At 69.8% G+C, this 54,946-nt stretch carries 56 protein-coding genes; 23 read left to right on the top strand and 33 right to left on the bottom strand.

Features of this window, described 5'->3' with window-relative positions; translation table 11 throughout:
• Positions 1–226: 226 nt before the first annotated feature.
• The 5 genes from ACIA73_RS34295 to ACIA73_RS34275 form a co-directional block, all read right to left on the bottom strand.
• A complete protein-coding gene (locus tag ACIA73_RS34295) occupies positions 227–688 on the bottom strand; it encodes a PH domain-containing protein (RefSeq protein ID WP_399442833.1) in 462 nt (153 codons plus the stop codon).
• An 85-nt stretch (positions 689–773) separates the two neighbouring features.
• Positions 774–2,135 (bottom strand): dicarboxylate/amino acid:cation symporter, encoded by a 1,362-nt coding sequence (locus ACIA73_RS34290; RefSeq protein ID WP_399442831.1) that lies wholly within the window; start codon positions 2,133–2,135, stop codon positions 774–776.
• Between the two features lie 383 nt (positions 2,136–2,518).
• Positions 2,519–2,770 carry a DUF4229 domain-containing protein gene (locus tag ACIA73_RS34285; RefSeq protein WP_399442900.1) on the bottom strand — a complete coding sequence of 84 codons (252 nt, stop codon included), beginning with the start codon at positions 2,768–2,770 and terminating at the stop codon, positions 2,519–2,521.
• 343 nt (positions 2,771–3,113) lie between these two features.
• Positions 3,114–4,277 (bottom strand): aminofutalosine synthase MqnE, encoded by a 1,164-nt coding sequence (gene mqnE / locus ACIA73_RS34280; protein ID WP_399442899.1) that lies wholly within the window; start codon positions 4,275–4,277, stop codon positions 3,114–3,116.
• A gap of 57 nt (positions 4,278–4,334) precedes the next feature.
• Positions 4,335–4,790 (bottom strand): Lrp/AsnC family transcriptional regulator, encoded by a 456-nt coding sequence (locus tag ACIA73_RS34275; RefSeq protein WP_399442830.1) that lies wholly within the window; start codon positions 4,788–4,790, stop codon positions 4,335–4,337.
• A 154-nt stretch (positions 4,791–4,944) separates the two neighbouring features.
• Between ACIA73_RS34275 and ACIA73_RS34270 the strand changes: the two genes are divergently transcribed.
• Positions 4,945–5,091, top strand: a complete 147-nt coding sequence (locus ACIA73_RS34270; protein ID WP_399442908.1) for a hypothetical protein — start codon at positions 4,945–4,947, stop codon at positions 5,089–5,091.
• A 15-nt stretch (positions 5,092–5,106) separates the two neighbouring features.
• Here the strand turns inward: ACIA73_RS34270 and ACIA73_RS34265 are convergent, their stop codons facing one another.
• Positions 5,107–5,811, bottom strand: coding sequence for a UbiX family flavin prenyltransferase (locus ACIA73_RS34265; RefSeq protein WP_399442829.1), 705 nt, complete (start codon positions 5,809–5,811; stop codon positions 5,107–5,109).
• Between the two features lie 210 nt (positions 5,812–6,021).
• On the opposite strand from ACIA73_RS34265, the gene ACIA73_RS34260 reads away from it, so the two are divergent.
• The gene (locus ACIA73_RS34260) at positions 6,022–6,549 is read left to right on the top strand and encodes a rhomboid family intramembrane serine protease (RefSeq protein WP_399442898.1); all 528 of its coding nucleotides are present in this window, start codon (positions 6,022–6,024) and stop codon (positions 6,547–6,549) included.
• A 33-nt stretch (positions 6,550–6,582) separates the two neighbouring features.
• On the opposite strand, the gene mqnP is transcribed toward ACIA73_RS34260, so the two are convergent.
• From mqnP to ACIA73_RS34245, 3 genes are read right to left on the bottom strand one after another with little or no spacing between them, the layout of a single operon-like run.
• A complete protein-coding gene (gene mqnP, locus ACIA73_RS34255; RefSeq protein ID WP_399442828.1) occupies positions 6,583–7,485 on the bottom strand; it encodes a menaquinone biosynthesis prenyltransferase MqnP in 903 nt (300 codons plus the stop codon).
• Positions 7,482–7,976, bottom strand: a complete 495-nt coding sequence (locus ACIA73_RS34250) for a hypothetical protein (protein WP_399442827.1) — start codon at positions 7,974–7,976, stop codon at positions 7,482–7,484. The genes mqnP and ACIA73_RS34250 overlap by 4 nt, the downstream gene beginning before the upstream one ends.
• Positions 7,973–9,430, bottom strand: coding sequence for a menaquinone biosynthesis decarboxylase (locus tag ACIA73_RS34245; protein ID WP_399442826.1), 1,458 nt, complete (start codon positions 9,428–9,430; stop codon positions 7,973–7,975). The genes ACIA73_RS34250 and ACIA73_RS34245 overlap by 4 nt, the downstream gene beginning before the upstream one ends.
• Before the next feature lie 89 nt (positions 9,431–9,519).
• Between ACIA73_RS34245 and ACIA73_RS34240 the strand changes: the two genes are divergently transcribed.
• Positions 9,520–9,930 (top strand): PLD nuclease N-terminal domain-containing protein, encoded by a 411-nt coding sequence (locus tag ACIA73_RS34240; RefSeq protein ID WP_399442825.1) that lies wholly within the window; start codon positions 9,520–9,522, stop codon positions 9,928–9,930.
• Positions 9,931–9,986: 56 nt separating this feature from the next.
• Entirely contained in the window at positions 9,987–10,616 is a 630-nt protein-coding gene (locus tag ACIA73_RS34235) for a DUF4291 domain-containing protein (protein WP_399442824.1), read from the top strand.
• Between the two features lie 25 nt (positions 10,617–10,641).
• On the opposite strand, the gene ACIA73_RS34230 is transcribed toward ACIA73_RS34235, so the two are convergent.
• From ACIA73_RS34230 to hemL, 8 genes are all read right to left on the bottom strand, one after another.
• The gene (locus tag ACIA73_RS34230) at positions 10,642–11,163 is read right to left on the bottom strand and encodes an SRPBCC domain-containing protein (RefSeq protein ID WP_399442823.1); all 522 of its coding nucleotides are present in this window, start codon (positions 11,161–11,163) and stop codon (positions 10,642–10,644) included.
• A gap of 68 nt (positions 11,164–11,231) precedes the next feature.
• Positions 11,232–12,341, bottom strand: a complete 1,110-nt coding sequence (ccsB, locus tag ACIA73_RS34225) for a c-type cytochrome biogenesis protein CcsB (protein ID WP_399442897.1) — start codon at positions 12,339–12,341, stop codon at positions 11,232–11,234.
• Positions 12,342–12,430: 89 nt separating this feature from the next.
• Positions 12,431–14,218, bottom strand: coding sequence for a cytochrome c biogenesis protein ResB (locus ACIA73_RS34220; protein ID WP_399442822.1), 1,788 nt, complete (start codon positions 14,216–14,218; stop codon positions 12,431–12,433).
• Positions 14,219–14,222: 4 nt separating this feature from the next.
• Complete coding sequence (locus tag ACIA73_RS34215; RefSeq protein ID WP_399442821.1) at positions 14,223–15,002, bottom strand: cytochrome c biogenesis CcdA family protein; 780 nt, start codon at positions 15,000–15,002, stop codon at positions 14,223–14,225.
• Positions 14,999–15,622, bottom strand: a complete 624-nt coding sequence (locus tag ACIA73_RS34210; RefSeq protein ID WP_399442820.1) for a TlpA family protein disulfide reductase — start codon at positions 15,620–15,622, stop codon at positions 14,999–15,001. Before ACIA73_RS34210 ends, ACIA73_RS34215 begins: the two co-directional genes overlap by 4 nt.
• Before the next feature lie 106 nt (positions 15,623–15,728).
• The gene (locus ACIA73_RS34205) at positions 15,729–16,991 is read right to left on the bottom strand and encodes a hypothetical protein (protein ID WP_399442819.1); all 1,263 of its coding nucleotides are present in this window, start codon (positions 16,989–16,991) and stop codon (positions 15,729–15,731) included.
• Between the two features lie 198 nt (positions 16,992–17,189).
• The gene (locus tag ACIA73_RS34200) at positions 17,190–17,906 is read right to left on the bottom strand and encodes a histidine phosphatase family protein (protein WP_399442818.1); all 717 of its coding nucleotides are present in this window, start codon (positions 17,904–17,906) and stop codon (positions 17,190–17,192) included.
• Positions 17,903–19,210, bottom strand: coding sequence for a glutamate-1-semialdehyde 2,1-aminomutase (gene hemL, locus ACIA73_RS34195; RefSeq protein ID WP_399442817.1), 1,308 nt, complete (start codon positions 19,208–19,210; stop codon positions 17,903–17,905). Before hemL ends, ACIA73_RS34200 begins: the two co-directional genes overlap by 4 nt.
• A gap of 203 nt (positions 19,211–19,413) precedes the next feature.
• On the opposite strand from hemL, the gene ACIA73_RS34190 reads away from it, so the two are divergent.
• From ACIA73_RS34190 to ACIA73_RS34180, 3 genes are all read left to right on the top strand, one after another.
• Entirely contained in the window at positions 19,414–20,025 is a 612-nt protein-coding gene (locus ACIA73_RS34190) for a hypothetical protein (RefSeq protein ID WP_399442896.1), read from the top strand.
• Positions 20,026–20,171: 146 nt separating this feature from the next.
• Positions 20,172–20,360 carry a hypothetical protein gene (locus ACIA73_RS34185; RefSeq protein ID WP_399442816.1) on the top strand — a complete coding sequence of 63 codons (189 nt, stop codon included), beginning with the start codon at positions 20,172–20,174 and terminating at the stop codon, positions 20,358–20,360.
• Between the two features lie 179 nt (positions 20,361–20,539).
• Positions 20,540–21,661 (top strand): magnesium and cobalt transport protein CorA, encoded by a 1,122-nt coding sequence (locus ACIA73_RS34180; protein WP_399442895.1) that lies wholly within the window; start codon positions 20,540–20,542, stop codon positions 21,659–21,661.
• Positions 21,662–21,775: 114 nt separating this feature from the next.
• Here ACIA73_RS34180 and ACIA73_RS34175 read toward each other — a convergent pair whose 3' ends face one another.
• Positions 21,776–22,141 (bottom strand): VOC family protein, encoded by a 366-nt coding sequence (locus ACIA73_RS34175; RefSeq protein WP_399442815.1) that lies wholly within the window; start codon positions 22,139–22,141, stop codon positions 21,776–21,778.
• Between the two features lie 122 nt (positions 22,142–22,263).
• Positions 22,264–22,698 (bottom strand): GNAT family N-acetyltransferase, encoded by a 435-nt coding sequence (locus ACIA73_RS34170; protein ID WP_399442814.1) that lies wholly within the window; start codon positions 22,696–22,698, stop codon positions 22,264–22,266.
• 139 nt (positions 22,699–22,837) lie between these two features.
• On the opposite strand from ACIA73_RS34170, the gene ACIA73_RS34165 reads away from it, so the two are divergent.
• Positions 22,838–23,563 carry a Mut7-C RNAse domain-containing protein gene (locus ACIA73_RS34165; protein WP_399442813.1) on the top strand — a complete coding sequence of 242 codons (726 nt, stop codon included), beginning with the start codon at positions 22,838–22,840 and terminating at the stop codon, positions 23,561–23,563.
• Between the two features lie 283 nt (positions 23,564–23,846).
• Here the strand turns inward: ACIA73_RS34165 and ACIA73_RS34160 are convergent, their stop codons facing one another.
• Positions 23,847–25,241: an FAD-dependent oxidoreductase gene (locus ACIA73_RS34160; RefSeq protein WP_399442812.1), complete on the bottom strand. Its 1,395-nt coding sequence runs from the start codon at positions 25,239–25,241 to the stop codon at positions 23,847–23,849.
• 95 nt (positions 25,242–25,336) lie between these two features.
• Complete coding sequence (locus tag ACIA73_RS34155; protein WP_399442811.1) at positions 25,337–25,831, bottom strand: hypothetical protein; 495 nt, start codon at positions 25,829–25,831, stop codon at positions 25,337–25,339.
• A 67-nt stretch (positions 25,832–25,898) separates the two neighbouring features.
• Here ACIA73_RS34155 and ACIA73_RS34150 point away from each other — a divergent pair, with 67 nt between their 5' ends.
• Together ACIA73_RS34150 and ACIA73_RS34145 are read left to right on the top strand one after the other, a co-directional pair.
• Positions 25,899–26,234, top strand: coding sequence for a YnfA family protein (locus tag ACIA73_RS34150; RefSeq protein WP_399442810.1), 336 nt, complete (start codon positions 25,899–25,901; stop codon positions 26,232–26,234).
• A gap of 65 nt (positions 26,235–26,299) precedes the next feature.
• Positions 26,300–27,076 (top strand): SDR family NAD(P)-dependent oxidoreductase, encoded by a 777-nt coding sequence (locus ACIA73_RS34145; protein ID WP_399442808.1) that lies wholly within the window; start codon positions 26,300–26,302, stop codon positions 27,074–27,076.
• 293 nt (positions 27,077–27,369) lie between these two features.
• Here ACIA73_RS34145 and ACIA73_RS34140 read toward each other — a convergent pair whose 3' ends face one another.
• Positions 27,370–28,212 carry a pentapeptide repeat-containing protein gene (locus ACIA73_RS34140; RefSeq protein ID WP_399442807.1) on the bottom strand — a complete coding sequence of 281 codons (843 nt, stop codon included), beginning with the start codon at positions 28,210–28,212 and terminating at the stop codon, positions 27,370–27,372.
• A gap of 216 nt (positions 28,213–28,428) precedes the next feature.
• Here ACIA73_RS34140 and ACIA73_RS34135 point away from each other — a divergent pair, with 216 nt between their 5' ends.
• A complete protein-coding gene (locus ACIA73_RS34135) occupies positions 28,429–29,316 on the top strand; it encodes a hypothetical protein (RefSeq protein WP_399442806.1) in 888 nt (295 codons plus the stop codon).
• Between the two features lie 45 nt (positions 29,317–29,361).
• On the opposite strand, the gene ACIA73_RS34130 is transcribed toward ACIA73_RS34135, so the two are convergent.
• Positions 29,362–30,555 (bottom strand): RtcB family protein, encoded by a 1,194-nt coding sequence (locus ACIA73_RS34130; RefSeq protein WP_399442805.1) that lies wholly within the window; start codon positions 30,553–30,555, stop codon positions 29,362–29,364.
• 251 nt (positions 30,556–30,806) lie between these two features.
• On the opposite strand from ACIA73_RS34130, the gene ACIA73_RS34125 reads away from it, so the two are divergent.
• The 3 genes from ACIA73_RS34125 (at position 30,807) to ACIA73_RS34115 (ending at position 34,114) form a co-directional block, all read left to right on the top strand.
• Complete coding sequence (locus ACIA73_RS34125; protein ID WP_399442804.1) at positions 30,807–31,679, top strand: DUF3558 domain-containing protein; 873 nt, start codon at positions 30,807–30,809, stop codon at positions 31,677–31,679.
• Between the two features lie 83 nt (positions 31,680–31,762).
• Positions 31,763–32,503, top strand: coding sequence for a DUF3558 domain-containing protein (locus ACIA73_RS34120; RefSeq protein ID WP_399442803.1), 741 nt, complete (start codon positions 31,763–31,765; stop codon positions 32,501–32,503).
• A gap of 204 nt (positions 32,504–32,707) precedes the next feature.
• Positions 32,708–34,114 (top strand): DUF2637 domain-containing protein, encoded by a 1,407-nt coding sequence (locus tag ACIA73_RS34115; protein WP_399442802.1) that lies wholly within the window; start codon positions 32,708–32,710, stop codon positions 34,112–34,114.
• 52 nt (positions 34,115–34,166) lie between these two features.
• Here ACIA73_RS34115 and ACIA73_RS34110 read toward each other — a convergent pair whose 3' ends face one another.
• Both ACIA73_RS34110 and lysS read right to left on the bottom strand, forming a co-directional pair.
• Positions 34,167–34,379, bottom strand: coding sequence for a hypothetical protein (locus tag ACIA73_RS34110; protein ID WP_399442801.1), 213 nt, complete (start codon positions 34,377–34,379; stop codon positions 34,167–34,169).
• A gap of 160 nt (positions 34,380–34,539) precedes the next feature.
• A complete protein-coding gene (lysS, locus tag ACIA73_RS34105; RefSeq protein ID WP_399442800.1) occupies positions 34,540–36,294 on the bottom strand; it encodes a lysine--tRNA ligase in 1,755 nt (584 codons plus the stop codon).
• Positions 36,295–36,450: 156 nt separating this feature from the next.
• On the opposite strand from lysS, the gene argS reads away from it, so the two are divergent.
• Entirely contained in the window at positions 36,451–38,232 is a 1,782-nt protein-coding gene (gene argS, locus ACIA73_RS34100) for an arginine--tRNA ligase (RefSeq protein ID WP_399442799.1), read from the top strand.
• Positions 38,233–38,275: 43 nt separating this feature from the next.
• Positions 38,276–38,713, top strand: coding sequence for a PPOX class F420-dependent oxidoreductase (locus ACIA73_RS34095; RefSeq protein ID WP_399442797.1), 438 nt, complete (start codon positions 38,276–38,278; stop codon positions 38,711–38,713).
• 12 nt (positions 38,714–38,725) lie between these two features.
• Here the strand turns inward: ACIA73_RS34095 and ACIA73_RS34090 are convergent, their stop codons facing one another.
• On the bottom strand, positions 38,726–40,399 hold the full coding sequence (locus tag ACIA73_RS34090; protein ID WP_399442795.1) for a helix-turn-helix domain-containing protein: 1,674 nt from the start codon (positions 40,397–40,399) through the stop codon (positions 38,726–38,728).
• A 221-nt stretch (positions 40,400–40,620) separates the two neighbouring features.
• Between ACIA73_RS34090 and ACIA73_RS34085 the strand changes: the two genes are divergently transcribed.
• Positions 40,621–41,340, top strand: coding sequence for a DUF4232 domain-containing protein (locus ACIA73_RS34085; protein ID WP_399442794.1), 720 nt, complete (start codon positions 40,621–40,623; stop codon positions 41,338–41,340).
• Here ACIA73_RS34085 and ACIA73_RS34080 read toward each other — a convergent pair.
• Positions 41,327–41,770 carry an ATP-binding protein gene (locus ACIA73_RS34080; RefSeq protein ID WP_399442793.1) on the bottom strand — a complete coding sequence of 148 codons (444 nt, stop codon included), beginning with the start codon at positions 41,768–41,770 and terminating at the stop codon, positions 41,327–41,329. The genes ACIA73_RS34085 and ACIA73_RS34080 overlap by 14 nt on opposite strands.
• 113 nt (positions 41,771–41,883) lie before the next feature.
• On the opposite strand from ACIA73_RS34080, the gene ACIA73_RS34075 reads away from it, so the two are divergent.
• Positions 41,884–42,717, top strand: coding sequence for a Scr1 family TA system antitoxin-like transcriptional regulator (locus tag ACIA73_RS34075; protein ID WP_399442791.1), 834 nt, complete (start codon positions 41,884–41,886; stop codon positions 42,715–42,717).
• Positions 42,714–42,959 (top strand): DUF397 domain-containing protein, encoded by a 246-nt coding sequence (locus ACIA73_RS34070; RefSeq protein WP_399442790.1) that lies wholly within the window; start codon positions 42,714–42,716, stop codon positions 42,957–42,959. Before ACIA73_RS34075 ends, ACIA73_RS34070 begins: the two co-directional genes overlap by 4 nt.
• A 231-nt stretch (positions 42,960–43,190) precedes the next feature.
• On the opposite strand, the gene hemB is transcribed toward ACIA73_RS34070, so the two are convergent.
• Positions 43,191–44,183 carry a porphobilinogen synthase gene (hemB, locus tag ACIA73_RS34065; protein ID WP_399442789.1) on the bottom strand — a complete coding sequence of 331 codons (993 nt, stop codon included), beginning with the start codon at positions 44,181–44,183 and terminating at the stop codon, positions 43,191–43,193.
• A 193-nt stretch (positions 44,184–44,376) separates the two neighbouring features.
• Here hemB and ACIA73_RS34060 point away from each other — a divergent pair, with 193 nt between their 5' ends.
• A complete protein-coding gene (locus ACIA73_RS34060; protein ID WP_399442788.1) occupies positions 44,377–45,255 on the top strand; it encodes an ANTAR domain-containing protein in 879 nt (292 codons plus the stop codon).
• 104 nt (positions 45,256–45,359) lie between these two features.
• Here the strand turns inward: ACIA73_RS34060 and ACIA73_RS34055 are convergent, their stop codons facing one another.
• The 5 genes from ACIA73_RS34055 to ACIA73_RS34035 all read right to left on the bottom strand — a co-directional run bounded on the left by ACIA73_RS34055 (position 45,360) and on the right by ACIA73_RS34035 (position 51,083).
• Positions 45,360–47,048: a uroporphyrinogen-III synthase gene (locus ACIA73_RS34055; protein WP_399442787.1), complete on the bottom strand. Its 1,689-nt coding sequence runs from the start codon at positions 47,046–47,048 to the stop codon at positions 45,360–45,362.
• Complete coding sequence (gene hemC, locus ACIA73_RS34050) at positions 47,045–48,019, bottom strand: hydroxymethylbilane synthase (protein WP_399442785.1); 975 nt, start codon at positions 48,017–48,019, stop codon at positions 47,045–47,047. Before hemC ends, ACIA73_RS34055 begins: the two co-directional genes overlap by 4 nt.
• Positions 48,016–49,593: a glutamyl-tRNA reductase gene (locus ACIA73_RS34045; RefSeq protein WP_399442784.1), complete on the bottom strand. Its 1,578-nt coding sequence runs from the start codon at positions 49,591–49,593 to the stop codon at positions 48,016–48,018. The genes hemC and ACIA73_RS34045 overlap by 4 nt, the downstream gene beginning before the upstream one ends.
• Positions 49,590–50,363 (bottom strand): redox-sensing transcriptional repressor Rex, encoded by a 774-nt coding sequence (locus ACIA73_RS34040; RefSeq protein ID WP_399442783.1) that lies wholly within the window; start codon positions 50,361–50,363, stop codon positions 49,590–49,592. The genes ACIA73_RS34045 and ACIA73_RS34040 overlap by 4 nt, the downstream gene beginning before the upstream one ends.
• 441 nt (positions 50,364–50,804) lie before the next feature.
• Complete coding sequence (locus ACIA73_RS34035; protein WP_399442782.1) at positions 50,805–51,083, bottom strand: glutaredoxin family protein; 279 nt, start codon at positions 51,081–51,083, stop codon at positions 50,805–50,807.
• Between the two features lie 147 nt (positions 51,084–51,230).
• On the opposite strand from ACIA73_RS34035, the gene ACIA73_RS34030 reads away from it, so the two are divergent.
• The 3 genes from ACIA73_RS34030 to ACIA73_RS34020 all read left to right on the top strand — a co-directional run bounded on the left by ACIA73_RS34030 (position 51,231) and on the right by ACIA73_RS34020 (position 54,817).
• Positions 51,231–52,193, top strand: a complete 963-nt coding sequence (locus ACIA73_RS34030; RefSeq protein WP_399442780.1) for an HAD family hydrolase — start codon at positions 51,231–51,233, stop codon at positions 52,191–52,193.
• 377 nt (positions 52,194–52,570) lie between these two features.
• Positions 52,571–53,356, top strand: a complete 786-nt coding sequence (locus ACIA73_RS34025) for an ECF subfamily RNA polymerase sigma factor, BldN family (protein WP_399442779.1) — start codon at positions 52,571–52,573, stop codon at positions 53,354–53,356.
• 240 nt (positions 53,357–53,596) lie between these two features.
• Positions 53,597–54,817, top strand: a complete 1,221-nt coding sequence (locus ACIA73_RS34020; protein WP_399442778.1) for a DUF5667 domain-containing protein — start codon at positions 53,597–53,599, stop codon at positions 54,815–54,817.
• Positions 54,818–54,946 lie beyond the last annotated feature (129 nt).

Below are 54,946 nucleotides of genomic sequence, written 5' to 3'. Positions count from 1 at the left end.
CGGGTAACTCGGACTGTGATCCATGGGGGTATCGCCTCCTCTCGGTCGTCCAACAGTGCCGCCGGGTCGTCAGGCGTACACAGAAATGCGCCGCGCCCGGACCGCGACGATCCCGCCGGGGCTCCTTCACGCTAACAGCCCGCCCCGCACGCCCCACCGGGCCGATAGTCCCGCGCGCGAGGGACGAAAGCCCTCGGCCTCCCCCAAGAACTGACGGCCGTGGCCGTCACCTCCCGGTCTCGTTCCTCCACTGCCCCTCGATCTCCGCCAACTTCCGGTCGAAGGAAGGGTCCTGACCGGCGTCGGACGTCATAGGTGCCGGCAGGCGGAACGAACCGCCGTCCCTGCGCTTGATCCGGATCCAGTAGTCGTAGCGGTGGTTGCGACCGCCGGACCTGTCCACCGTGATCGCCGCGATGTCGTGCCAGGCGGCGGTGGAGCGCCCCCACGCCCGGTGTGCGTGAACGCCCGTCGCGTCCAGCGTCGTACGCCCGAGTGCCATGGCCGCCAGCCACGGCGCCGCCGGAAAACCCAGCAGGCCGAAGGCCGCCAGGAACGCGCCGAAATTGGTTCCCCTCGTCCACCCGGTGGTCAGCGCGACGCCGGAGTGGGCGGCCAGGACGACCGCCACCGCGCACCAGACCCACCACGTCCTCCGCTGGGCCGGACGGTATTCGACCCCCTCCACGAATCCACCGTACTGATGCGACGACGGTGCCCCCGAGCAGTCTTCGCTCGGGGGCACCGTCGGACCGTCAGGTGGATCGGGCGGGTCAGGCGGCGACCGCCACCTTCTCCTTCGGCTCCGACTCGGCGGGCTCGTACTCGTCGATCGGGGACGACGTCGCCGAGTTGTAGGCGTCGTGGTCGAGGATCTTCTCGCGGGCCGAGACGAGGACCGGAACCAGGGCCTGACCGGCGACGTTGGTGGCCGTCCGCATCATGTCCAGGATCGGGTCGATCGCCATCAGCAGGCCGACGCCCTCCAGGGGCAGACCCAGGGTGGAGAGGGTCAGGGTCAGCATGACCGTCGCGCCGGTCAGACCGGCGGTGGCCGCCGAGCCGATGACCGAGACGAAGACGATCAGCAGGTACTCCTTGATGCCCAGCTGTACGTCGAAGATCTGCGCGATGAAGATCGCGGCGAGCGCCGGGTAGATCGCGGCGCAGCCGTCCATCTTGGTCGTCGCGCCGAACGGGACGGCGAAGGAGGCGTACTCCTTCGGAACGCCGAGGCGCTCGGTGACCCGCTGGGTGACCGGCATGGTGCCGACCGAGGAGCGGGAGACGAAGGCCAGCTGGATCGCGGGCCAGGCGCCCTTGAAGAACTGGAGCGGGCTGACCTTGGCGACCGTCGCCAGGAGCAGCGGGTAGACGCCGAAGAGGACCAGGGCGCAACCGATGTAGATGTCGGCCGTGAAGGTGGCGTACGGGCCGAGCAGGTCCCAGCCGTACTGCGAGACCGCCTTGCCGATCAGGCCGATGGTGCCGATCGGGGCCAGCAGGATGACCCACCACAGGGCCTTCTGGAGGAGCTCCAGGACCGAGTTGGAGAGGGTCAGGATCGGCTTGGCCTTCTCACCCAGGGCGAGGGCCGCGATGCCCGCCACGACCGCCATGAAGACGATCTGGAGGACTTCCAGGTCCTGGAACGGCGTGATGATGTCGGTCGGGATGATCCCGGTCAGGAAGTCGATCCAGGAACCCGAGCCCTCGGGCTTCTTGCCGTCGGAGGCGGACAGACCGGTACCCGCACCGGGGTTGGTGAGCAGGCCGAGGACGATGCCGATGGCGACCGCGATCAGCGAGGTGATCATGAACCAGAGCAGGGTGCGGGTCGCGAGGCGGGCCGCGTTGTTCACCTGACGGAGGTTGGTGATCGAGACCAGGATGGCGAAGAAGACCAGGGGAGCGACGGCCAGCTTCAGCAGGCCGACGAAGGTCTTGCCGATGGTCTCCAGGGTGGTGGAGAGCCAGGCGATGTCGTACTGCCGGGCCAGCCAGCCGAAGACGACGCCGAGGACGAGACCGGCGACGATCTGCACCCAGAACGGGATCTTCGATATGGGGTTCTTCTTCTTGGGCTTCACAGGCTGATCAGCCTGGTCGGCCTGCTGCGCAGGGGACGCGGACACGGACACACTCCGGTGAAGGAAAGACTGCGAGAGGCAGAAAAGGGGGAGAAAAACGTCGCGCTGAACTTCAGACGGAGCGGCGACAGGCGGCCGAGACCCGGCGGCAGAGATCGACATGCAGGCGCGCCACGAGCGGAATGCTCATGGGGTTCTGGGGCGCGGCGGATGTCGTCATGTCGAACACGTTAACACTTGTACTTTGAGAACATCAAAGGTCTTCTTTGGGTGGAAGCTGGGTGGACACCGAGCAGGTGGGGTGAATAACCAACAGCGCCCCGGGAGTTGAGCCAGTGGCTCACTTCCGGGGCGCTGTTGTGTGTGACCGGGGTCACGAAGCGGGTGGGGTCGGGGCGGACGCGGGGCCGCGCCGGGGCCGGGGTCGCTTACGCGACGTCCTCCTGGCGGCGGTTGGCCTCCAGGCGGGACTTGGTCCGGTCGACCTTGGCCACGATGTTCTCGCTCATCGCGTCACGCTGCTTGCGCAGGAGCACGAAGCTCAACGGGGCGGAGACGATGATCGCGAGCATCAGCACCCAGAGGACGTTCGACATGCCGCCGACGCCGGAGGGCATCACACGGAAGGCGACCAGGGCCCACATGACCAGGAAGCAGGCGACGAAGACGCCGAGGCGCATCGCGGTGTAGCGAATCGTGGCGTGCTTGGTGCTCACGGCGGGACCTTCTTCTCGTACGGGGCCGACGGGACAGGGCCGGACAGACAGGGCCGGACATACAGGCACTACCAGTCAAGCACAGGGGCCCGGCGTCGTCGCCGGGCCCCTGTGCTTAAAGACTGGTGCGTGGTGACGGGCCTCTCGGACCAGCCGGCGGGTGCGCCGCACCAGGCGCTTCCACTGCCGGCCGAGGCCGAGGGTGTCACCGGCCAGGGTCCCGTCCCGGCAGGACTGGCGGCACGCAAGCGAAGGGCCCCGACCGGTGCGGTCGGGGCCCTTCGCTTCGTATCCGCTGACGGGAACGTCAGACGCGCATCGCCTGCGGCGTCTCACGCCGGGCCGCGTCCGGGCCCTCGTACTCCTTGATGATCTCGTAGCGCGTGTTGCGCTCGACGGGGCGGAAGCCCGCGTCCCGGATCAGTTCGAGGAGGTCGTTGCGGCCGAGCTTGTTCGGGGTGCCGTAGTCGTCGGCGTCGTGGGTGATCTTGTACTCGACGACCGAGCCGTCCATGTCGTCCGCGCCGTGCTGGAGGGCGAGCTGGGCGGTCTGGACGCCGTGCATCACCCAGAAGACCTTGACGTGCGGGACGTTGTCGAAGAGGAGGCGGGAGACCGCGAAGGTCTTCAGGGCCTCGGCCCCGGTGGCCATGGTGGTGCGGGCCTGGAGCTTGTTGCGGACCTTGCCGTCCTTCATGTCGACGAAGTCGTGCTGGTAGCGCAGCGGGATGAAGACCTGGAAACCGCCGGTCTCGTCCTGCATCTCACGCAGCCGCAGCACGTGGTCGACGCGGTGGCGGGGCTCCTCGATGTGGCCGTAGAGCATGGTAGCCGGGGTCTTGAGGCCCTTCTCGTGGGCGAGGCGGTGGATCCGCGACCAGTCCTCCCAGTGGGTGTTGTGGTCGACGATGTGCTGCCTCACCTCCCAGTCGAAGATCTCGGCGCCGCCGCCGGTGAGGGACTCCAGACCGGCCTCGATCAGCTCGTCGAGGATCTCGGAGGCGGAGAGGCCCGAGATGGTCTCGAAGTGGTGGATCTCGGTGGCGGTGAACGCCTTGAGGGAGACCTGCGGGAGGGCTTCCTTCAGGGCGGAGAGGGAGCGCGGGTAGTAGCGCCACGGGAGGGTCGGGTGCAGGCCGTTGACGATGTGGAGCTCGGTGAGGTTCTCGTTCTCCATCGCCTTGGCGAGGCGGACGGCCTCCTCGATGCGCATCGTGTACGCGTCCTTCTCGCCCGGCTTGCGCTGGAACGAGCAGTACGCGCAGGACGCGGTGCACACATTGGTCATGTTGAGGTGGCGGTTGACGTTGAAGTGGACGACGTCACCGTTCTTGCGCGTCCGCACCTCGTGGGCGAGGCCGCCGAGCCAGGCCAGGTCGTCCGACTCGTAGAGCGCGATGCCGTCCTCGCGGGACAACCGCTCCCCGGCCCGGACCTTCTGCTCCAGCTCGCGCTTGAGTCCCGCGTCCATACCCGGCCGCCCTTCCATGTCTGCGTATGTACCCATCAAACCTCGTCCACGGTACGCCTAGCCCTCCTCAGGCAGTTCCCCGACCCGGTTCTCCCACTTGGTGGAGAGCACGATGGTCGTACGGGTCCGTGAGACGCCCTTGGTGCCGCTCAGCCGGCGGATCGTGCGCTCCAGGCCGTCCACGTCACCCGCGCGGATCTTGAGCATGTACGAGTCGTCGCCCGCGATGAACCAGCAGTCCTCGATCTCCTCCAGGTCCTTCAGCCGGCGGGCCACGTCCTCGTGGTCGGCGGCGTCGGACAGCGAGATGCCGATGAGGGCGGTGACGCCGAGGCCGAGCGACTTGGCGTCGACGGTGGCGCGGTAGCCGGTGATCACTCCCGCCGATTCGAGGCGGTTGATGCGGTCGGTGACGCTCGGGCCGGAGAGGCCCACGAGCCGTCCGAGCTCGGCGTACGAGGCCCTGCCGTTCTCCCGAAGAGCCTGGATGAGCTGCCTGTCCACGGCGTCCATATGCCTGAAGCCTTCCATTGTTCAGCGATACCGCGAGTTTACGTATAGAATCTAAGGCACAGGGGCTGATTCCCCTGTAGATCTTTCATCAGATCCAAGAAAAACTTTCAGAACATCCGGTTCTGACCTTGTAGCTCCCAGGAGAGTGACAGTCGTGTACACGACCGAGATGGCCTACGCCCGCATGCGTGAACTGCAGGAGCTGGCCGACCGCTCGCGTGCCCACCGGCCCACCCCCTTCCGCTCCCCTTCGGTGCGCGGCATCACCGCCCGCCTGAAGCGCGCCACGAAGCAGGGCTAGGGCCTTTTCCGAGTCCTACGGGTTGCGGGAACCTCCCCCGAGTTCCCCCTCCCACCGGCGGTAGAGGCTGTGCGGCACACCTGCCGCGTCCAGCACCCGCCCGGCGACGAAGTCCACCAGATCCTGGATGTGCGTCGCCCCCGCGTAGAACGCTGGGGAGGCGGGCAGCACCACGGCGCCCGCCTCGTCCAGCGTCACCAGATGCTTCAGCGTCTGACCGTTGAGCGGTGTCTCCCTGACCGCCACCACCAGCTTCCGCCGCTCCTTGAGCGTCACGCTCGCGGCCCGTTGCAGCAGATCCTTCGAGAGCCCCAGCGCGACTCCCGCCACCCCGGCGGTCGAGGCCGGGACGATCAGCATCCCCTTCACGGCGTACGAGCCGGAGGAGGGCCCGGCCGCGAGGTCGCCCGCGCCCCAGTGCCGCACGTCGGACAGATCGAGGCCGGTGAAGGTGCCCGGCTTTCCGTCCGCTCCCCTGGCCAGCCAGGTCGCGAGGTCCTCGCGCCAGTGGCTGTCGCGGTAGGCGACGCCCGTCTCGTCGAGGAGGGTCAGGCGCGAGGCCCGGCTCACGACGAGGTCGACGGCCTCTCCCGCGTCGAGGAGACCGCGCAGAACGGCGGCGGCGTACGGGGTGCCGGAGGCGCCCGAGACTCCGACCACCCACGGGATGCGCTTGCGTACGACGCCTGCTGCGACGCCTTCAACGACGGGCTCAGTCATGGGCGGAGCCTATCGGGGGACCGGATGCGGGAACCGGGCAAGGTGCCGGGACGTTACTGGGAACAACAGGGGATGCACGGCACGCGGTGCGGGCAAGGGGTGGCGGACATGACACATCTTCCGTACGACGGTGGGGTTCCGTACGGCACGGGACGGCAGCCCGGCGCGCGGGCGCCGCGCGCGGCGCGGGCGAGGACCGCGGCCGGCGTGATGCTGGTGTGGGTGGCGCTGCTGTGGGCGCTGGAGGCGATCGACTCGGCGACCGGCGCCCTGGACACCTTCGGCCTGTCCCCGCGCTCGCTGCCCGAACTCCGGGACGTCCTCCCGATGTCCTTCCTCCACCACGGCTTCGCCCATGTCGCCTCCAACACGATTCCGCTGCTGGTGCTCGGCTTCATAGCCGCCCTGAGCGGGATCCGCCGCTTCGCCTCCGTCGTGTTGACGGTCATGCTGGTCGGCGGGCTGGGCGTCTGGCTGACCGCCCCCGCGTACTCCAACACCGCGGGCGCCTCGGGCGTCGTCTTCGGCCTCTTCGGCTATCTGGTGGTGCGGGGCTTCGTGGACCGCCGCCCGTGGGACGTGGTGATCGGGCTGGTGGTGGCGGTGGTCTACGGGTCGATCCTGTGGGGCGTTCTGCCGACCAACGAGGCGATCAGCTGGCAGGGGCACCTGTTCGGGCTCGTGGGCGGGGTGCTGGCGGCGTTCTGGTTCCGGCGGGGGCGGCCGACGGCCGTCTAGACCGTCAGCAGCCGTCCGGACAGCCGGCGCCGTCTAGACCGTCAGGCCGCGGGTCAGCAGATCCAGCAGCGCACACACGAACAGGGCGATCCCGATGAAGCCGTTGACGGTGAAGAAGGCCCTGTTCAGGCGGGACAGGTCGTGCGGGCGGACGATGGTGTGCTCGTAGCAGAAGGCCGCGGCGACGATCACCATGCCGGCCCAGAAGAAGATCCCGGCGTCGATGCGCAGGCCGTACCAGACCAGCAGGGCCGTGGTGATCACATGGCAGACGCGGGCGCCGTACAGCGCGGCCGGGATGCCGAAGCGGGCCGGCACCGACTTCACGCCGTGGGCGCGGTCCGCCTGGACGTCCTGCGAGCCGAAGATCAGGTCGAAGCCGCCGATCCAGACCCCGACCGCGAGGCCGAGGACGACCGCGTCCCACGACCACTCCCCCGTGATCGCGATCCACGCGCCGACCGGGCCCATGGCCTGGGCCAGGCCGAGGATGGCGTGCGGGAAGTTCGTGAAGCGCTTGCCGTAGGGGTAGACGACCATCGGGATGACCGCGATGGGGGCCAGGGCCAGGCAGAGCGGGTTGAGCAGGGCCGCCGCGCCGAGGAAGAAGGCCAGGGCGATGCCCGCGCCGGTCCAGGCGGACTTGACGCTGACGGCGCCGGTGACGATCTCGCGGTGTGCGGTGCGCGGGTTACGGGCGTCGATCTCGCGGTCGATGATCCGGTTCGCCGCCATGGCGAAGGTGCGCAGGCCGACCATCGCGACGGTGACCAGCAGCAGCCGTCCCCAGTGGATGTTCTTGTCCAACTGGAACATGGCCGTCAGCGCGGCGATGTACGCGAAGGGCAGCGCGAAGACCGAGTGCTCGATCAGCACCAGGTTGAGGAACGCCCTGGTCCGGCCGGGCTGGGGTACGGCTGCGGCGGCCGAGGTCATACGAGGTTCCTTAGGAAGGTGTCGATCTCGGCGAGGAGGGTCTCGGACGCGACCGGGGCGATCTCCATGTCGAGGTGGTTGGCGGTGTCCTGGCCGTGGGGGGTCAGGCGGAGGTGGAAGCCGTGGCCGCGCGACCCTGCGGGCAGGGCGTGCAGACGGAGGGGGTTGTGGCGGTCCTCCTCCGCGAGGGGGAGGGAGAAGGGGGCACCGGCCGCGATGCCCGCGCGGAGCTTCGTGGCGAAGGTGTGGATGTCGCGGCGGGCCAGCGGGCGGCTCTCGAAGGCGGCCGAGAGGTGGCCGTGCCACTCGCAGGTCAGTCGCCAGGTGTCCCTGCGGGTGCGGTCGTCGGCGCCGGCCCGCTCGACGCGCAGCCAGGCGGTGGCGTCACCGAGGTGGAGGTACGGGGGTGCCGGCGCCGGCACCCCGGGAGCGAAGTCCGAAGCGGGCTCGGCTCCCGCGGGCGCTCCGGCGTCGGCCGATGCCCCACTCACAGGCCGTACTCCTTCCAGCGGCGGTCGACCTTGGCCGCCACCGCCGGGTCGGACTCGACCATGTTGGGCCAGCCGCCGTCGCGGGTGTAGCCCTCCTCGGGAAGCTTCCTGGTGGCGTCGACGCCCGCCTTGCCGCCCCAGAACTGCTGGTAGGAGGCGTGGTCCAGGTGGTCGACCGGGCCCTCCACGACGGTCAGGTCGCGGGAGTAGTCGACGTTGCCGAAGGCCCGCCAGGCGACCTCGTGGTAGTTCCGTACGTCGCAGTCGCTGTCGACGACCACGATCAGCTTCTCCAGGGAGAGCATGTGCGCGCCCCAGATCGCCGACATCACCTTCTGGGCGTGCTTCGGGTACTTCTTGTCGATCGACACGATGATGCAGTTGTGGAAGCCACCCGCCTCGGGCAGGTGGTAGTCCACGATGTCCGGCACGATGATCTTCAGCAGCGGCAGGAAGAAGCTCTCGGTCGCCCGCCCCAGCGGCCCGTCCTCCGTCGGCGGACGCCCCACGACGATCGACTGAAGGATCGGGCGGCGCCGCATGGTGACCGTGTCGATCGTCAGCGCCGGGAAGTCCTCCTGCGGCGTGTAGAAACCGGTGTGGTCGCCGAAGGGCCCCTCAGGGAGCATCTTCCCCGGCTCCAGCCAGCCTTCCAGTACGACCTCGGCATGGGCCGGGACCTGGAGCGGAACCGTCTTGCAGTCCACCATCTCGATCCGCTTGCCCTGGAGGAACCCGGCGAAGAGGTACTCGTCGATGTCACCGGGCAGCGGGGCCGTCGAGGCGTACGTCACGGCCGGCGGCGCACCGAAGGCGATCGCGACCGGCAGCCGCTCACCCCGGCGGGCGGCCACCTGGTAGTGGTTGCGGCTGTCCTTGTGGATCTGCCAGTGCATGCCGATGGTGCGCTTGTCGTGGCGCTGGAGGCGGTAGAGACCGAGGTTGCGGATGCCGCTCTCGGGGTCCTTGGTGTGGGTGAGGCCCAGGTTGAAGAACGAGCCGCCGTCCTCGGGCCAGGTGAAGAGCGCCGGAAGCTTGTCGAGGTCCACTTCCTCGCCCCGCAGCACCACCTCCTGCACCGGTGCCGCGTCCGACTTCACCTTCTTCGGCGGTACGTGGGCCATCGAGCCCAGCTTGCCGAAGGCTTCCCGTACGCCCACGAAGCCCTGCGGCAGCTCGGGCTTGAGCAGCCCGCCGATCTGCTCGCTGATGTCGTTGTACGACTTGAGGCCGAGCGCCTTCAGCAGCCGCCGGTCCGTCCCGAAGACATTCATCGCGAGGGGCATCGAAGACCCCTTCACGTTCTCGAAGAGCAGGGCCGGGCCGCCCGCCTTGTTCACGCGGTCGACGATCTCCCCGACTTCCAGATGGGGGTCGACTTCGGCCTTGATGCGCTTGAGGTCGCCCTCACGGTCCAGAGCACGGAGGAACGAGCGAAGATCGTCGTAAGCCATGCCGTCCAGTATCGGACACCGACTACCCTTGGGCCCTCACCGGGGCCGGTTCACACGGCCACTGCGACGTTCCCAGGGGGAAGCACTCCATGCTCAGGGCACTGATGTTCATCCTGCCGCTGGCGCTGACGATCTACGCGTTCATCGACTGCCTGAACACCCCCGAGGACGAGGCCAAGCACCTGCCCAAGGTGGCGTGGGTCTTCATCATTCTGCTCTTCTGGATCGTCGGCCCCATCGTCTGGCTGGCCGCGGGCAAGGACCGCCGTCCCCCGGAGGGCGGCCGTACGCCGTCGGAGTGGCACCGCAACAAGCGCAACCAGTGGGTGGCCCCCGACGACAACCCCGACTTCCTGAAGTCCATCAAGGACGAGAACAAGAAGGACGAGTCGGTGCTGAAGGACTGGGAGGCCGACCTGCGCCGCCGCGAGGAGGAGATCAAGCGGCGCGAGGACGGCGACGAGGGTGGGACCAAGGGCCCGGAAGACTCCGCGAAGTAGCTCCCGCGCGGTAAATCCCCTGGCCTTGCGGGGTACGTACGTCCAGGCTTGCGGCCATGGAGACCGACCTACCGCAGACCGCCGTACCGCACCCCGCCGTGCCGCAGCGCCAGATCCGCGCCCTGCACACCGCCGACACCATCACCGTCTACCAGGCGTACTCGCCGGCGATCGGACTGGCCGCGGCCCGCGACGGGCGGTTTCCGTGGATGTGGAAGCGGGATCGGATGACCTGGATCAAGCCGTCGCTGTTGTGGATGTGCTACCGGTCCGGGTGGGCGACGAAGCCGGACCAGGAAGTGGTGCTGGCGGTGGAGCTGCGCCGCGAGGGCTTCGACTGGGCTCTTCGCAACGCGGTGCTCTCGCACTACGACCGGAGGATCCATCCGGACCGGGCCGCCTGGCAGCGGGAGCTGAAGAGGACGCCCGCGCGCGTCCAGTGGGATCCGGAACGGGACATGCGGCTCCAGCCGCTGCCCTACCGGTCGCTGCAACTGGGGCTGTCCGGGGAGGCGTCCCGGCGGTACGCGGACGAGTGGACGGTGCGGATCCGCGATGTGACGCCGCTGGTGCGGACCCTGGGGTCGATGGTCCGGTCGGGACGGCCCGAGGACGCGGAGCTGCTGATGCTGGTGGAGTCTGTCTACCCCGAACCGGAGGGCGGGCTCGGTCACCTGGGAGCGTAGGCGGGCCGGGGCCGACTCCGTCGGGCTACCCCTGGCCCCCGTACTCCCCCAGCAGTTCCCGGTACCGGGTCAGCGTCCACCCCGACCAGTCGTACGGCTCCCCGTCCAGCGCCGCCCCCAGAAGTTCCAGATGGTTGTGCCACCCCGCCAGCCGGGAGTTGCGCTCCTCCTCGCCGATGTCCCGGACCTCGTTGGTGAACCGCAGCACCGTTCCGCCGGGCCCGTTCGCCTCAAGGTGGAACCGGGCCCGACCGTGCAGCGCCAGTGTGTACTCCGCGACCCGCCCCGGGTCCCACGCCGTGATCCGGCCCTCGTCGACCGTCGGCGGGCCCCCCTTCTCATCACCGTTCTGCCAGGTGAAGGTCGTCGCCCCGCCCAGCTTCGGCTCCCACGGCTCGGGCACCGCCAGCCACTGGCCCAGCCCGGCGGGGGTCGCCACCGCCGCCCACACGTGGTCCAGGGGATGCGCGAGCTGAAGCTCGTAACGGAGCAACCAGTTGTCGCTGCCGGGACGGGGTTCGGCCTTGCCGTACGGGATCGCCTTCATAACAGGACAGCCTGGCCCGGCCGCCTGTGAAATGCGACCGGACCAGGCTGAACAGCGCAAAAGAGCGGTCAGACCCCGGCGTACGAGTGCTTGCCGGTGAGGAAGATGTTGACCCCGTAGTAGTTCCAGATCCACGTGGCGAAGGCGAACAGCGCCAGGTACGCGGCCTTGCGGCCCTTCCAGCCGGCCGTGGCGCGGGCGTGCAGGTAGCAGGCGTACGCGATCCAGGTGACGAAGGACCAGACCTCCTTGGGGTCCCAGCCCCAGAACCGGCCCCACGCGTCGCCCGCCCAGATGGCGCCCGCGACGATGGTGAAGGTCCACAGCGGGAAGACACCCGCGTTGATGCGGTACGAGAACTTGTCCAGGGTGGCGGCGGCGGGCAGCCGGGACATGGTGCTGTCCATGACGCGGCGCAGCGGGACGCGGGCCTTGCGGACGGCCCTCACGAAGCCGTTGGCGGGCGGGAGAGTGGCCAGGTGCGCCTTGAAGACGTCCGCCGTCTCGCCCAGCTCGGCCCGGACCTCGTAACGGTCGCGCAGCAGGTAGCCGACGGTGCCGACGGCGCCGACGTAGAAGACCGCACCGCAGAAGATCGCGGTGGAGACGTGGATCCACAGCCAGTACGAGTCGAGCGCCGGGACCAGCTGGTCGCTGTCGGTGTAGAGCCACTTGGTGGCGACGCCGAGGTCCAGGAGCACCGTGGTGACCAGCGGGAGGCCGATCCAGCGGACGTTCATCCTGGTGAACAGGAACGCCAGGTAGATGCCGACGGCCACCGTGGAGAAGGTGATCGAGAACTCGTACATGTTGCCCCAGGGGGCACGCTGCACGGACATCGCGCGGGCCGCGACACCGCCCGCGGCGATCAGGAAGCCGAGGAAGGTGAGGGAGATCGCGATACGGCCGTAGAGGTCGCCCTTGAGCGTGCCGCCGGACGCGCCCTCGCCGTCCGCCGCGTCGCGCGCACCGGCGGCGGCGCGGGTGACGACCTGCGGCTTGTCGAGCACGGCGGTGGAGCCCTTGGAGCGGACCGTCACCGCGGGGGCGGCGGGCTCGGTCAGGGCGGCGGCGGTACGGCCGACCCGGCTGCGGCTGCCGAAGGTCCACTCGGCGATGTGGGCCAGGAAGGCCAGGGTGTAGACGGCCATCGCGGAGTAGATCAGGACGTTGCTGATCTCCGCGAGGTTCTGGTTGGTCTCGCTGACTGCGCCAGCGGCTTGAGTGACTGCGTCAGCGGCTTGGCTGACTGCGGCGGCTGCGTGGATCACGCGCGCGCTCCTTCGGCAGGGGGTTCGACAGAGGAGGGCGTCGCGGTCGTCGGCGCCTGGGTGTGGAGGGCTTCGGCCAGGGCGGCCAGTTCCTCGGGGAGCCGTCCGGACTCGCTGCGGCCGAGTCCGGCCATCTCGACGACGGTGGTTCCGTCGTCCGCCCGTACGGCACGGATCCAGACGCGTCGGCGCTGGATGAACAGGGAGGCGGCCAGGCCCACGATGGCGGCGATGGCACCGGCCAGCGCCCACATGTTGCCGGGCTGCTGGGAGACCTGGAAGGTCGCCCATTCCTTGATGTCCTTCTCGAAGGTGACCGATCCGGCCCCGTTCGGCAGGTCCATCTTCTCGCCGGGCAGCAGCATCTTCGCGAAGGGGCTGCCGTCCGGCTTCTTGAACTGGGTCATCTTGCGGGTGTCGAGCTGGTACACGTTCTGCGGCAGGCCCGCGTCCACGCCCAGGCTGCCCCGGAAGGCGGTCAGCGCGAGCGCCGGGTAGTCCAGCCCCGGGTACTTGGAGAACATGCTGCCCTTGCCCGCACCGCCGAAGGTCGGCACGAAGACGGCGGTGAAGCCCAGCTGGGTCTTCTTGCCGTCCTTGTCGCGGTAGCCGTCCATCACCTTGATGGCGCCGGTGGAGGTGACGTTGGCGTCGGTGGGCAGCAGCGGGGCGGGGCCCTTGAAGACGACCTCGCCGCGCGGGTCGCGGACGGTGACGACGGGCGCGTAGCCGTGGCCGATGAGGTGGACCTTGGAGCCGCCGACCGTCAACGGGGTGTTGACCTCGATGACGCCCTTCTTCGAGGGTCCTTCGGCGCCCTCGGAGTAGGTGATGTGGGCCTCGTAGACGCGGGGGGTGCCGCGCTGCGGGCCGCTGCGCTCGTACGTCCCGACGAACTCGTCCAGCTTGAAGCTGAACGGTTCCAGGTCCTGGTCGCGGTCGAAGAGCGAGCCGGACTTGAAGTCGTCGTACTGGGTGAGGGTGTTGGAGAAGCCACCGCCCTCGGTGATCAGCTTGCCGCCCTCGGACTTGAAGAGCTGCCCGGTCGCGAAGGCGAGCAGGAGCACGATCAGAGCGATGTGGAAGATCAGGTTCCCGGCTTCGCGGAGGTAGCCCTTCTCCGCGGTGACCGCGTCGCCGGAGGCGTCCGCGCGGAAGCGGCGCTTCTTCATCAGGGCGAGGCCGAGCGCGCGCACCTCCTCGGGGGAGGTGTCGGTGCGCCAGGTCGTGTACGCCGGCATCCGGGTCAGCCGACCGGGCGCGGCCGGCGGCCTGGCGCGCAGCTGGCCGACGAACTGCCAGGTGCGGGGCACGATGCAGCCGATGAGCGAGACGAACAGCAGGATGTAGATCGCGGAGAACCACACCGAGCTGTAGACGTCGAAGAGCTGCACCTTGTCGTAGAGCGGTGCCAGCGTCTCGTGCGCCTTGAAGAAGTCGTCGACCTTGGTCTGGTCGACACTGCGCTGCGGGATCAGCGACCCGGGGATCGCTCCCAGCGACAGCATGAACAGCAGGATCAGCGCGACCCGCATCGAGGTCAGCTGCCGCCAGAACCAGCGCACCCAGCCGACGACACCGAAGGCGGCGGGAGCGGCCGTGCCCTCCGGGGGTTCGGTCTCGCGGTCGTCCTTCGGGGCGGTCGAGAGACGGTCGGCGGCAGCCTGTTCGTCGGCACGGGAGGCGGCATCCGTACGGGAGGCCCGCTCATCGGCGCCGGAAGCGGCATCCGTACGGGAGGCCTGCGCGTCCGCCTCGGCGTCCGGTCCTTCGGTCTTGCTCATGGAACTAGATCCCCACCTGGAAGCTGTTCGTCCAGCCTTGCATGTCCTGCACCACGGCATCCCACAGGCCCGTCAGAAGCAGCAGACCCGTCGCGATCATCATGATCCCGCCGATCCGCATCACCCAGACGTAGTGCTTCTTCACCCAGCCGAACGCACCGAGCGCCTTGCGGAAGGCGATGGCGGCAAGGATGAAGGGGACGCCGAGGCCGAGGCAGTAGACGGCCATCAGCAGGGTGCCGCGCATCGGGGCGGCCTCGTTCATCGACAGGCCGAGGATGACACCCAGCGTGGGCCCCAGGCACGGCGTCCAGCCGATCCCGAAGAGGACCCCGAGCACCGGCGCCCCGACCAGCCCCGCGACAGGCTTCTTGTGGAAGCGGTACTCGCGCTGGGTGAGGAAGGGGAAGGCGCCCATGAAGAAGAGGCCCATCAGCACCATCAGCGCGCCGAGCACGATGTTGGTGGTGCTCTTGTACGTCTGGAGAGTGGACCCGAAGTAGCTGAAGAGAGCGCCGCCGGAGATGAACACGGCGCTGAAACCGAGCACGAACAGCCCGGCCCCGGCCGCCATCCGCCCCTTGCGCGCCTCGGCGAGGTCGGTGCCGCTGGTGCCCGTGACGTACGACAGGTAGCCGGGGACCAGCGGCAGCACGCACGGCGAGAAGAACGACACCAGGCCCGCGAGCAGCGCGATCGGCAGCGCCAGCAGCAGCGCACCGGACTGGACGGTCTCGGTGGTGTCGGCGGCCAGCGTGAGGAGCGGAAGGGGCGGCGTACTCACTTCTCGGCCAGCACGGGGTCGATCATCTTGCGCAGCTTCGTCTCGCTGAGCGCGGCCAGCGAGCGGGCCGCGACCTTGCCGTTCTTGTCGATGACGAGGGTGGACGGAATGGCCTGCGGGTTGAGGCTGCCCTTGGGGAAGCGCAGCATCAGCTTGCCGTCCGGGTCGTACAGGCTGGGGTATTCGATGCCGGCGTCCTTCTCGAACTGCACGGCGAGTGCCTTCTGATCGTCACGGGTGTCGATCCCGACGAATTCCACGCCCTTGGCCTTGAGCTCCTTGGAGACCTTCGCGAAGGTCGGCGCCTCGGCCCGGCAGGGCGGGCACCAGGAACCCCAGATGTTCAGCACGACGACCTTTCCCTTGAGGGAGGCGACGTCGAACTTCCCGCCCTGGAGCGTCTCGCCGTCCAGCTTCGGGGCGGCGGTGCGGTCCTCCAGCGGAACGGTGTCGATACGGTCCGCACCGGCCACGAAGTTGGTGCCGCTGCCGCTGGTGGACTTGTCTCCCTCGCCGCTGCACGCCGACAGCGCGAGGCCGCCGACGAGCACTGCGGACACCGCGAGAGCGGTACGGGAAGTACGGGTCGAGCGGCGGCTGGGGGCGCGGAGACGGCTCATGTGAAAAGTTTCGCATGGCAGTTCCATTGATCTTCGACGCCCCCCTACGTGCCCGCAAAGCCCCTTGTCAAGGGCCCATAAGCGGTCGGACCGGCCATCGGGGCAGCTACTGGGCGGCGGCCTTGAGGAAAGTGTTCCACCCGTCGGCCGGCTTCTGCCCGACCTGGAGCGTGCGCAGCTTGGCGAGGACCTTCGGGTCCTGCACGTCGAGCCAGTCGCAGTACTGCCGGAAGGACACCAGCCGGACGTCCTTCTTTCCGGCCATGTGCTTGAGGGCGTCCTCCACGGCGTCCATGTAAATGCCGCCGTTCCACTGCTCGAAGTGATTGCCGATGTAGAAAGGCGCACGGTTCGAGGTGTAGGCGCGCTCAAATCCCTTGATGTAGGCGCCCGTTGCTTCCTTTTTCCAGCCGGGATAGCGCGAGGTCATTCCCTTGGTGGAATTCTTCGACTGATTGGCGAGCATGTTGTAGTCCATGGAAAGGACCTCGAAGCCGTGGCCGGGGAAGGGAATCTGCTGGAGGGGCAGATCCCAGACGCCCTTGCGCTTCCGGGGCCACATCTGGTGGCCGCCGGGCGAGCTGGCGTCGTACCGCCAGCCCAGCTTCTTGGCGATCGGCAGCAGGTTGTCCTGGCCGAGCAGGCAGGGGGTGCGGCCGCCGACCAGCTCCTTGGAGTAGTCGAAGGGCAGCGGGTCGAGGTCGGTCCACCCGGAGTTGGTCTTCCACTCGGTGACGAACTTCACCGCCTGGTCGATCTCGGACTCCCACTGCGCGGGGGTCCACTTCGCGACCGAGCCGGAGCCCTGGCAGAAGTGGCCGTTGAAGTGGGTGCCGATCTCGTGGCCCTCCAGCCAGGCCTGCCGGACGTACTTCAGCGTCATCTTGACGTGTTCGTCGGTGAGGTAGCCGATGTCGGAGGCGCCGACCCGGTTGTTCGGCGGCTTGTAGAGCTTGGCCTTCGACTCGGGCAGCAGATACAGCCCGGACAGGAAGAAGGTCATCGCCGCGTCGTGGTCCTTGGCGAGCTTCAGGAAGCGGGGGAAGAGCCCGTTGCCGACCTCGCCCGCGCCGTCCCAGGAGAAGACCACGAACTGCGGCGGGGTCTCGCCGGGCTCCAGCGGGACCGGCTTCTTCGGCTGGTTCGGCTGCTTGCCGGTGTCGGCGGTGGAACCGTCGCCGATCGGTTTGGCATTGTCGGTGGGCGAGGGGGTGCCCGGCTTGTCCGGCTGGGTGGTCCCCTGGCCCTTGCCGGGGTCGCCCGGGTTTCCGGGTCCGTTGCTCTCGCCGCCCTTGCAGGCGGCGAGGCCGACCGCCGCGGCGGCCCCTGCTCCGATACCCAGCAGTCCCCTACGGCTGATCTCGCGCATAACTCCCCATCCGCATTCGTCGCACCATCGGCCCATCAGATGGACAACGTTTTAGATGGTGCAACGAACGCGGAGGTTCCGGCAAACCGCACATAATTCACTGCGTGTTCGCCGAATTACCAAGCGAGTTAATCAGTGGGGCAGGTGTGGTTCACGCGTGGATTACATGTGAACCCACGGGCGCCGATCACCGTGTCGTCAGGCGCCGAACGCCTTGTCCTTGCCCTTCACCGGCTTCGCCCCGGCCAGCAGATGCGCCGGTACGAGATCCCGGGCCGGCTCGCTGTAGCCGACCGAGACGATTTTGTCGCCCTGGTACGTGAAGGACGTCAGCGAGGCCAGCGTGCACTGCCGCTTGCGCGGGTCGTGCCACAGCCGCCGCCGCTCGACGAAGCTCCGCACGATCCAGATCGGCAACTGGTGGCTGACGCACACCGCCTCGTGACCGCGCGCGGCGTCGCGTGCCGCGTTGAGGGCACCCATCATCCGTACGACCTGCTCGATGTACGGCTCGCCCCAGGACGGGCGGAACGGGTTGGTCAGGTGCTTCCAGTTCTCCGGGCGGCGCAAAGCACCGTCGCCGACGCCGAAGGTCTTGCCCTCGAAGACGTTGGCGGCCTCGATCAGCGCGGGGTCGGTGGCCAGGTCCAGGCCGTGCGACTTGGCGATCGGGGTGGCGGTCTCCTGGGCGCGCTCCAGCGGGGAGGCGACGACGTGGGTGATGTCACGTCCCTCCAGGTGCTCGGCGACCCGGTCGGCCATCTTCCGGCCGAGGTCGGAGAGGTGGTAGCCCTCGCGGCGGCCGTAGAGGACACCGTCCGGGTTGTGCACCTCGCCGTGCCGCATCAGATGGACGACGGTCAGGTCCTTGCTGCCCGCGCCGCTCTCGCTGCCCGTGCTGTTCCTGCTGCTCATGCGGTGGCCTCTGCTGCGGCTCGGGCGGCGGCGGGCAGCGCGGCGGCGATCCGCTCGACGGCCTGCGCGTCGTGGGTGGTGGAGACGAACCAGGACTCGAAGGCCGACGGCGGCAGATAGACGCCCTGCGACAGCATCGAGTGGAAGAACGCGGTGAAGCGGAACGACTCCTGCGTGCGCGCGTCGTCGTAGTTCCGCACCTCGTCGGGGGTGAAGAAGACGGAGAACATGTTGCTGGCGTTCTGCAGCCGGTGCGCGACACCTTCCTTGGTGAGCGCCTCGGTGACCAGCGTCCGGATCTCCAGCGAGACCGCGTCGACCTTCCGGTACGCCGCGTCGTCCAGCAGCCGCAGCTGCGCGAGTCCGGCGGCCGTCGCCACCGGGTTACCGGACAGGGTGCCCGCCTGGTAGACCGGGCCGACCGGAGCCAGGTGCTCCATGACGTCCCGGCGCCCGCCGAAGGCCGCCGCCGGGAAGCCGCCGCCCATCACCTTGCCGAAGGTCATCAGGTCCGGCTGCACCCCGTCGACGCCGTACCAACCGGCCTTGCTGGTGCGGAAACCGGTCATCACCTCGTCCGAGATGTACAGCGCGCCGTTCTGCTCGCAGGCCGCCTTCAGTCCCGCGTTGAAGCCCTCGCCCGGCGGGACCACGCCCATGTTGCCGGGCGACGCCTCGGTGATCACACAGGCGATCTCGCCGGGGTGCGCCAGGAAGGCCGCGTGCACCGCGTCCAGATCGTTGTACGGCAGCACGATGGTGTCGCCGGCCTGGGCACCGGTCACGCCCGGAGTGTCCGGCAATGCGAAGGTCGCCAGGCCCGAGCCGGCCGCCGCGAGCAGCGCGTCCACGTGCCCGTGGTAGCAGCCGGCGAACTTGATGACCTTGGCCCGGCCGGTGAATCCACGGGCGAGACGGATGGCCGACATCGTCGCTTCCGTACCGGAAGAGACCAGTCGTACCTGCTCAACGGGCTCGATCCGGGCGACGATCTCCTCGGCGAGCGCGACCTCGCCCTCACCGGGCGTACCGAAGGAGGTACCGCGGGCGACCGCCTCCTGGACGGCGCCGACGACGTCGGGGTGCGCATGGCCGAGGATCATCGGCCCCCACGAACACACGAGGTCGACATACTCACGGCCGTCCGCGTCGGTGAGGTACGGACCGGTACCGGACACCATGAACCGGGGCGTACCGCCCACGGCCTTGAAGGCCCTTACCGGGGAGTTCACGCCGCCGGGCGTCACAAGGGACGCGCGGTCGAAAAGCGTCTGCGAAACTGGGGCGTCATAGGGGAGGCTCACACAGCAATGGTGTCAGAGGCCCGCCCGTCCTCGTGGACTGGTTGTTTCACCGCGCCCTCGCTGGACCTGTGGGCTCCGCCGGTGTTTCACCGCCCGGGGGTGGGGGAGGTCACTGGGACGATGATCGGGTTGCGCGTCGGGGATCGCGCCATTTGGAATGGCATGGCAAAGGCGCTGACACACAGCACAGTCGGGTGAGAGATATGCATCGCGGTGGCGGACTGGGCGAGCCGGCCGACGATCTGGGTCCCGAGCGGGCCCGTCGCGGACGGCACCGACGGCGGGAGCGTGCGGTGCACGCGGACGCCGCTGACTCCGAGCTGTCCGCCGACGCACTGTCGAGTTCGGTTTCGGGTACGGGAAGCAGGGTTGGCCGGGTGGGGGTGACCTACAAGTACTTCGGTGCCCCGAACGGCGCGACGGCCGCCCGTGTGCCCATTTCGATGCGCCCCGAGGAACTGGGCGGCGACGAACTGGGCATGGGCGGCATGTTCACCAAGATCAAGCCGGAGACGATGGCCGCGATGGTCCTCACCGGCATCCAGGGCATACCCCTGCACAAGGTCCCCCCACTCGAACTGGTCGTCCTGCACCCCGACTACGCCGTGGTGAAGCTCCCCATGACGGTCGTCGACCCGCTGCGCGACGTCGGCGAGGAATCGGTCGGCGCGGCCGCCTTCATCTGGTCCACGGTCCCCGACCGCGGCGGCCCGAGCGACGCGTTCAACGTCTATCAACTCCTGCACGAATGGCAAGACTTCAGCCACCGGCTCCACGAAGCGGGACATCAGGCGTACTGCCTGGTCTGGCCCTGACCGGCCCCGCTCGCGCCGCTGACCCCGGTATCTCTGATTCCGGTACGCCGCCGAAGGTGGCCAGGGCCCAGCCGCCCCATGGTTTTCACGCCATTCTCAGCTGCCCGGAACGCCGATTGTCAGTGGGTTCACCTAGGGTTGTGTACATGGCCTCCACAACTCCTACGTCTCGCACGCCTGGTCCCGTTCGGTCCCCCGCCCTCGTCAACGCCGACATCCGCGCGCTCTGGTCGCGTACGGACGGCGCCCTGTCGGCGGCGGACGAGGCGCGGTACCAGGAGCTGCTGGTGGAGTGGGCGGAGTCGGTCAGGGCAGCACTGGTGAAAGCCGCCTAGCGGAGCCCCACAGGGGTGAACCCGGCGCCCACGGCGACCATTTGCCCTCCCCTGGTGGAGTGGAAGGCGGCTGTACGGGCAGGGTGGGGGACGGCCGCTCAGGCCCCGGGCAGGCCACCACGAAGGTGCGGTCCGGTCGTGACGCCCTGCCAGGAGCCCCCGACGTGACCCTCCCCCGTATGACCCTGTCCGTGTCCCTCCCCCGCCCACGGCTCCGTCATCTGCGCCGCGCGGTCCGCCGGGTGACCGGCCGCGGCGTCGACCTCAGCCACCCCTCCCGCTCCCCGCTGGGCAGCGCGGTGGAGAACTGTGTGGTCTTCGAGGAGGGCGTACGCCGGGCCAGGGACTGCTCGGCGGCCGAGGCGCTGGAACGGGTCCGCAAGGGCGAGGACCGGTCCTTCGTGTGGCTCGGACTGCACGAGCCCGACCAGGAGGAACTCGACTCGCTGGCGGACCTGTTCGGACTGCACCCGCTGGCGGTCGCGAACGCGGCGGGCCCGCACCGCAGGCCCCGGCTGATGCGGTACGACGACACCCTCTTCGCGGTCTTCAAGACCGTGCGCTACGTCGAGCACGAGGAACTCACCGCGAGCAGCGAGATCGTGGACACCGGCGAGCTGGTGGTCTTCACCGGCCGGGACTTCGTGATCACGGTACGCAACGGGCCCAGCGGATCGCTCGGCCCGATCCGGGAGGCCCTGGAGGACAACCCGGATCAGCTCGCGCTGGGCCCGGCCGCCGTGCTGCACGCCCTCGCGGACCATGTGGTCGACGAGTACGAGGCGGTGGCGGACGCGTTGCAGGACGACCTGGACGCCGTGGAGAGCGAGGTGTTCAGCGCGGCGGCGGGCAGGGTCGACCCGGGCCGGATCTACCAGCTCAAGCGCGAACTCCTCGAACTGCGGCGGGCGGTGGCCCCGCTGGACCGCCCGCTGCTCGCGCTGACCGACCCGTTGAAGCCGATGCCGCCGGTGCCGCCGGAGCTCCAGCCGTACTTCAGGGACGTCGCCGACCATCTCGCCCGGACCGTCGAGCAGATCACCGCGTACGACGGGCTCCTCGACTCGATACTCCAGGCGCACCTGGCCCAGGTGACCGTCGCGCAGAACGAGGACATGCGGAAGATCACCGCCTGGGCGGCCATCATCGCGGTGCCCACGATGGGCTGCGGGGTCTGGGGCATGAACTTCGACTTCATGCCGGAGACAAAGTGGGTCTGGGGTTATCCACTGGCTCTGGGGTTGATGGTGACAGCCTGCTTTGTGGTGCACAGAAGTTTCCGGCGCAACGGCTGGCTCTGAGGGGGCTCCGCGGAAGGGGGCTCTGAGGGGGCCCCGCGGAAGGGGGCGGCCCGATCCTCCGGGCTGCCCCCTTCACCGCCGATACCTTGCTTCACCGCCGGTACCGTGCCCGGCTCACTCCTGGCAGAGGCAGAACGGGTGGCCGGCCGGGTCGGCGTACACCCGGAAGCTGCGCTGCCGGTCCTCCGTGTCCAGGGGCCTGGCGCCCAGGGCGAGAATCTGCCGTTCGCCCTCGTCCAGGTCGGGGACGTCGAGGTCCAGGTGCAGCTGCTGGGAGTTGCGTTCCGCGTTCGGCCACTCCGGCGGGTGCAGGTCGGGCACGCGCTGGAAGGAGATGCGGTGGCCGCCGGGGACGTGCAGGTCGTACCAGTCGGCGTCGTACTGCTTGATCTCACCGCCGAGGATGCTCGCGTAGAACTCGGCGAGCGCGGGCGGGTCGGGGCAGTCCAGGGCGACTGTGCTGTAGGTGGCGATGGGCATGAGGCGTCCTTCCCGGGGGGGTACGGCCGGTACACCGGGACGGGTTCCCGCCCTGGAGCGGGGTAACGCCGCAAGGAGGGGAGGGCACCCCGACCGGGGGAGGACCGCGCGGCACGCCCCGGCTACGACAGCACGTCCTTCTGGAAGTGGAAGGCCGCGATCTCCATCTTCTCGCGCAGGTAGAACTGGTGCGCCCGGGTGCGCTGGGTCCCCGAGTCGAGCACGAACCTCTTGCAGCCGGACTCCTTGGCCCGGTCCTGGAGATGGCCGAGGAGATGCGAGCCGACGCCCGTGGAGCGGGCCGCCGCCGCGGTCACCAGGTCGTCGACGAACAGCATGCGCAGGGTGCTGGTGTTGACCTGCACCCGCCAGCCGGCCGCCCCGACACAGGTGCCGTTGTCGTCGTACGTCGCGGAGAAGCGGAGCCCGACCGGGTGGCCCTCCTCGTACACCTCGGTGAAGGTCTGCTCGGTGAGGTGGGGGCGGAGTTCGAGGAGCACGGGAAGCAGGTCGGAGAGGAGGCGGGGGTCGCCGGGGCCAAGATCGATGGTCTTCATGGCGGCAGGTTAGAGCAGCGGGGAGAGGCACCCGGAGGGTGGTGTCGGAGGCAGCCACTCAGGGAGCTGCGGGCCGTCGGGCGCACGGTGTTCGGAAACTGCCGTGCCGCAGGTGTTGCCCCGGTGGCATCCTGACCGCGTGAACGGACCCGAGATCCAGATAAGTTTCGCGCCGGAGCTGCACCTCTTCGTCGCACCCGACCGACGTGCGGGCCGCACCGACGCCGTCACCGACGGGGCGTCCACGCTGGGCCATGTCGTGGAGTCGCTCGGGGTCCCGCTCACCGAGGCGGGCGAGTTGTACGTCGACGGAAGGGCGGTCGGGGTCGGTCATGTCCCCGCGGCCGGAGAACGCATCGAGGTACGGGCGGTGGCCCGCCCGCAGTCGGTGCCGGGGGCACCCCTGCGCTTCCTCCTCGACGTCCACCTGGGCACCCTCGCCCGGCGCCTTCGCCTGCTCGGGGTGGACGCCGCGTACTTCAGCGAGGACATCGGCGACCCCGCCCTCGCCACGCACTCGGCCCGCGAGCAGCGTGTTCTGCTGTCCAGGGACCGGGGACTGCTGCGGCGCCGTGAACTCTTCGCCGGGGCGTACGTCTACAGCGACCGGCCCGAGGAACAACTCAGGGACGTGCTGGGGCGGTTCGCTCCGGTGCTGACGCCGTGGAGTCGCTGCACGGCGTGCAACGGGCCGCTCGCGGCCGCGACCAAGGAGTCCGTCGCCGATCGGCTGGCTCCTGGGACCGAGCGCACCCAGGACGTCTTCGCCCAGTGCACTCTCTGCGGACGCCCGTACTGGCGAGGCGCCCACCACACCCACCTCGCGGCCCTGGTCGACGCCGCAGTCACCGAATTCGGCCGGTAGCCCCCTCCTCCGGCCTGCGGCACAGATCCCCTCCCCGCCCCTTCGCATGCCTCGCCCGCCTGGGCGCCGGGGCCGCCCCCCTCGTCGCGTTACCCCAGCCCGCTTGGGCGGCGGGGCCGCCCGCCTCTCCGCGTTACCCCCGCCCGCTTGGGCGGCGGGGCCGCCCCCCGGGGGCGGAACGGGCGGGCAAGGGGGCGGCCCCCGACGGAGTCGCACCCCACCCACCCCGGCCCACCCCGACGTCGGCTCGCCCCGGTTCCGGCCCGCCCCGACCTCGTACCCCCTACACCTCCCCCGCCCAGGCCACATACCCGTCAGGCCGCACCAGCAGCGACGACCTCCGTGCCCAGTGCCCCCGCACCGTATGCGGAGGGATCTCCGACGGCACCGGGCCGTCCACCCCCGCCACCAGCACGTACTCCCCCTTGCGGAGCAGTTCGTAGAGACGGCCCTCCGCCAGGGCCAGGTCCGGGACGCGACGGCCCACCAGCAAGTGCTCCCCCCGCCCCCGCCCGTACGAGATTCCGATCCCCGACACCATCCCCATCGCCCGCGAGGTAACCGGCCTCAGCGAGTTGAAGACCCGCGTCACCACCGCCCGCCCCGCCCGCTGCACCGGCGAATGCGCCATCGCCACCCTGATCAGCGCCCCGCTGGTCCGCAGCACCAACGCCCCCACCGGGTGCCGCTCCGCGTGATACGTGTCGAGCAGCTCGTCCTCCGCCCGTCCCCGCAGCACCGCCGCCAGCTTCCACGACAGGTTCGCCGCGTCCTGGAGCCCGGTGTTCATCCCCTGCCCGCCGGCCGGCGAGTGCACATGCGCGGCGTCCCCCGCCAGGAACACCCGCCCCGTCCGGTACGCCGGAACCTGCCGCTCATCACTGTGGAAGCGCGACAGGAACCGCGGCTCGTGCATCCCAAAGTCATTGCCCAGCGCGGTCCGCGCGATGTCCCGCACCTCGTCGAGCTCGATCGGATCCGACTCCGGCACCTCGTGATGACGGTCCCAGCCCATCACCCTGTAGTACCCGTCCCCGAACGGCACCATGAAGGTGAACGCGTCCCCCTGTCCGCCCACGGTGATGACGGACTCCGGCTCCTCCTCCAGCCGTACGTCCGCCAGGACTATCGACTTGATGACCGACTCCCCCGGGAACGGCAGCCCCAGCGCCTCGCGGACAGTGCTGTGCACCCCGTCCGCGCCGACCAGATAGGGCGCTTCGATGTCGGTCAACTCACCGTCCGCAGACTTGAGCTGGGCGGTCACCGAGGTCGTCCGGGCCTGGAGGCCGACCAGTTCCGTGTCGTAACGGAAGTCGACCCCCGCGGCCAGCGCCCTGCGCTCCAGCAGCTGTTCCACCTCGTACTGCGGAGTGATCAGCACCAGCGGAAAGCGCGAGCGCAGCTTGCTGAGGTCCAGGCTGAGGCTGCCGAAGAAGGCGAGCCGGGTGAGCGTGCGCCCCGTCTTCAGCAGTTCGTCGGCGAGACCGCGCGCGTCCAGCACTTCGAGGGTGCGGGCGTGCACGGCGAAGGCGCGAGTGAGATTGCCCGCGGTGTGGGAGCGGCGTTCGACAAGGGTCACGCGCAGTCCCGCGGTGGCGAGGTCCCCGGCGAGCAGCAGCCCGGTGGGGCCCGCGCCCACAACGATCACGTCGGAGCTTTCCTTGGAAGTCGGCATGCACGCCACCCTCCCAGTCCGCCGGGCGCCGCACACGGGGAATGACGCGGGCGTGGCCGTTCCGCAACCCGGTGGGCGGGCCGGCAGCAGGCGGGCTAGAAGTAGTACGTGTCACCGGTGGCCGGCGCCAGCACCCGCTGCCGGTCGTTGTCCGGGTTCAGGTCCCGCGTCACCGGCCGTACCTCGCCCGCCCCGAGACGTACCGTCCGCACCTCCACCACGGTCTCCGCCGGGGTCCCCGCCACCCTGAGGTCGAAGCTGAGTGGCCGTGGGCTCACCGCCCCGGCCCGCAGCGCCCCCGTCTCGCACACCAGCACCGCCGCCCCCGCCCGCCTGCACGCCGCCGGGAAGCTGCCCTCCACCGGTGCCGAGAAGGAGACTCGTACCGCCGCCGAGTCCAGACTCACCGGACCGTGGTTCCAGGTGCGCATCCGCAGCGCGAGGCGCCCGCCCTTCTCGTACACGACCTCCCCGTGATGCCCGAGATCCGTCTCCGGTTCCTCGGCGGCAGCCGCCCCCGGCACGGCCACCCCCACGACCAGCAGCACCAGCAACCCCACGCGCAACAACCGCTCTGACATCGATGACATGCAGCGTGATCTACCCGCTCCGCCCGCCGCCTCCTCCCCACCACCCCCACATGCCACCCTTATGCCCATGCTCATCGCCCGCTCAGCAGCCCTTTTCGTCCTCGCCGCGCTCTTCGAGATCGGCGGCGCCTGGCTCGTCTGGCAGGGTGTGCGCGAACACAAGGGGTGGATCTGGATCGGCGCGGGCGTCATCGCCCTCGGCCTGTACGGCTTCGTCGCCACCCTCCAGCCGGACGGCGACTTCGGCCGCATCCTGGCCGCCTACGGCGGGGTCTTCGTCGCCGGCTCGATCGTCTGGGGCATGGTCGCCGACGGATACCGTCCCGACCGCTGGGACATCACCGGAGCGCTGGTCTGCCTGCTCGGTATGGCCCTGATCATGTACGCCCCAAGAGGCCGCTGACCCGACTTATCCTCGTACGCACGCACCCCTTTTCCCTTTCCACGTACGTCCGAGGAGCAGCCCGCATGCCCAGCGCCACCGCCTCCGCCTCCGCCCCCATCGCCGTCATCACTGGAGCGAGCAGCGGCATCGGCGCTGCCACCGCCCGGCAACTCGCCGCCGCCGGCTACCGCGTCGTCCTCACCGCCCGCCGCAAGGACCGCATCGAGGCACTCGCCGAGGAACTCGTCGCCGCCGGTCACCAGGCCATGCCGTACGCGCTGGACGTCACCGACCGCGCCGCCGTCGACGAGTTCGCCACCGCCTTCCGCACCATCGCCCTCCTGGTCAACAACGCGGGCGGCGCACTCGGCGCGGACCCGATCGCCACCGCCGACCCCGCCGACTGGCGTCAGATGTACGAGACCAACGTGCTGGGCACCCTCAACCTCACCCAGGCCCTGCTCCCGGCCCTGACCGCCTCCGGTGACGGCACGGTCGTCATCCTGTCTTCCACGGCCGGTCACGCCACCTACGAGAACGGCGGCGGCTACGTGGCCGCCAAGCACGGTGCGCACGTCCTCGCGGAGACCCTTCGCCTGGAGATCGTCGGCACCCCGGTCCGGGTCATCGAGATCGCCCCGGGCATGGTCAAGACCGACGAGTTCGCCCTGACCCGCTTCGACGGCGACACGGAGAAGGCCGCCAAGGTCTACGCCGGCGTGGCCAACCCCCTCACGGCCGACGACGTCGCCGAAACCATCACCTGGGCCGTCACCCGCCCCAGCCACGTCAACATCGACCTCCTGGTCGTCCGCCCCCGCGCCCAGGCCTCCAACACCAAGGTCCACCGCGAGCTGTAGCCCCACCCCGCACTACCACCGCCCGCCCGGGCGGCGGACCCGCCCCTCCACCCCCGTCAGCCCCCTTGGGCGGCGAGCCCGCCCCTCCCACCACCGTCAGCCCGCTCGGGCGGCGGGCCCGCCCCTCCCCCACCACCGTCAGCCCGCTCGGGCGGCGGGCCCGCCCCTCCCACCACCGTCAGCCCGCTTGGGCGGCGGGGCCGCCCCCCGGGGGCGGAACGGGCGGGCAAGGGGGCGGCCCCCGACGGAGTCGCACCCCACCCACCCCGGCCCATCTACGCCCCCGCACCCCCCTACCGACCCCACCGCTCTGGCCTCTCCACCGCCCCCGGAATCCTCGTCCCCCCATCCCCCAACGCCGCATTCACCTGCGTCTGCGTCAAGAACAACGCCTCGCTCAAATCCGCCCCCCGCACATCCGCATCGCGAAAGTCCGCCCCGATCACATCCGCCCCCCGAAGATCCGCCCCGCTCACATCCGCCGCGATGAGATACGCCCCCCGGAGGTTCACCCCCCTCAGATCGGCCCCCGCCCGCCGCGCCCCCATCAGATCCGCCCCCCGCAGATCCGTCCGCCGCTTCTTCCCACCCTTCTTCCGCGGCACTGCGGCCGCCCACTCCCCCCGCACCAGCTCGCTCACCTTCACCAGCGATCCGTTGACCCTCTGCCGCAGCCCCTCCGCATCGAGCGCGATCAACTCCTCCGCGCTCCCCCGCGTGATCGCCTCGATCTCCTCCCGCACCCCCCGCAACTCCCCGTGCACCGGCCGCGCGACCTCCCGCGCCAGCCCGTCCCCGACGTACCAGAGCAGCTCGTGCAACTGCTTCATCACCGGCAGCAGAGCGAACATCAGCTCCGAACTTCCCGGCTCCTCACGCCAGTTGACCCCCGCAAAGGTCACCTGCGACACCTTCTGCCCCGCCCCGAAACAGTCGTACACGGTGCACCCGGCAAACCCCTCCCCCCGCAACTTCGAGTGAATCCCACACCCGAAGTCCTCCCCCAGATTCGGGCACGGCTTCCCCGCAGCCTTGTCGATCGCGAAGTCCGACGACTTCGTCAACGTCAAAGCCACACAGCACAACCCGAAACAACTCCCGCAGTCGGAGCGCAGGTCGGACGTCATCTCGGGCATGTGCAGGACTCCACTAGCGCAGGTACGGCGATACGGACGAACCCCGGCACCTTAGCCAAGACCCCCACCCAGCACTCGTACGGGTGAACGCCCCCGATCCCCCACTCCACCCCCGAAACCCCGCCCTACGCTCGCCCCACGACCAAACAAAACGGCCCCCGGCCAGGAGTGCAATCCCGACCGAGAGCCTCACCACAAGGAAGGCAAAACTTCCCCATGGCTGAACACGACCCTAACCCTCCCGCGCTCTTCGACCTCAGCGCCTTGACCCCCGAAGCACCGGTGTCCTTCATGGACCTGGAGGACCCCAACTACGCCTACATGTTCGGCTTCCTCCAGGCGGACGGGCACCTCCAGGCAGGCACCGGACGCAAGGGCAAGCTGTCCGTGGAAATCAACATCCGCGACATCGCCATCCTGCAGGAGTTCCAACGGCTAACGCCGTACAACAGCAGCATCACCGAACGCACCCGTGCCACGAACTTCTCCGCGTCGCACCACTCCGCGACCTGGACCCTGTGCGCCCTCGAAGCCCGCACCCGACTCAACGAGCTCGGCATCCCGTACGGCAAGAAGTCCAGGAAGATCACCCCGCCCAAGGTCGAGTTCTCGCGCCGTGACTACCTGCGCGGTGTAGTCGACGCCGACGGTTCCGTGGGTTACACGTCCCAGGGCCTGCCTTTCATCTCGCTGACCACCGCCAGCACCGCAGTCGGCGCCTATTTCTGTGTCTACGGCAGGAAGGTCACGGGCGCACAGCGCTACATCGGACGCAACAAGCGCGATGACATCTACAACGTGATGTTCCAGAAGGAACCAGCCAGGGAGTTGGCAGCTGACCTGTACTACCCCGGCTGCCTCTCGCTGGAGCGTAAGCAGCTGGCCGCAACCTCACTGGCGGCCTGGGAGAGTCCGGCAGGCACGAAGCGGGTCGTCGGCCGACGCATCTGGAAACCCTGGGAGGACACAGCACTGCTGAAGATCGGGAACGCCGGGACAGCCGCCACCGAGCTGAACCGCACCGAAAGCAGCTGCGCTCTTCGCCTGTGGCGCTTGCGCACCGGCCGGGTGGCAGCCCCCAGCGAAACCCCTACCGGCTACTGAGCATCCAGGGGCCTCGGTGCTCATTCGCCGAGGCCCCCAACGCTTTCACCCCTTCACACAGATGACCTGCTTCAGCTTCGCGACGACCTCCACCAGATCCCGCTGCTGCTCCATGACCTGTTCGATCGGCTTGTACGCGGCCGGGATCTCGTCCAGCACTCCAGTGTCCTTTCGGCACTCGACGCCACGCGTCTGCTCCTCCAGGTCCCGAGTCGTGAAACGCCGCTTCGCCGCGCTGCGGCTCATCCTCCGTCCGGCACCGTGCGAAGCCGAGTTGAAGGCCTTCTCGTTCCCAAGCCCCTTCACGATGTACGAGCTGGTCCCCATGGATCCCGGGATAATCCCGTACTCACCCGAACCGGCACGGATCGCCCCCTTGCGGGTCACCAACAGGTCCATCCCCTCGTAACGCTCTTCGGCGACGTAATTGTGATGACACGAGGTTTCCTGCTCGAAGGCCGGATTGGCCTTCTTGAACTCCCTGCGGATCACGCCCTTGAGAAGTCCCATCATGATGGCGCGGTTGTACTTCGCGTACTCCTGCGCCCAGTAGAGGTCGTTCCGATAGGACGCCATCTGGGGGGTGTCCGAGACGAAGACCGCAAGGTCCCGGTCGACAAGTCCCTGATTGTGCGGCAGCCTCTGCGCAACGCCGATGTGATGCTCAGCCAGCTCCTTACCGATGTTCCGGGAGCCGGAGTGCAGCATCAGCCAGACCGAACCCACCTCATCAGTACAAACTTCAACCATATGATTTCCGCTGCCAAGCGTCCCCATCTGCTTCGCAGCCCGCCCCTCCCGGAACTTCACCGCGTCGGCGACCCCCTCGAACCTCCCCCAGAAGTCCTCCCACCCCGCCGTCGGGAACCCGTGCAGCCGCCCCGGATCCACCGGATCGTCGTGCATTCCGCGCCCCACCGGAATCGCCTGCTCGATCTTCGAGCGGAGGCGGGACAGGTCGCCGGGGAGGTCGTTCGCGGTCAGTGAGGTCTTCACGGCGGACATTCCGCAGCCGATGTCCACGCCGACCGCCGCCGGGCAGACCGCGCCCTTCATGGCGATGACGGAGCCGACCGTGGCGCCCTTGCCGTAATGGACGTCCGGCATGACGGCCAGGCCCTTGATCCAGGGGAGGGTGGCGACGTTGTGGAGCTGCCGCATCGCGCCGTCATCGATGGAGGCCGGATCGGTCCAGATGCGGATCGGGACCTTGGCGCCCGGTACCTCGACGTATGACATGACTTCCCCGATTCCCCCGAAGATCAGTTTCACCTCAGGTCAATTGGACCTGAGCTGCATGAAGCGCACATAGTGCAAAAAGGGTGGGGAATGGTCGCGAAAGGGACAGCGGACCGGCATCCACACCAGCTCGTGCGATACACATTGTGGGCATTGGCCGCCTGCGGGCGGCAAACGCTTTTACGCAGTGCCACCGAGCGAGACAGCAACCGAGTCAGCAACAGACACACCACCGAAGGGGGCCCCGGACCGTGCCACGACAGGCGGGCGTCAAGGCTTACGCAAGGGCCTCCGTGCCCGGCATCGCGCTGCTCGCGGCCCTCGCCGTGGGCAGCGCGGGGTGTTCCGGCGGGACCACCGGCGAGGAAGGCACCCCCGACTCCAAGCCGGGCGAGGCCAGCGCCGCGCCCGCCGCGCCCGGCAAGTACCGGACGCTGCCCGAGCCCTGCCGGAACGTCGACCGCGGCCAGCTGAAGGCGATGCTGCCGGGGGCCGCCGCGCTGCCGGAGGACCAGCAGCGGAAGCTGCTCGCGGGGGAGCCGGCGGTGACATTCGACACGGACCGCCGGGTCGGCTGCCGCTGGAAGGCGGAGTCCCCGGACGGCGCGCACCAGCTGGTCGTCGACTTCGAGCGGGTCGTGTCGTACGACGGCGCGGTGAGTGACGACGACCGGGCGCAGCGCGTGTACGCGGACCTGTTGACCGAGGCCAACCTGCCCGCGCCGCGTGAGAGTGCGCCGGTGACCTCGCCGACGCCCGGGGCCACCGCGCCCTCGGACGGAGCCACCACGCCCCCCGGCGGGCCGTCCGCGCCGCCGACCGGTTCCGCTTCCGCTTCCCCCTCCGGTACGCCCGGCGCCCCCGACCCCGCGGAGCTTCAGCCGCGTACCCTCGGCGGTCTCGGCGACGTCGCGTTCCTGAACGACGTACTGGCGAAGGTGGGGTCGTCGTCGGCGCAGGACCGGACGGTGACGGTCGTTTTCCGTACGTCCAACGTGATTGTGACCATCAAGTACGGCGAGCAGCCGGGCCGCACCGATCAGGTTCCCGACAGCAGAACGCTTCAGGACCGGGCACAGGGGCTGGCCCGTAAACTCGCCGAGCAGTTCTCCGGCAGTGAGTGACCGACAGCCGTAATGAGTGACCGACGGTGAGCAACGCCTCTCGACTCGACAGTGACAGCAACAGCGAAGGAACCACAGGAACCATGTACCGAAAAGCCCCCCGTCTCGCCCGCATACTGACCTGCGCGGCCGCCGTTCCGGCGCTGCTCGTGGTGGCCGGCTGCTCGTCGGACTCCGGTTCCGGTTCAGGTTCCGGTTCCGGCTCGGACAGCGGCAAGAAGGACCAGGGCGCGACGGCCAAGCAGTCTCCGTCGGCGGCGCCGACCGTGGAGCCGGCGAAGTTCGCGGCGCTGCCGGACGCGTGCAAGGCGCTCGGCAAGGCGACGATCGGCGAGCTGGTGCCCAAGGCCGAGAAGGCCGAGGGTGCGGCGGACACCTCGTCGGACCCGCAGGCGCGTCGTGGGTGCTCGTGGAAGGGCCTGGACGACAAGGGCCTGAAGGGTTCGCAGTACCACTACCTGACGTACGGGGTGCAGCGGTTCGAGTCGAACCAGACGCTGGGCAGCGGTGACGAGCGCGCCAAGAAGCAGCTCGACAAGCAGGTCGGCAAGGTACAGAGCAAGGACGGCGTGAAGGATGCCCGGTCGAACCCGGTGAGCGGCATCGGCGACCAGGCGACGACCGTGTCGTACGGGGCGAAGGAGGCCGGCACCGAGTTCCAGCACGCGGTCGTGGTGACCCGTACCGGCAATGTCGTGGTGACCCTGGACTACAACGGTTCGGGTTACGCGGGCACGAAGGCTCCGGCGCAGGCGGACCTGATGAAGGGCGCGCAGAAGGCGGCCAAGGAGATCGTGGCGGCGATCGCCAAGGCGAACCAGTAGGTGCGGTTCCTGTCGTAGGTCCCTTTGTAGTCAACGACTTGACTACAACTGGGCCCGGTTTGAGTACTTTTGCGGGGGTTCGGTCTCTTTCCCGGGGGCCGGACCCCCGTCGGCGTGTGCCAGGCTGTGGGCCGCCGGGTCCGGGTTGAACGCCGGGTGTGGACACCGGAATGGGACGTACGGGAGGGGTCGCGGGTGGCCGCGATGCAGTTGACACGGACGCACCGAATACTGATCGGTGTGGTGGTCACCGGTGCGGTGATCATCGCGGGCATCGGTTTCGCGGGTTCGTACGCGGCGGTGCGCGAACTGGCGCTGGCCAAGGGCTTCGGCAACTTCAGTTACGTCTTCCCGGTCGGCATCGACGCGGGAATCTGCGTATTGCTCGCCCTGGACCTGCTGCTGACCTGGATGCGGATCCCCTTCCCGCTGCTGCGTCAGACGGCGTGGCTGCTCACCGCGGCCACCATCGCGTTCAACGGCGCCGCGTCCTGGCCCGACCCGCTGGGCGTCGGCATGCACGCCGTCATCCCGATCCTCTTCGTCGTCTCCGTCGAGGCCGCCCGGCACGCGATCGGCCGGATCGCGGACATCACCGCCGACAAGCACATGGAGGGCGTCCGCCTCACCCGCTGGCTGCTCTCCCCGCTGCCCACCTTCAAGCTGTGGCGCCGGATGAAGCTGTGGGAGCTGCGCTCCTACGAAGAGGTCATCAAACTGGAGCAGGACCGGCTGATCTACCAGGCCCGCCTCCAGGCCCGTTACGGCCGCTCCTGGCGCCGCAAGGCCCCCGTCGAGGCCCTGATGCCCCTGCGCCTCGCCAAGATCGGCGTCCCGCTGGCCGACACGGCCGCGGTCGGCCTCGCCGCGGCGGGCATCGAACCGGCACTGCTGCCCCCGGCCCCGGCCCCGGCCACCGACTCCGCCCCCTCGAACACCCCGGCCCTCGCGGCCGCGCCGCAGCAGCAGCGGGAGCAGGAGTACGAGCAGGGGCAGGAGTACGAGCAGGGGTACGCGGCCCAAGAGGCAGGCGAGGCGCACGAGGCGTACGAGACCTCCCCCGGGCAGGTCCCCGGCCCCCGCGCGAACCTGGTGAAGCACCCCCAGGAGCCCGCCCCCGACCTCGGCCCCGACCCGCTCGCGGAGCAGCAGCCCCCGCAGCACCCCAGCCCGTGGTTCGCGGCCCCCGCCCCGGTCCCGGCCGGGCAGTACCCGAGCGACGAGAGGGAGTACGCGGAGCAGGCCCAGTACCTCGCGTACCAGGAACAGGCCCAGGCGCAGGCGCAGGCCCAGGCGCAGGCCCAGGCGCAGGGCCCCGCTCAGGACTACTCGCCCCAGGTGATGGTCCCCGCCGGCCCCAACCGCAGCCGCCCGCTCGGTGGTTACGACGCGGACGAGGACGCCGACTTCGTACTGGACGACGACGTGTACTACGACGCGTTCCGCAGGTGCACGGGGGCGAACGCCGGGATACCGACTCCGACGCAGTTCGGCGAGTACCTGGAAGCCCTGCACGGCAAGCAACTCCCGCCGGACGAGCTGGAGTTGTACCACAAGCGCTTCGTGGAGCAGTTCCAGCTCGAACTGGACGACAACGAGAACAGCGCCTGACCGCCTGAGCGCACGAGCCTGAACCGCGTTCGGGCCCCCCCGGGCCCGCGCCCTAGCCGCGCACCCGCCCGCGCTTCCTCGCCGCCTCGTGCCCGACGGCAACGCCGACGCCGATCACCACCAGGACGACGTAGACCCAGGTGTCCGGCGTGAAGAGCAGGTGGATCAGGCCCAGGTCCCCGTCGAGCCACTTGATCCCGATGAGCCCGAGCGCGCCCTCGATCCCCAGGATCCAGCCGACGACCGCCACGCATTCGTTCTTCATACGTCCACGGTGCCGGACCCCGCCCCCGCCCCGCGTCCAGCGAAAGACGGACACCGCCGACCACGGAAACGTGCGGTCCCCCTGCACGAGGGGGGCGGGGCTTGAGGCGGACGCGACCTCACGTCCCCCTCAAGCCCCGCCCCCCAGGCCTCCGTACCCCCTACGCCCCCAGCAGCTTCCGCACCCGCTCCGCCCCCACTGCCAGCAGCAGCGTGGGCAGTCGCGGACCGGTGTCCCGGCCCACCAGCAGCTGGTACAGCAGCGCGAAGAACGTCCGCTGCGCCACCTTCAGCTCCGGGGTCGGCTTCGCGTCCGCCGCGAACCCGGCCTGGATCTTCGGCACGCCGTAGACCAGCGTCGTCAGCCCGTCCAGCGACCAGTGCGAATCCAGCCCCTCGGCCAGCAGCCGCAGCGACTCCCGGCCGTCCTCGTCCAGCGCACCGAGCGTCTCGGCGTCCGGCTCCTCGCGCACGATGGTGCGCTGATCGGCCGGCACATACGTCGAGATCCACGCCTCGGCACGGTCCAGCCGCGGCCGGACCGAGTCCAGGTCCGTGACCGGGTTCTCCGGGTCCAGCTCGGTCAGGATCCGCAGCGTCTGCTCCTCGTCCCCGGCGGTGACATCCGCCACCGACGCCAGCGTCCGGTACGGCAACGCCCGCTCCGTACGCGGCAGTTCACCCCCGGCCGTCCGCACCGCACGCGAGTGCGCAGCCGCGTCGGCAGGCAGTGCGGACCCGTCCGCGACCTTCGACTCCAGCTTGTCCCACTCGTCGTACAGCCGCTGGATCTCCTGGTCGAAGGCGATCTTGAAGGACTGGTTCGGCCGACGGCGCGCGTACAGCCACCGCAGCAGCGGCGCCTCCATGATCCGCAGCGCGTCGCCCGGGGTCGGAACACCGCCCTTCGACGACGACATCTTCGCCATCCCGCTGATCCCGACGAAGGCGTACATCGGCCCGATCGGCTGCACCCCGTCGAAGATGTCGCGCACGATCTGCCCGCCGACCACGAACGACGACCCCGGCGACGAGTGGTCCACACCCGACGGCTCGAAGACCACGCCCTCGTACGCCCAGCGCATCGGCCAGTCGACCTTCCAGACCAGCTTGCCGCGGTTGAACTCGTTCAGGAAGACGGTCTCGGAGAACCCGCAGACGCACACGTACGACAGCTCGGTCGAGTCGTCGTCGTAGGCGGTCACGGTCGTGAGGTCGCGCTCGCACTGCGCGCAGTAGGGCTTGTACGGGTAGTACGCGCCGCCGCTCGTGCCGTCGTCCTCGCCGGCCGCACCGGAGCCCTCGGCGGCCTCCAGCTCGGCCTCGTCCACCGGCTTCTGCGACTTCTTCGCGGGGGCCTTCTTGGTCCGGTACTGGTCCAGAATCGCGTCGATGTCGCCCCGGCGCCGCATCGCGTGCAGGATCTGCTCGCGGTACGTCCCGGCCAGGTACTGCTCGGTCTGGCTGATGCCGTCGAACTCGACGCCCAGCTCGCCCAGCGCCTCGACCATGGCGGACTTGAAGTGCTCCGACCAGTTCGGGTGCGCGGAGCCGGCGGGGGCCGGGACCGAGGTCAGCGGCTTGCCGATGTGCTCGGCCCAGGACTCGTCGATGCCCGGGACACCATTGGGGACCTTGCGGTACCGGTCGTAGTCGTCCCAGGAGATCAGGTGCCGGACCTCGTACCCGCGACGGCGCACCTCGTCGGCGACCAGGTGCGGGGTCATGACCTCGCGGAGGTTGCCCAGGTGGATCGGGCCGGAGGGGGAGAGGCCGGACGCGACGACGACCACCGGCGCGGCAGCGCCAGAGTGTTTCGCGCCAGGCGCACGTCGCTCCGCCTCGGCGATGACATCGTCCGCGAAACGGGAGACCCAGTCGGTCTCGGTGGCGCTGCTCTGGGGCACGGTCGGCACGTCCTTGATTCTCCGGATTCGTTTGAAGCTGGCAGGGCCATTCTCCCAGACAGGCAGACGGTGGCCTCACGAATTAGGTTGCGCGGGGCTCCGTGGGCCTGCGTGAAATACTCGGTGTCACAACTCCACGTAACCCCTCTATAGGAACGGCACCCCATGGCCTCGGTCCCTTCGCTCGCCTCGACCGTCAATCAGCGCCTCGCGGACGCGCTCTCGGCTGCCCTGCCGGACGCCGCCCCCGCGGACCCGCTGCTGCGCCGAAGCGACCGGGCCGACTTCCAGGCCAACGGGATCCTGGCCCTCGCCAAGAAGGCGAAGGCGAACCCGCGCGAGCTGGCGACCGAGGTGCTCGGCAAGCTCCCGGCGGACGACGCCACCATCAAGGAGATCGAGGTCTCGGGCCCCGGCTTCCTGAACATCTCGGTCAGTGACCGGGCGATCGTCGAGACCCTGGCCGCGCGCGCCGCGGACGACCGGCTGGGCGTCGCGTACAACGACGACGCCGGTACGACGGTCATCGACTACGCGCAGCCGAACGTGGCCAAGGAGATGCACGTCGGCCACCTGCGGTCCGCCGTGATCGGCGCCGCCATGGCCGAGGTGCTCGAATTCACCGGTGAGAAGGTCGTCCGGCGCCACCACATCGGCGACTGGGGCACCCAGTTCGGCATGCTGATCCAGTACCTGCTGGAGCACCCGTCCGAGCTGGACCACGGCGACGCCGCCGACGGCGAGGTGGACGGCGAGCAGGCCATGTCCTCCCTGAACCGGATCTACAAGGCGTCCCGCGTGCTCTTCGACTCCGACGAGGAGTTCAAGGCCCGCGCCCGGGACCGGGTCGTCGCCCTCCAGGCCGGTGAGCCGCAGACCCTCGCCCTGTGGCAGCGGTTCGTCGACGAGTCGAAGATCTACTTCTACTCCGTCTTCAACAAGCTGGACATGGAGATCGCCGACGCCGACATCGTCGGCGAGTCCGGCTACAACGCCATGCTCGAAGAGACCTGCCGGATCCTGGAGGACTCCGGCGTCGCGGTCCGCTCCGAGGGCGCCCTCTGCGTCTTCTTCGACGACGTCAAGGGCCCGGACGGCAACCCGACCCCGCTCATCGTGAAGAAGTCCAACGGTGGTTACGGATACGCCGCCACCGACCTCTCCGCGATCCGCAACCGGGTCGGCGACCTCAAGGCCAGCACCCTCCTCTACGTCGTCGACGTCCGCCAGTCGCTGCACTTCAAGATGGTCTTCGAGACCGCCCGCCGGGCGGGCTGGCTGACCGACGACGTCTTGGCCCACCAGCTGGGCTTCGGCACGGTCCTGGGCAAGGACGGCAAGCCGTTCAAGACCCGTGAGGGCGAGACGGTCCGGCTGATCGACCTCCTCGACGAGGCCGTCGAGCGGGCCACCACCGTCGTCCGCGAGAAGAACAACGAGAAGATCAACCTCTCCGAGTCCGAGATCGTCACCAACGGTGCGGACATCGGCATCGGCGCGGTGAAGTACGCCGACCTGTCGACGTCCGCCGCCCGCGACTACAAGTTCGACCTCGACCAGATGGTCTCGCTGAACGGCGACACCAGCGTCTACAGCCAGTACGCGTACGCCCGTGGCCGCTCCATCCTGCGGGATGCGGGCGACCGCAAGCCGGTGGCGCACCCGGAGCTCGAACTCGCCCCGGCGGAGCGGGCGCTGGGCCTGCACCTGGACCAGTTCGGCGAGGTCGTGGCGGAGGCGGGCGCCTCCTACGAGCCGCACAAGCTGGCCGCGTACGTCTACCAGCTCTCCTCCCTCTTCACCACGTTCTACTCCGAGTGCCCGGTCATCAAGCCGGCCCCGCCCCTCGAAGTCGCCGAGAACCGCCTCTTCCTCTGCGACCTCACCACCCGCACCATCCACCGGGCCATGGCCCTCCTGGGCATCCGCACGCCCGAGCGGCTCTGACCCCCTGGGCCGTGGTGCGGAACACGAGGAAAGGACGCGTCCCATGACCTTCAGCGCCCACGAACTCGCCTACCTCCGCTCCCAGCCCCTGGCCCGCCTGTCGACCGTGGCCCCCGACGGCCAGCCGGACGTGGTGCCGGTGGCGTTCGAGTTCGACGGGACGTACTTCTGGGTGGGCGGGGGCGGCGACTCCGTCCTCGCCACCCGCAAGTTCCGCAACGTCCCCGAGGACGGGGAGGCGCAGGTGGCGCTCGTCGTCGACGACCTGCCGTCGTTCGAACCGTTCACGGCCAGGGGCCTGCGGGTGTACGGGATCGCGCACGGCCCGTTCGCCCGGACCGGCGCGATGGGTCCGGGCCACTTCCTGCGGATCACGCCCACCCGTTCGTGGGCCTGGAACCTGGAGGGCGACGAGCCGGCCCCGGTCGGCGAGAGCTGGTACGAGTCCCGGTACGCGGAGCACTCGCGCCCGGCCGCCTGACCGGCCCCGCCCTCACCCCGTCTCGTCGAGCGGCTTCTCCCAGGCCGAGCTGCCGAGCGGATAGTTGAAGAGGGGCCGCCCCGCCGACCCGCTCGTACGGAACGGCTTCCCCCGGTTGTCGACCCGCTGCACGCCGTGCCGGTCGCCGCTGGACCACTCCAGCTCCAGGTACCAGCTGACGTCGTGCGCGCCGGCCTTCGCCTTCACGTAGAAGACCTCGGGGTCCGTCTCACTGATCTTGTACGGGAAGTCCCGCTGGCCCGCGTGCGGAACGGCGACGGGCCGCCCCGCGTCGAGATCCACCGCGAACGACTTGGTGTCGACGTTCCCGCCGCAGCCGACCCCGGCCGCGTACCGGTTCCAGGGCAGCGGCGCACCACTGCGCGCGACCCGCACGTGCAGCGCCTCCAGAACGACGGTCTCCTCGGACCGCCCCTGGAGGGTCAGCGCGACGAGCTGTTCGTCGGCCGAGACGGCCTTGAACGAGGCGGCCCAGCCCGGTGCGTCCTGCTCGCTCGGCGGCGGGGAGACCCGCTCCGGCGGGCTGTCCACGAGGAAGTACTGGCTGCACGGGCTCTCGTACACGAAGGGCCGTACGGCGGCGGAGAAGGGCACGGCGCTGCGGTCGGAGGCGCCGCTCGTGCCGCCGCCGCTCGTACCGTCGACACCCTTCCCGCGCGCCTCGCCCTTGCCGGGTTCTTCGACGGGCGGGGCCGAGGGCGTCCGGGGGCCGGATGGGGAGGCGGGCGGCGAGGTCGCCGGGGCGTCGTCGCCACCGCCGGGGCCGCCGGCGCGCTCGCCCGCCTGCGCACCGGGGTCCACGTCCGGCCCTGTCGCGGACACCGCACCTGTCCGGCCGCTGCCCGAACCCCCCTCTGCCGCCCCGCCGTTCAGCAGCGGTGTCACGAACACGACGGCGGCGACGGCAAGTACGGCCCCCGCCCCGATGAACACGTTCCGCCGCCGCTTGTGGCCGGCAGCGGTGATGCCGCCACCCGCGCCGGCCCCTCCGCGCGACGAGACCAACGGATCCCGCACGGAAGAGGCCTGCACGTCGGAGGCACCCTGCGCGTCGGGAGCGGCCTGCGCGTCGGGAGCGGCTCGCGCGTCGAAGGCGCCCTGCGCACCGGGCGCACCCTGCACACCGGCCCCCGCACCCGAGGCGGATCCCACACCTGGAGCGGCCCCACCGCCCGATGCGGACCCGGCGCCCGGTGCAGACTCGCCGCCCGGCCCGGACCCGCCGCCCGATGCGGACCCGCCGTCCGGCCCGGACCGCGTCAAAGGCACGGATGATCCGGTGTCCGGCACCGACCGGGAAGCCTCGGCGGCGAATCCGGTCTCCGGCACCTCCCCCGGCTCCTCGGCCGCAGCCTCACCGGCCCCCGGCCCGCCCGCCGCAGCCCCCTTCTTCCCTCGCCCCGCGTCCGCCTTGCCCCGCCCCGCGTCCGCCAGAATCCACAGCCTGTGTACGCGCACCATCTCGTCCGGCGTGGCCCTGCACAGCCTCGCCAGCCGCTCCACCGGGGCGAATTCCGTCGGTACGGCGTCCCCGTTGCAGTACCGGTGCAGTGTCGACGTACTCATGTGCAGCCGCTTGGCCAGCACCCCGTAGCTGAGGCCCGAACGGCCCTTCAGCTCGCGCAGAACCTCCGCGAGTTCGGCCGTTCCCTCGGTCTCGGACACCGCTCCCCATCCCATCCCGGCGTTCCAGGCACACCGCATCACCGCAGCTCAAAGCCGGTACGAACGTTCCAGCGTCCCGAACTCCCCGTCAGCTCTGGCCGCTGGGACGCCCTCTCGTACAAGCTCTGGGCATCAAAGCACGCCGCTCCCGGCACCCGGTCGAGCGGCCCGCTTCCCTTACCTGACGACCACGTCACGACCCACGGAAATGAGGACCTCCCATGTCCCTGCGCACCGCTCGCCCCGCCGCCCGCCTCTTCGTCGCCTCCGCCGCCGCGCTCGCCGCCCTCTCGCTCACCGCGTGCCAGAACGGGGACGGTTCGAAGGACGCGGGCCCCGCCGGCACCTCCTCCCCCGTCGCCGACGACAAGCCCGCCGCGTCCGGCACGCCCGGCACGCCCGGAGGCGAACCGCAGCAGGACACCCAGACGGGTACGCCCGGCAAGAGCACGGGCAAGGCCACCACCGGCACCACCACCGGTGCCGGCGGCAAGAGCGACAACAACGCCCCCGCGAACCGCGTCCGCTGCGACGCCTCGAACATCAAGGTCACCGCCCAGGTCGTGGCCCGCCCCCTCAACACCATGATCCTCACGGCCACCAACAACGGCACGAAGCTCTGCGACCTCTACTACGCCCCCGCCGTCCGCTTCGAGGGCGCCCAGTCCGTACCCCCGTCGATGAAGGACACCCAGCCGCAGGCCGTCGTCAGCCTGAGGCCGGGCCAGAGCGGTTACGCCGCCGTCAAGCTCTCCTCCCCCACGGGCACCCCGGACCCCGGCTACACCGCCAAATCCCTCTCCATCGGCTTCTACGACGCAGAACAGCGCAGCCTTGTCGCCTTCGCCCCGGCCCGCCTCCCCGCCAAGGGCGTCTACATCGACGGCAGCATCCGAGTCTCCTTCTGGCAGTCCGACCTGGACGCCGTCAACAGCCTCTGATCCTGTCGGCCCCTTCCCGCCCCCGCAGCCCGAACTCGCACCACACCACCTTCCCGGGCTCCCGCTCCCCGACCCCCCACTCATCGGCCACCAGCCCGACCAGCAGCAACCCCCGCCCGGACTCACACCCCAACTCGGGGCGGCCGACCACCACCCGGCCGCCCCCGCTGTCGTGCACCTCGACCCGCAACAGATCCCGCTCGGCCAGCACCCGCACCTGGAAACGCCGCCCCGGCGGCACCCCGTGCTCCACCGCGTTCGTGGCCAGCTCACTGACGCACAGCTGTACGTCGTCCACGAGGGCCCGCATCCCCCAGTCCTCCAGCACCCCACGCACGAATCCCCGCGCGGCGGCGACGGACCGGCGATCCCGGCGGAACAACTTCTCGCGCAGCAGCGGCAATTGAGCCGTCTTGGTTGTCTCGTTCACGGCACGAGAGTTGCGGAGAGTAACTACTGTGGAACACAGAGCGCGCCCGTACGGATTTTTCGTACGGGCGCGCACGGGGTCGAGTCCCGCACGACATGGGGAGCTTCATGAGCATGAGTCCCGGTAGGCGCCCACGGAAGAACGCGTCCGCGATGAGGATGCTCGGCAAACAACTCAGCGCGGCCCGGCACGCCGCCGGTTACACCCAGCGCACCCTGTCCGAGCACGACGAAGTGCCGGTCGACGAGGAGACCATCGCCTCCATGGAGCAGGGCAGGCGGCTCCTCAAGCCCGACCTCGCCGAGATCTTCGACCGCGTCCTGGACTGCAAAGGCACGCTGAGCGCGGGCGTCGACAACCTGCCCGAGGTGGACCAATTTCCGCTCTTCGCCGAGAAGTTCATGGAGCAGGAGCAAGAGGCGATCACCATGTCGCTGTACGCCAACCAGGTCTTCCCGGGCCTGCTCCAGTCGGAGCCGTACGCCCGCAGCGTCTTCCGCAGCCGCGTCCCCGGCTACACCCCGGAGAAGATCGAGTCCCTCACCACGGCCCGCATCGAGCGCCACAAGGTCCTGCACGGCGAGGAACCGCCGGAGGTCAGTTACGTCATCTGGGAGCCGGTATTTCACCTCGCCCTGAGCGGGGGCCGGACCCAGCACCGGGAGCAGTTGCTCCACGTCCGCGCCTGCATGGACCTGACCAACGTCACAGTCCAGGTCCTGCTGCTCGAATCCACCGAACACGCAGGCCTCAACGGCCCGTTCGTCCTCATGGAAACCCCTGAGCACCAGCACGTCGCCTACACCGAGACCCAGCGTGGCAGCCTCTGGGTGTCCGATCCCAACGAGGTGTCCATCCTTGCCAGCAAATATGCAATGCTGCGATCACAGGCCCTCACGCCCAAGCAATCCCGGGTCTGGCTGGACGGACTGCTGGGAGAAGCATGAGCACCGCACTGCACTGGTTCAAGTCGAGCTACAGCGGCGATGAGGGCGGCGAGTGCGTCGAACTCGCCTACGACTGGCGCAAGTCGAGCCACAGCAGCCCCGAAGGGCACGACTGCGTCGAAATCGCACCCCACCCCACCGCCATCCACATCCGCGACTCCAAGAACCCCACCGGCCCCACCCTCACCGTGGCCCCCGCAGCCTGGGCCGCCTTCACCCCCACGCTCCAAAGCCCCCGGTAGCCCCCTTGGGCGGCAGGGCCGCCCTCCCCGCCATACCGCCACCCCCTTGGGCGACGGGGCCGCCATCCCCGCCATACCGCCACCCCCTTGGGCGGCGGGGCCGCCCCCCGGGGGCGAGTGGGGCATCCCCTGCTCGAACGGAGTTGAGAGCTTGGGGAAGGGCGGGCAAGGGGGCGGCCCCCGACGGAGTCGCACCCCACCCACCCCGGGCCCACCCCGCCCCCGCCAAGCTCAGCGCAGCAACCGCGCCGCCTCCACCGCCCAGTACGTCAGGATCATCTGCGCCCCCGCCCGCTTGATCCCCGTCAGCGTCTCCAGAATCGCCCGCTCCCGCTCGATCCACCCCTTCTCAGCAGCGGCCTCGACCATCGAGTACTCGCCGCTGATCTGGTACGCCGCCACCGGCACATCCACCTCACGCGCCACATCCGCCAGGATGTCCAGGTACGGACCGGCAGGCTTGACCATCACCATGTCCGCCCCCTCCTCCAGATCCAGCGCCAGCTCCCGCATCGACTCACGACGGTTGGCCGGGTCCTGCTGGTACGTCTTGCGGTCGCCCTTCAGCGAGGACCCGACGGCCTCCCGGAACGGCCCGTAGAAGGCGCTCGAATACTTCGCGGTGTACGCCAGGATGGCGACGTCCTCCCGCCCGATCCCGTCCAGCGCGTCACGTACGACACCGATCTGGCCGTCCATCATTCCGCTGGGCCCGACCACATGGGCGCCCGCGTCCGCCTGCACCTGGGCCATCTCCGCGTACCGCTCCAGGGTCGCGTCGTTGTCCACCCGGCCCTCGGAATCCAGCACTCCGCAGTGCCCGTGATCCGTGAACTCGTCCAGGCACAGATCGGACATCACGACCAGGTCGTCGCCGACCTCCTCGCGCACCGCGCGCAGCGCGACCTGAAGGATTCCGTCCGGATCGGTACCCGTGGTTCCGGCCGCATCCTTCTTCTCGTCAGTGGGCACACCGAAAAGCATGATTCCGGAGACCCCGGCCTCCACCGCCTCGGCCGCCGCCTTCCGCAGGGTGTCCAGCGTGTGCTGGTACACCCCGGGCATCGCGGAGATCGCCACGGGCTCGCTGATCCCCTCCCGTACGAACGCGGGCAGGATCAGGTCGGCGGGGTGCAGCCTGGTCTCGGCAACCAACCGGCGCATCGCGGGAGTGGTCCGCAGCCGCCGCGGCCGGGCACCGGGAAAGGATCCATACACAGTCATGGCACAACGCTACGCCCGCCCCGCAGGCCCCTTTGCCGACACGGTGCCGGTCCTGGCAGCAGGATCCGACGGGTGCCCCGGGTGTCGCCTCCCCCGCCCCATGTGGTGAGCTGAAGGGTCGTACCGCACCACCCGCACACAGGATCCACACCCTCCTACCCGACCAACCGCCCCCGACCCGAAGGGACATATCGTGACGGACCAGATCGACCCGCCGCACCACTCGGAACAGGCGGAGCCCACCGAGATCGGCCTGCTGCGGGCCGAACTCCGCAACCTGCGCGCCCGCGCCCACACCCACCCGCTGATTTCCCAGGCCCAGGGCATCCTCCAGGAGCGCTACCGGCTGCCCGACGGAGAATCCGCGTTCGCCCTGCTCCAGCGTGCCTCCCAGCAGCACAACGTGCGGATGCGGACGCTCGTCGAGGCGGTCGTGCGCAGCCCACAGCCGGAGTCCGCGAACGGCGCACTGTGGTTCCCGCGCCGGGCCAGGCTGCCCGCCCCGCGCCTGTCCTACGAGACGGCCCCGCAGCGCACCGGCGAGGACTCCAACCAGGGCACCGTGCTGCGCTCGGTCCTCAGCCAGCTGCTCGCCGTCACCGACACCGGCATGGGCAACGTACAGCTGCCCGACCGGGTGCGCGGCGGCCTGCGCCTGGAGCACCACACCGGTCTCTCCGAGGACTTCGTGGACTTCTTCGCGTATGTCGGCGAAAGCGGCACCTCCTGCTCGCTGGCCGCCCGCAACGTCGCCCAGGTCACCGTCAAGGACGTGGAGTCCGACCCGGTCTTCGACGAGGCCTCCCGCCGGGCGATCCTGGCGGCGGGCAGTGCCGCCTGCCACAGCGCACCCCTCACCAACGCCTCCGGTGTCTGCGTCGGCATGATCTCCGCGCACCTCGACCACAAGGTGCAGAACATCACCGAGGTCCAGCGAAAGGCGCTCGACGACCTCGGCTCACAGGCCGGCCAGTGGCTCAGCTGGTACAACCGCACGGTCCTGCTCGACGCCCTGGAGTTCCTGCACGCCCTGGGGGTCCGCCACCGAGGCACCCCGGTCAGACGCCGCTGACCGGCCCCGGCGCCGTACCGGCCAAGAAGCACGGAGAGGGCGGGCCGGGGAAAATCCCCGGCCCGCCCTCTCCGTACGAACAGCTCACACCGCGAAGCCCACCGCTACGTCGTGCGACGCCTCCGCGACCCCGGCCGCCGCTCACTCGGCCTGGCCACGTGCTCGCCCGCCTCGATCGCCGCCGCCCGGCGCGCGGCACCGAACTCGGCCAGCGCCTCCGCCAGTCTGCTCACCGAAGGCTCCGGCGACAGCACGTCCACCCGCAGCCCGTGCTCCTCGGCCGTCTTGGCCGTGGCGGGACCGATGCACGCGATGACGGTCACGTTGTGCGGCTTCCCGGCGATGCCGACCAGGTTCCGCACGGTGCTCGACGAAGTGAACATGACGGCGTCGAAGCCACCGCCCTTGATCGCCTCACGGGTGTCGGCCGGCGGCGGCGAGGCCCGCACGGTCCGGTAGGCGGTGACGTCGTCGACCTCCCAACCGAGCTCGATCAGCCCGGCGACCAGCGTCTCCGTCGCGATGTCCGCGCGCGGCAGGAAGACCCGGTCGATCGGGTCGAAGACCGGGTCGTACGGCGGCCAGTCCTCAAGGAGACCGGCCGCGGACTGCTCCCCGCTGGGCACCAGGTCAGGCTTCACACCGAACTCGACCAGCGAGGCGGCGGTCTGCTCGCCCACCGCCGCGACCTTGATCCCGGCGAAGGCGCGCGCGTCGAGCCCGTACTCCTCGAACTTCTCCCGCACCGCCTTGACCGCGTTCACCGAGGTGAAGGCGATCCACTCGTAGCGTCCGGTGACCAGGCCCTTGACGGCCCGCTCCATCTGCTGCGGGGTGCGCGGCGGCTCCACCGCGATGGTCGGCACCTCGTGCGGCACGGCACCGTACGAACGCAGCTGGTCGGAGAGCGACGCCGCCTGCTCCTTCGTACGCGGCACGAGCACCCGCCACCCGAAGAGCGGCTTCGACTCGAACCACGACAGCTGCTCGCGCCGGTCAGCGGCACCGCGCTCGCCGACCACGGCTATGACGCTCTGGTGGCCCTCCGGGGAGGGGAGCACCTTGGCCTGCTTGAGGACCTGGGCGACCGTGCCGAGCGTCGCGTTCCAGGTGCGCTGGCGGGTGGTCGTACCGGCGACGGTGACCGTCATCGGGGTGTCGGGCTTGCGCCCGGCCGAGACCAGCTCACCGGCGGCGGCGGCCACCGAGTCGAGCGTCGTGGAGACCACGGCCGTCGCGTCGCTCGCGCCGACCTCGCTCCAGCACCGCTCGTCCGCGGTACGGGCGTCCACGAAGCGCACATCGACACCGGCCGCGTCCCGCAGCGGCACACCCGCGTAGGCGGGCACACCGATCGCGGTGGCGACACCGGGGACGACCTCGAAGGCGACACCCTCCGCGGCGCAGGCGAGCATCTCCTCCCCGGCGTTCCCGTCCAGGCCGGGGTCACCGGAGACGGCACGGACGACCCGCTTGCCGTTGCGCGCGGCCTCCATGACAAGATTGACCACGACCTTGGACGACATCGGCGTCCGGATCGCGGGTGTGCCCACGGTTACTGACGCGTCGTCAACTACCGCGAGCTGGGGCGTGCTTACGCCCGCCTTCGCATGAGCGCGTACGACGTCGAGCACAGCCGGCTCGGCGATCAGTACGTCCGCGCTCGACAGCGCCTCGACGGCGCGCAGTGTCAGCAGGCCCGGATCACCGGGGCCGGCACCTAGGAAGGTGACGTGGCCAGGTGCGGAGAACACCGAGGACGTCGAGGATGCAGAGGTGGTGGTGGGGCTCAAAGTGCTCGCTCCCCCATAAGACCGGCCGCACCCTTGGCGAGCATCTCGGACGCGAGTTCGCGCCCCAGAGCCTCCGCGGCGTGGTGCGACGTGGGTACGGGACCGGTAGTGGACAGCTGCACCAGCTCGGCGCCGTCGGTCGAGCCGACAACACCCCGCAGGCGCATTTCATTGACAATCTGCCCGTCAATCAACAAGTCGGCCAGGGCACCAACAGGCGCACTGCAACCGGCTTCCAGAGCGGCGAGCAGAACTCGCTCCGCCGTCACGGCGTACCGCGTGAGCGGGTCGTCGAGAGCGGCGAGCGTGGCGGCGAGGCCGGCGTTGACCGCCGCGCACTCGATGGCCAGTGCCCCCTGGCCGGGGGCGGGCAGGACGAGATCGGTGTCGAGGAACTCGGTCACCTCGTCCACCCTGCCGATCCGGCGGAGCCCGGCGGCGGCGAGAACCACCGCGTCCAGCTCGCCGTTTCGTACGTATCCGACCCGGGTGTCGATGTTCCCCCGGATCGGCACAGTGGTGATGTCCAGGCCGTGACTGCGGGCGTACGCGTTCAGCTGCGCCATCCGGCGCGGAGAACCCGTACCCACCCGGGCACCCTGGGGCAGCTCGGCGAAGGTCAGCCCGTCCCGCGCCACCAGCACGTCGCGCGGGTCCTCGCGGACCGGCACGGCGGCCAGCGTCAGGTCGTCGGGCTGCGCGGTCGGCAGGTCCTTGAGCGAGTGGACGGCGAAGTCCACCTCGCCCCGCAGCAGCGCGTCACGCAGGGCGGTCACGAAGACCCCCGTGCCGCCGATCTGCGCGAGCTGCTCCTTCGACACATCGCCGTACGTGGTGATCTCGACCAACTCGACCTCGCGGCCGGTCAGTTCGCGCACCGCGTCCGCGACGTGCCCGGACTGGGCCATGGCGAGCTTGCTGCGCCGGGTCCCCAGCTTCAGGGCCGTGGTGGCCTTAGCGGCTTCAGTCATGCCCGCCCTCTCTTCGCGCTCTCGGCACCGGTGGTGTCGTTGAGGTCTTCCTGGGTGCTCTGGATGCTCTGGATGCCCGGCGTGCCGGGCGGCAGCTCGGCCGTGGGCCGGTCGGCCCGGCTGACGGCGGCGACCGTCTGCGGGTCGAGGTCGAACAGCTCGCGCAGCGCGTCCGCGTACCCGGCGCCGCCGGGCTCACTGGCGAGCTGCTTGACCCGTACGGTCGGCGCGTGCAGCAGCTTGTCCACCACCCGCCGTACGGTCTGGGTGATCTCGGCCCGCTGCTTCTCGTCGAGTCCGGGCAACCGGCCCTCCAGCCGCGCCACTTCCATGCTGACCACGTCGGCGGCCATGCTGCGCAGTGCGACGACGGTAGGCGTAATCTGCGCGGCCCGCTGGGCGGCGCCGAAAGCAGCCACCTCTTCCCCGACAATTCCCCGCACCCGGTCCACATCCGCCGCCATCGGCGCATCCGCCGAAGCGTCGGCCAGCGACTCGATGTCCACCAGACGTACGCCGTCGAGGCGGTGCGCGGCACCGTCGATGTCCCGGGGCATCGCGAGGTCGAGCAGCGCCAGGGTGACGTCGCGGCCCTCGGCCCCGACCGGCTTCGGCGCCCGCACGGAATGCGCGGCCAGCTCCCCGTTGTCGGCCCAACTTGCGTGCAGTTCGAGCGAGTTGGGGTCAGGTTCGGTGCGCATCTGCGGTACGTGGCCGGGCTCGGCCGCCTTGGCGGCCTCGGCGTCCACGCCCAGCGCGGCAGCCACGTCCTCCACGGTCAGCACCAGTCCGGTCGCCCCCGTGCAGGAGACGGCGACGTCGACTCGTGTCAGCTCCTCGGCCACCGCGTCCATCGGCACCGCCCTCGCGGCGCCCCCGGACTGGTTCAGGATCTCCGCCAGCCGCTCGGCGCGCTCGCCGGTGCGGTTGGCGACGACGACCTCGGCGACCCCGACCCGTACCAGCGTCGCGGCGGCCAGCGAGGACATCGAACCCGCGCCGATCACCAACGCCCGCTTGCCCCGGGCCCATTCGGCCACCGGAGCCCCGGCGGCCAGCTGCTCCAGACCGAAGGTCACCAGCGACTGACCGGCCCGGTCGATCCCGGTCTCGGAGTGCGCCCGCTTGCCGACCCGCAGCGCCTGCTGGAAGAGGTCGTTGATCAGGCGGCCCGCGGTGTGCAGTTCCTGCCCGAGCGCCAGCGCGTCCTTTATCTGCCCGAGGATCTGCCCCTCGCCGACCACCATCGAGTCCAGCCCGCACGCCACCGAGAAGAGGTGGTGGACGGCCCGGTCCTCGTAGTGCACATACAGATAAGGAGTGAGCTCCTCCAGCCCCACCCCGCTGTGCTGGGCGAGCAGCGTGGACAGCTCGGCGACACCCGCGTGGAACTTCTCCACGTCCGCGTACAGCTCGATGCGGTTGCAGGTGGCAAGCACCGTCGCTTCCGCGGCGGGCTCGGAGGCGAGGGTGTCCTGGAGCAGCTTCGCCTTCGCCTCGGCGGAGAGCGAGGCACGCTCCAGCACGCTGACGGGGGCACTGCGGTGGCTCAGCCCGACGACCAGAAGACTCATGCCGGCATCACCGCGGGCACGTCCCCGTCGGGTCCCTTCCGGTTCGCGGCGGTCTCGGCGGCCGGGCGGGCGGAGGGCGGCAGCACGGCGGCCGCGGCCTCCGCGGCGTCGCCGGCCTTGCGCTGCTCGTGGAAGGCCAGGATCTGGAGCTCGATCGACAGATCCACCTTCCGTACGTCCACGCCTTCCGGCACCTGGAGAACGGTCGGCGCGAAGTTCAGGATGGAGGTCACACCGGCGGCGATCAGCCGCTCGCTCACCTGCTGGGCAGCGCCGGCCGGGGTCGCGATGACCCCGATCGAGACGCCGTTCTCAGCGATGATCTTCTCCAGCTCGTCCGTGTGCTGCACGGCGATCCCGGCGACCGGCTTGCCCGCCATCGCGGGGTCGGCGTCTATCAGCGCCGCCACCCGGAAACCACGGGAGGCGAACCCTCCGTAATTGGCCAGTGCCGCACCGAGGTTACCGATACCGACGATGACCACGGGCCAGTCCTGGGTCAGGCCCAGCTCGCGCGAGATCTGGTAGACGAGGTACTCGACGTCGTACCCGACGCCCCTGGTCCCGTAGGACCCCAGGTACGAGAAATCCTTCCGCAGCTTCGCGGAGTTGACCCCGGCGGCAGCTGCCAGCTCCTCCGACGAAACCGTCGGAACGGAACGCTCGGAGAGCGCCGTGAGGGCGCGCAGATACAGCGGAAGTCGGGCGACGGTGGCCTCGGGAATGCCTCGGCTACGGGTCGCCGGTCGGTGATTTCGGCCAGTTGCCACGGTGCTCCTGCGGGATGAGCGGGGCTGCAGGCGGCCGTATGTCCCAAGACCGCCCCGTCGCCTTGCAGGCTATGTCTTTGTGAACGCGTGCACAAAGATTGTGCCCGTTTTGTCCCACCAAAGTGACCGGCGTCACGACCCACCCCACCCCTCCGGGGAACCATCCCCCACCCCCTTTCGTCCCACTCTGCCGCCCCTCCCACCCCCGTCAGCCCCCTTGGACAGCGGGACCACCCACCCCTCCCACCCCCGTCAGCCCGCTTGGACGGCGGGACCACCCGCCCCTCCCCACCCCCGTCAGCCCGCTTGGGCGGCGGGGCCCCCCGGGGGCGGAACGGGCGGGCAAGGGGGCGGCCCCTCACGGAGTCGCCACCCTTGCCGTCCCGGCCCACCCCGGCACCCCACCCCCGCCCTACGCCCCACCGCCCCCCAACCCCTTCCTCAGCCTCCTCCCAGCTCCCTCCTCAACCTCCCCCCGTCCACCTTCCAGAACGTGAACCTCTCCCCATCCACCAGCACCACCGGAATCTGCTCCCAGTACTCCGCGTACAACTCCTCATCCACCGAAATATCCCTCTCCTCCCACCGCACCCCCATCTCCCCGCACACCGCTTCGACGACCCCCCGTGCGTCATCACACAGATGACACCCCGGCTTGCCGATCAACGTCACCACCCGCTCGGACGCGGGCACCTTCTTCCTCCGGAACAAACCACTCATCCCCCCATCATGGCCGCCCCCTGCGCACCCCCACCCGCCGTCTCTCCACCCTCACCCCGCCCCCGGTAACAACCCGGACGCGAAGAGTTCACGCCCCCGCATCCCTCCCGCTCGGAACGCCCCGAACAGAATGGCTATGCTCACGACATGGCCGCACTGGGATGGCTCACCCCCCGTAGGCGCTCCGCGACCGCACGGAGCGTGCTGGCGGGCGAGGCTGCAGCCGAAGCAGCACGCAAGTCCGCAACCGAACTCGAAGCGCTGGAAGCGGCCCGCGCCGCCGAGAGCGCCGCCCCGGACGAGGCCGAGCCCACCGCGCCCGAGTTCCCCGTCCCGGGCGACACCAAGGCCGCCGCCTTCTTCGACCTCGACAACACCGTCATGCAGGGCGCCGCGATCTTCCACTTCGGGCGCGGCCTCTACAAGCGGAAGTTCTTCGAGCGCCAGGAACTGGCCCGCTTCGCCTGGCAGCAGGCCTGGTTCCGGCTGGCCGGCGTCGAGGACCCCGAGCACATGCAGGACGCCCGCGAGAGCGCCCTGTCCATCGTCAAGGGCCACAAGGTCTCCGAGCTGATGACCATCGGCGAGGAGATCTACGACGAGTACATGGCCGAGCGCATCTGGCCCGGCACCCGCGCCCTCGCCCAGGCCCACCTGGACGCCGGACAGAAGGTCTGGCTGGTCACCGCCGCCCCCGTCGAGACGGCCACGATCATCGCCCGCCGCCTCGGCCTGACCGGCGCGCTGGGCACCGTCGCCGAGTCCCACGACGGCATCTACACCGGCCGCCTGGTCGGCGAGCCCCTGCACGGCCCCGCGAAGGCCGAGGCCGTCCGCGCCCTGGCCACCGCCGAGGGCCTGGACCTCAACCGCTGCGCCGCCTACAGCGACAGCCACAACGACATCCCGATGCTCTCGCTGGTCGGACACCCGTACGCGATCAACCCGGACGCCAAGCTCCGCAAGTACGCCCGCGAGCGCGACTGGCGGCTGCGCGACTACCGGACCGGTCGCAAGGCCGCCAAGGTCGGCATCCCGGCCGCGGCCGGCGTCGGCGCCCTCGCGGGCGGCACCGCCGCGGCCCTCGCGCTGCACCGCCGCCGCCGCTGAGCCTCCGCTTCGTACGAACAAGGGCCGGGCGCACCCCACTTCACGGGGCGCGCCCGGCCCTTCGCCGTACAAGCAGCCAATCCACATGGCTTACCCGCCGCCCCGCTCCGCCAGTCCTCTTCCCTGCACTCGGGCACAACAGAACCGGCAAGCAGACAGATCGCGCTCCAATTCGATCAACAAGTGGTCACTAACTGCTACTTGATACGCCGCGTAGACGTAACAGAAGAGACGGAAACGGTGATTTGAGCAACTGGGTGTAGCGCTGCCTGTACGAAGCGTTATTCTCCTCAGACGCATTCCGGAACCCATTCATCAGCACCACGAGTGACAAGTCCGGTACTGCACGTGATGGAAGCTCTGCCTCTGGGAGTCCCGTGTACCCACACGTCGGGGTTGACGCCTCGGGCCTGGCTACGCTGCGCGCAACGGTCGTCGACCGTCTACGCGGCTTCGTCCCCACCGCGTACGCCGTCCCCGCCTTTGCTACCCCTGTACCTGTCGGCCCTTGCTATGCCCTGGCCGACGGCGCCGCCGCCGTCGGCAGACGTAGCCGTGGCGCCGCCAGCTCGGGCACCGGCACGTCCACCGTCCGTCGGCCCACCGCCGACAGCGACAGCGCGCGCATGATGGAACTCGTCGAGCGCGCCCAAGGAGGCGAGGCCGAGGCTTTCGGCCGCCTCTACGACCAGTACAGCGACACGGTCTACCGCTACATCTACTACCGCGTCGGCGGAAAGGCGACGGCAGAAGACCTGACCAGCGAGACGTTCCTGCGCGCCCTGCGGAGGATCTCCACCTTCACCTGGCAGGGCCGCGACTTCGGCGCCTGGCTGGTCACGATCGCCCGGAATCTGGTCGCGGACCACTTCAAATCGAGCCGATTCAGGCTCGAAGTGACCACCGGCGAAATGCTCGATGCCAATGAGGTCGAGCGCAGCCCCGAGGACTCCGTCCTGGAGTCCCTCTCCAACGCGGCTCTCCTGGAAGCCGTCCGGAAGCTGAATCCTCAGCAGCAGGAGTGCGTCACACTGCGCTTCCTGCAAGGGCTCTCGGTCGCCGAGACCGCTCGCGTCATGGGCAAGAACGAGGGTGCCATCAAGACCCTCCAGTACCGGGCCGTCCGCACTTTGGCCCGCCTGCTCCCCGACGACGCCCGATGAGCGTCGCGAGCCACGCCGGGTGACCGTTCGATCACCGGCTGTCGAAGAACGACATCTTCGGCAGTCGGATCATCTTTCGTCCGTAACCCAAGTGCCCAACGGCTCGTTGTGCGGAATGCAGGCTCCCTGCGGTCGCGCCATGCCCGCAGCCACTCACTCCATCGTGTGGATTCGCTCATGGCGTGCAACCTTCCGGACCACCCGGGGAGTCGATCGTCATGACGAGAGGAGGTGCCGCCAGTGATCGCGAATGTATCGGCGCACCGGCGGGCCAACGCCTTCGCCCAGGCCCTGGAGGATCAGGAACTCCGGGGCACGGCGGCCGAACAGCCCGAAGGTACGGCCGGAGCAGCCGAAAGGCCTGCTGACCAGGGAGCACTACTGTCCCTGGCCACAGGTCTGGGCGGCCTGCCCGCACCCGAGATGGACCCCGAGGTCAAAGTGGTGCAACGAGCACAGCTCGTCGCCGCCATGGAGGCCATGCTGCTGGAGGGCACCGCGGGAGCACCCGCAGGCCCTCAGGTGCCCGAGCCGCGGACGGGACGTGGGGCCCACCGGGCCCGCGCGCTCCGGAAGCTGCGCCCCCGCTCCCGCTGGACCAAGGGTCTCGCGGCGGGCGGACTCACCGTCGGTGTGGCGGCCGGAGCCTTCGGCGGCGTAGCCGCCGCCAGCTCCAACGCCCTCCCCGGTGATTCGCTGTACGGGCTCAAGCGCGGCATGGAAGATCTGAAGCTCACCATGGCGGGCGACGAGTCCGACCGGGGTCAGATCTATCTCGACCAGGCGTCCACCAGACTCCAGGAGGCCCGACGCCTCATGGACCGGGGCAAGGCAGCCGACCTCGACCACGAGCAACTGGGCGAAGTACGGCGCACATTGAACGGGATGAAGCACGACGCCAGTGAGGGCCACCGGCTCCTCTACGAGGCGTACGAGAGAGACGGGAACATCGGCCCCATCCAGGCGCTGACGGCCTTCTCCCAGTCCCACCGCGACACCTGGAGCAATCTGCGCAATCTGCTCCCCGCCCAACTCGGCGACGTCGGCTCGCAGGTGAGCTCGGTCTTCGACGCCATAGACCAAGAAGTCCGCCCGCTCCAGTCGCTGCTGCCCAAACTGCCGCAGTCCGACCAGAAGCCGGCCGCCCCGGGCACCCACAAGGACCGCCCAGGGACCCCGCACCAGAAGGACGGGACCCGCCCCGGCGTCGCTCCCGGCACCACCCCCGGCTCCCCGCACCAGGGCCGGCCGGGCTCCCCGCCCCCCGCGTCCTCCGACGGCGAGCCGTCCGAGGGCCTGATCGGCGGAGCGGGCGACCTGCTCGACCCGCCCCCCGCCAACAAGCCGGCCTCGCCCGCCCCGGGCAAGTCCACCAAGCCGACCGTCCCCGACGTCACCATCCCGCCCATCCTCCCGGACGTACTCCCGGGCCTGGGCATCGACGGCGAGGACATCAGGTAGCGGTAACCGCAGTGGGGGGGGGGGGGGGGGGGGGGGGGGGGGGGGGGGGGGGGGGGGGGGGGGGGGGGGGGGGGGCCGCCGCGCCGCGGGCGGCGGGGGGGGGCCCGCGCCCCCCACCAACCCAGCCCC

This window comes from Streptomyces sp. NPDC051561 (assembly GCF_044454195.1).
Taxonomy (GTDB): Bacteria; Actinomycetota; Actinomycetes; order Streptomycetales; family Streptomycetaceae; genus Streptomyces.
Note: the sequence above shows the minus strand (reverse complement) of the source record. Positions and strands in the feature narration are given on the sequence as shown.

Coding starts and splice junctions, on each gene's coding strand:
- ACIA73_RS34285 (WP_399442900.1), bottom strand. CDS start 2,770: ATGCGCCTCGGCGTCTTCGTCGCCTGCTTCCTGGTCATGTGGGCCCTG.
- ACIA73_RS34140 (WP_399442807.1), bottom strand. CDS start 28,212: ATGCCCGAGATGACGTCCGACCTGCGCTCCGACTGCGGGAGTTGTTTC.
- ACIA73_RS34115 (WP_399442802.1), top strand. CDS start 32,708: ATGCAGTTGACACGGACGCACCGAATACTGATCGGTGTGGTGGTCACC.
- argS (WP_399442799.1), top strand. CDS start 36,451: ATGGCCTCGGTCCCTTCGCTCGCCTCGACCGTCAATCAGCGCCTCGCG.
- ACIA73_RS34275 (WP_399442830.1), bottom strand. CDS start 4,790: ATGGACGCCGTGGACAGGCAGCTCATCCAGGCTCTTCGGGAGAACGGC.
- ACIA73_RS34030 (WP_399442780.1), top strand. CDS start 51,231: ATGGCCGCACTGGGATGGCTCACCCCCCGTAGGCGCTCCGCGACCGCA.
- ACIA73_RS34135 (WP_399442806.1), top strand. CDS start 28,429: ATGGCTGAACACGACCCTAACCCTCCCGCGCTCTTCGACCTCAGCGCC.
- ACIA73_RS34095 (WP_399442797.1), top strand. CDS start 38,276: ATGACCTTCAGCGCCCACGAACTCGCCTACCTCCGCTCCCAGCCCCTG.
- ACIA73_RS34240 (WP_399442825.1), top strand. CDS start 9,520: ATGCTCAGGGCACTGATGTTCATCCTGCCGCTGGCGCTGACGATCTAC.
- ACIA73_RS34035 (WP_399442782.1), bottom strand. CDS start 51,083: ATGAGTGGTTTGTTCCGGAGGAAGAAGGTGCCCGCGTCCGAGCGGGTG.
- ACIA73_RS34205 (WP_399442819.1), bottom strand. CDS start 16,991: ATGCGCGAGATCAGCCGTAGGGGACTGCTGGGTATCGGAGCAGGGGCC.
- hemB (WP_399442789.1), bottom strand. CDS start 44,183: ATGACTGTGTATGGATCCTTTCCCGGTGCCCGGCCGCGGCGGCTGCGG.
- ACIA73_RS34085 (WP_399442794.1), top strand. CDS start 40,621: ATGTCCCTGCGCACCGCTCGCCCCGCCGCCCGCCTCTTCGTCGCCTCC.
- ACIA73_RS34230 (WP_399442823.1), bottom strand. CDS start 11,163: ATGAAGGCGATCCCGTACGGCAAGGCCGAACCCCGTCCCGGCAGCGAC.
- ACIA73_RS34150 (WP_399442810.1), top strand. CDS start 25,899: ATGCTCATCGCCCGCTCAGCAGCCCTTTTCGTCCTCGCCGCGCTCTTC.
- ACIA73_RS34160 (WP_399442812.1), bottom strand. CDS start 25,241: ATGCCGACTTCCAAGGAAAGCTCCGACGTGATCGTTGTGGGCGCGGGC.
- ACIA73_RS34185 (WP_399442816.1), top strand. CDS start 20,172: ATGGCCTCCACAACTCCTACGTCTCGCACGCCTGGTCCCGTTCGGTCC.
- mqnP (WP_399442828.1), bottom strand. CDS start 7,485: ATGACCTCGGCCGCCGCAGCCGTACCCCAGCCCGGCCGGACCAGGGCG.
- ACIA73_RS34175 (WP_399442815.1), bottom strand. CDS start 22,141: ATGCCCATCGCCACCTACAGCACAGTCGCCCTGGACTGCCCCGACCCG.
- ACIA73_RS34130 (WP_399442805.1), bottom strand. CDS start 30,555: ATGTCATACGTCGAGGTACCGGGCGCCAAGGTCCCGATCCGCATCTGG.
- ACIA73_RS34200 (WP_399442818.1), bottom strand. CDS start 17,906: ATGAGCAGCAGGAACAGCACGGGCAGCGAGAGCGGCGCGGGCAGCAAG.
- ACIA73_RS34260 (WP_399442898.1), top strand. CDS start 6,022: ATGCTGGTGTGGGTGGCGCTGCTGTGGGCGCTGGAGGCGATCGACTCG.
- mqnE (WP_399442899.1), bottom strand. CDS start 4,277: ATGGACGCGGGACTCAAGCGCGAGCTGGAGCAGAAGGTCCGGGCCGGG.
- ACIA73_RS34070 (WP_399442790.1), top strand. CDS start 42,714: ATGAGCACCGCACTGCACTGGTTCAAGTCGAGCTACAGCGGCGATGAG.
- hemC (WP_399442785.1), bottom strand. CDS start 48,019: ATGACTGAAGCCGCTAAGGCCACCACGGCCCTGAAGCTGGGGACCCGG.
- ACIA73_RS34145 (WP_399442808.1), top strand. CDS start 26,300: ATGCCCAGCGCCACCGCCTCCGCCTCCGCCCCCATCGCCGTCATCACT.
- ACIA73_RS34235 (WP_399442824.1), top strand. CDS start 9,987: ATGGAGACCGACCTACCGCAGACCGCCGTACCGCACCCCGCCGTGCCG.
- ACIA73_RS34155 (WP_399442811.1), bottom strand. CDS start 25,831: ATGTCATCGATGTCAGAGCGGTTGTTGCGCGTGGGGTTGCTGGTGCTG.
- ACIA73_RS34245 (WP_399442826.1), bottom strand. CDS start 9,430: ATGGCTTACGACGATCTTCGCTCGTTCCTCCGTGCTCTGGACCGTGAG.
- ACIA73_RS34170 (WP_399442814.1), bottom strand. CDS start 22,698: ATGAAGACCATCGATCTTGGCCCCGGCGACCCCCGCCTCCTCTCCGAC.
- ACIA73_RS34190 (WP_399442896.1), top strand. CDS start 19,414: ATGCATCGCGGTGGCGGACTGGGCGAGCCGGCCGACGATCTGGGTCCC.
- ACIA73_RS34210 (WP_399442820.1), bottom strand. CDS start 15,622: ATGAGCCGTCTCCGCGCCCCCAGCCGCCGCTCGACCCGTACTTCCCGT.
- ACIA73_RS34180 (WP_399442895.1), top strand. CDS start 20,540: ATGACCCTGTCCGTGTCCCTCCCCCGCCCACGGCTCCGTCATCTGCGC.
- ACIA73_RS34110 (WP_399442801.1), bottom strand. CDS start 34,379: ATGAAGAACGAATGCGTGGCGGTCGTCGGCTGGATCCTGGGGATCGAG.
- ACIA73_RS34120 (WP_399442803.1), top strand. CDS start 31,763: ATGTACCGAAAAGCCCCCCGTCTCGCCCGCATACTGACCTGCGCGGCC.
- ACIA73_RS34045 (WP_399442784.1), bottom strand. CDS start 49,593: ATGAGTCTTCTGGTCGTCGGGCTGAGCCACCGCAGTGCCCCCGTCAGC.
- ACIA73_RS34220 (WP_399442822.1), bottom strand. CDS start 14,218: ATGAGCAAGACCGAAGGACCGGACGCCGAGGCGGACGCGCAGGCCTCC.
- ACIA73_RS34075 (WP_399442791.1), top strand. CDS start 41,884: ATGAGTCCCGGTAGGCGCCCACGGAAGAACGCGTCCGCGATGAGGATG.
- ACIA73_RS34265 (WP_399442829.1), bottom strand. CDS start 5,811: ATGACTGAGCCCGTCGTTGAAGGCGTCGCAGCAGGCGTCGTACGCAAG.